Annotated in this window: 59 protein-coding genes and 1 pseudogene (2 of these 60 only partly in view); 29 read left to right on the top strand and 31 right to left on the bottom strand. The window is 71.4% G+C overall.

Translation table 11 applies throughout. The features are described 5' to 3' along the window. Together BKE41_RS01100 and BKE41_RS01095 are read left to right on the top strand one after the other, a co-directional pair. Positions 1-1,164: the 3' portion of a lipopolysaccharide biosynthesis protein gene (locus BKE41_RS01100; protein ID WP_070998294.1), read on the top strand. It extends 348 nt beyond the left edge of the window; only the last 1,164 of its 1,512 coding nucleotides appear in the window; the start codon falls outside the window, past its left edge; the stop codon is at positions 1,162-1,164. A 114-nt stretch (positions 1,165-1,278) separates the two neighbouring features. Further along, entirely contained in the window at positions 1,279-2,508 is a 1,230-nt protein-coding gene (locus tag BKE41_RS01095; RefSeq protein ID WP_245295876.1) for an O-antigen ligase family protein, read from the top strand. Positions 2,509-2,545: 37 nt separating this feature from the next. Here BKE41_RS01095 and BKE41_RS01090 read toward each other — a convergent pair whose 3' ends face one another. The 8 genes from BKE41_RS01090 to mdcA all read right to left on the bottom strand — a co-directional run bounded on the left by BKE41_RS01090 (position 2,546) and on the right by mdcA (position 10,460). After that, entirely contained in the window at positions 2,546-4,027 is a 1,482-nt protein-coding gene (locus BKE41_RS01090) for an aldehyde dehydrogenase (protein WP_012317198.1), read from the bottom strand. 68 nt (positions 4,028-4,095) lie between these two features. After that, positions 4,096-5,079: a GDP-mannose 4,6-dehydratase gene (gene gmd / locus BKE41_RS01085; protein WP_012317197.1), complete on the bottom strand. Its 984-nt coding sequence runs from the start codon at positions 5,077-5,079 to the stop codon at positions 4,096-4,098. Between the two features lie 176 nt (positions 5,080-5,255). Next, positions 5,256-6,182 carry an acyltransferase domain-containing protein gene (locus BKE41_RS01080; protein ID WP_053620458.1) on the bottom strand — a complete coding sequence of 309 codons (927 nt, stop codon included), beginning with the start codon at positions 6,180-6,182 and terminating at the stop codon, positions 5,256-5,258. After that, positions 6,179-6,838, bottom strand: coding sequence for a malonate decarboxylase holo-[acyl-carrier-protein] synthase (gene mdcG, locus BKE41_RS01075; RefSeq protein WP_012317195.1), 660 nt, complete (start codon positions 6,836-6,838; stop codon positions 6,179-6,181). The genes BKE41_RS01080 and mdcG overlap by 4 nt, the downstream gene beginning before the upstream one ends. Then, positions 6,831-7,547 carry a biotin-independent malonate decarboxylase subunit gamma gene (mdcE, locus tag BKE41_RS01070; RefSeq protein ID WP_024827837.1) on the bottom strand — a complete coding sequence of 239 codons (717 nt, stop codon included), beginning with the start codon at positions 7,545-7,547 and terminating at the stop codon, positions 6,831-6,833. The genes mdcG and mdcE overlap by 8 nt, the downstream gene beginning before the upstream one ends. Further along, positions 7,534-8,463, bottom strand: coding sequence for a biotin-independent malonate decarboxylase subunit beta (locus BKE41_RS01065; RefSeq protein WP_012317193.1), 930 nt, complete (start codon positions 8,461-8,463; stop codon positions 7,534-7,536). Before BKE41_RS01065 ends, mdcE begins: the two co-directional genes overlap by 14 nt. 2 nt (positions 8,464-8,465) lie before the next feature. Continuing rightward, positions 8,466-8,774: a malonate decarboxylase acyl carrier protein gene (gene mdcC, locus BKE41_RS01060; protein ID WP_012317192.1), complete on the bottom strand. Its 309-nt coding sequence runs from the start codon at positions 8,772-8,774 to the stop codon at positions 8,466-8,468. A 39-nt stretch (positions 8,775-8,813) separates the two neighbouring features. Next, a complete protein-coding gene (gene mdcA, locus BKE41_RS01055; RefSeq protein ID WP_070998291.1) occupies positions 8,814-10,460 on the bottom strand; it encodes a malonate decarboxylase subunit alpha in 1,647 nt (548 codons plus the stop codon). A 163-nt stretch (positions 10,461-10,623) separates the two neighbouring features. Between mdcA and BKE41_RS01050 the strand changes: the two are divergent. Together BKE41_RS01050 and BKE41_RS01045 are read left to right on the top strand one after the other, a co-directional pair. After that, positions 10,624-10,890: pseudogene (locus BKE41_RS01050) on the top strand (malonate transporter subunit MadM); the annotation flags it as partial. A gap of 123 nt (positions 10,891-11,013) precedes the next feature. Next, positions 11,014-11,682, top strand: a complete 669-nt coding sequence (locus BKE41_RS01045; RefSeq protein ID WP_058607544.1) for a GntR family transcriptional regulator — start codon at positions 11,014-11,016, stop codon at positions 11,680-11,682. Between the two features lie 25 nt (positions 11,683-11,707). Here BKE41_RS01045 and BKE41_RS01040 read toward each other — a convergent pair whose 3' ends face one another. Then, positions 11,708-12,592, bottom strand: coding sequence for an NmrA family NAD(P)-binding protein (locus BKE41_RS01040; protein WP_070998288.1), 885 nt, complete (start codon positions 12,590-12,592; stop codon positions 11,708-11,710). 74 nt (positions 12,593-12,666) lie between these two features. On the opposite strand from BKE41_RS01040, the gene BKE41_RS01035 reads away from it, so the two are divergent. Continuing rightward, positions 12,667-13,101, top strand: a complete 435-nt coding sequence (locus tag BKE41_RS01035; protein ID WP_043072930.1) for a helix-turn-helix domain-containing protein — start codon at positions 12,667-12,669, stop codon at positions 13,099-13,101. A 72-nt stretch (positions 13,102-13,173) separates the two neighbouring features. On the opposite strand, the gene BKE41_RS01030 is transcribed toward BKE41_RS01035, so the two are convergent. Both BKE41_RS01030 and BKE41_RS01025 read right to left on the bottom strand, forming a co-directional pair. Then, on the bottom strand, positions 13,174-13,545 hold the full coding sequence (locus BKE41_RS01030) for a cell division protein ZapA (RefSeq protein WP_043072929.1): 372 nt from the start codon (positions 13,543-13,545) through the stop codon (positions 13,174-13,176). Positions 13,546-13,587: 42 nt separating this feature from the next. Further along, on the bottom strand, positions 13,588-13,872 hold the full coding sequence (locus tag BKE41_RS01025) for a DUF4164 family protein (RefSeq protein WP_024827845.1): 285 nt from the start codon (positions 13,870-13,872) through the stop codon (positions 13,588-13,590). A 450-nt stretch (positions 13,873-14,322) separates the two neighbouring features. Here BKE41_RS01025 and gap point away from each other — a divergent pair, with 450 nt between their 5' ends. The 7 genes from gap (at position 14,323) to BKE41_RS00990 (ending at position 20,404) form a co-directional block, all read left to right on the top strand. Continuing rightward, on the top strand, positions 14,323-15,327 hold the full coding sequence (gene gap / locus BKE41_RS01020; RefSeq protein WP_012317185.1) for a type I glyceraldehyde-3-phosphate dehydrogenase: 1,005 nt from the start codon (positions 14,323-14,325) through the stop codon (positions 15,325-15,327). An 89-nt stretch (positions 15,328-15,416) separates the two neighbouring features. Beyond that, positions 15,417-15,902 (top strand): hypothetical protein, encoded by a 486-nt coding sequence (locus BKE41_RS01015; RefSeq protein ID WP_070998287.1) that lies wholly within the window; start codon positions 15,417-15,419, stop codon positions 15,900-15,902. Positions 15,903-15,936: 34 nt separating this feature from the next. Continuing rightward, complete coding sequence (locus BKE41_RS01010; protein WP_070998285.1) at positions 15,937-17,139, top strand: phosphoglycerate kinase; 1,203 nt, start codon at positions 15,937-15,939, stop codon at positions 17,137-17,139. 79 nt (positions 17,140-17,218) lie between these two features. After that, positions 17,219-17,452: a hypothetical protein gene (locus BKE41_RS01005; RefSeq protein ID WP_070998283.1), complete on the top strand. Its 234-nt coding sequence runs from the start codon at positions 17,219-17,221 to the stop codon at positions 17,450-17,452. 167 nt (positions 17,453-17,619) lie between these two features. Next, positions 17,620-18,690: a class II fructose-bisphosphate aldolase gene (fba, locus tag BKE41_RS01000; RefSeq protein ID WP_012317181.1), complete on the top strand. Its 1,071-nt coding sequence runs from the start codon at positions 17,620-17,622 to the stop codon at positions 18,688-18,690. Between the two features lie 20 nt (positions 18,691-18,710). Then, positions 18,711-19,355 carry a thiamine phosphate synthase gene (locus BKE41_RS00995; protein ID WP_043072926.1) on the top strand — a complete coding sequence of 215 codons (645 nt, stop codon included), beginning with the start codon at positions 18,711-18,713 and terminating at the stop codon, positions 19,353-19,355. Further along, positions 19,352-20,404 carry a tetratricopeptide repeat protein gene (locus BKE41_RS00990; RefSeq protein ID WP_024827850.1) on the top strand — a complete coding sequence of 351 codons (1,053 nt, stop codon included), beginning with the start codon at positions 19,352-19,354 and terminating at the stop codon, positions 20,402-20,404. Before BKE41_RS00995 ends, BKE41_RS00990 begins: the two co-directional genes overlap by 4 nt. A 4-nt stretch (positions 20,405-20,408) precedes the next feature. Here BKE41_RS00990 and BKE41_RS00985 read toward each other — a convergent pair whose 3' ends face one another. The 3 genes from BKE41_RS00985 to BKE41_RS00975 are packed head-to-tail and all read right to left on the bottom strand — an operon-like array spanning position 20,409 to position 21,713. After that, positions 20,409-20,849 carry a cupin domain-containing protein gene (locus tag BKE41_RS00985; RefSeq protein ID WP_012317178.1) on the bottom strand — a complete coding sequence of 147 codons (441 nt, stop codon included), beginning with the start codon at positions 20,847-20,849 and terminating at the stop codon, positions 20,409-20,411. After that, entirely contained in the window at positions 20,846-21,259 is a 414-nt protein-coding gene (locus BKE41_RS00980) for a carboxymuconolactone decarboxylase family protein (RefSeq protein WP_012317177.1), read from the bottom strand. Before BKE41_RS00980 ends, BKE41_RS00985 begins: the two co-directional genes overlap by 4 nt. A 28-nt stretch (positions 21,260-21,287) precedes the next feature. Further along, complete coding sequence (locus BKE41_RS00975; protein ID WP_012317176.1) at positions 21,288-21,713, bottom strand: DUF779 domain-containing protein; 426 nt, start codon at positions 21,711-21,713, stop codon at positions 21,288-21,290. Positions 21,714-21,861: 148 nt separating this feature from the next. Here BKE41_RS00975 and BKE41_RS00970 point away from each other — a divergent pair, with 148 nt between their 5' ends. Further along, the gene (locus BKE41_RS00970) at positions 21,862-22,155 is read left to right on the top strand and encodes a hypothetical protein (RefSeq protein WP_012317175.1); all 294 of its coding nucleotides are present in this window, start codon (positions 21,862-21,864) and stop codon (positions 22,153-22,155) included. A 79-nt stretch (positions 22,156-22,234) separates the two neighbouring features. Here BKE41_RS00970 and adh read toward each other — a convergent pair whose 3' ends face one another. From adh to BKE41_RS32375, 6 genes are all read right to left on the bottom strand, one after another. Further along, positions 22,235-23,758, bottom strand: coding sequence for an aldehyde dehydrogenase (adh, locus tag BKE41_RS00965; protein WP_012317174.1), 1,524 nt, complete (start codon positions 23,756-23,758; stop codon positions 22,235-22,237). Between the two features lie 300 nt (positions 23,759-24,058). Continuing rightward, positions 24,059-24,406 carry a DUF3325 domain-containing protein gene (locus tag BKE41_RS00960; RefSeq protein ID WP_012317173.1) on the bottom strand — a complete coding sequence of 116 codons (348 nt, stop codon included), beginning with the start codon at positions 24,404-24,406 and terminating at the stop codon, positions 24,059-24,061. After that, positions 24,403-25,896, bottom strand: a complete 1,494-nt coding sequence (locus tag BKE41_RS00955; RefSeq protein WP_058607551.1) for a PepSY-associated TM helix domain-containing protein — start codon at positions 25,894-25,896, stop codon at positions 24,403-24,405. The genes BKE41_RS00960 and BKE41_RS00955 overlap by 4 nt, the downstream gene beginning before the upstream one ends. A gap of 26 nt (positions 25,897-25,922) precedes the next feature. Further along, positions 25,923-26,234 (bottom strand): hypothetical protein, encoded by a 312-nt coding sequence (locus BKE41_RS00950; protein WP_012317171.1) that lies wholly within the window; start codon positions 26,232-26,234, stop codon positions 25,923-25,925. 161 nt (positions 26,235-26,395) lie between these two features. Next, the gene (locus BKE41_RS00945; RefSeq protein WP_012317170.1) at positions 26,396-26,662 is read right to left on the bottom strand and encodes a hypothetical protein; all 267 of its coding nucleotides are present in this window, start codon (positions 26,660-26,662) and stop codon (positions 26,396-26,398) included. Positions 26,663-26,760: 98 nt separating this feature from the next. Continuing rightward, on the bottom strand, positions 26,761-27,540 hold the full coding sequence (locus BKE41_RS32375) for a cold shock domain-containing protein (protein ID WP_012317169.1): 780 nt from the start codon (positions 27,538-27,540) through the stop codon (positions 26,761-26,763). 314 nt (positions 27,541-27,854) lie between these two features. Here BKE41_RS32375 and BKE41_RS00935 point away from each other — a divergent pair, with 314 nt between their 5' ends. The 4 genes from BKE41_RS00935 to BKE41_RS00920 all read left to right on the top strand — a co-directional run bounded on the left by BKE41_RS00935 (position 27,855) and on the right by BKE41_RS00920 (position 31,030). After that, a complete protein-coding gene (locus BKE41_RS00935; RefSeq protein WP_012317168.1) occupies positions 27,855-28,328 on the top strand; it encodes a response regulator in 474 nt (157 codons plus the stop codon). 110 nt (positions 28,329-28,438) lie between these two features. Beyond that, positions 28,439-29,521, top strand: a complete 1,083-nt coding sequence (locus tag BKE41_RS00930) for a Ppx/GppA phosphatase family protein (protein ID WP_070998282.1) — start codon at positions 28,439-28,441, stop codon at positions 29,519-29,521. Positions 29,522-29,531: 10 nt separating this feature from the next. Further along, the gene (locus BKE41_RS00925) at positions 29,532-30,257 is read left to right on the top strand and encodes an RlmE family RNA methyltransferase (RefSeq protein WP_012317166.1); all 726 of its coding nucleotides are present in this window, start codon (positions 29,532-29,534) and stop codon (positions 30,255-30,257) included. A gap of 11 nt (positions 30,258-30,268) precedes the next feature. Further along, positions 30,269-31,030: a hypothetical protein gene (locus BKE41_RS00920; RefSeq protein WP_070998281.1), complete on the top strand. Its 762-nt coding sequence runs from the start codon at positions 30,269-30,271 to the stop codon at positions 31,028-31,030. Positions 31,031-31,099: 69 nt separating this feature from the next. Here the strand turns inward: BKE41_RS00920 and BKE41_RS00915 are convergent, their stop codons facing one another. From BKE41_RS00915 to BKE41_RS00895, 5 genes are all read right to left on the bottom strand, one after another. Continuing rightward, positions 31,100-32,152: a DUF4167 domain-containing protein gene (locus BKE41_RS00915; RefSeq protein ID WP_029359052.1), complete on the bottom strand. Its 1,053-nt coding sequence runs from the start codon at positions 32,150-32,152 to the stop codon at positions 31,100-31,102. Between the two features lie 420 nt (positions 32,153-32,572). Continuing rightward, on the bottom strand, positions 32,573-33,472 hold the full coding sequence (gene prmC, locus BKE41_RS00910) for a peptide chain release factor N(5)-glutamine methyltransferase (protein WP_029359054.1): 900 nt from the start codon (positions 33,470-33,472) through the stop codon (positions 32,573-32,575). Between the two features lie 8 nt (positions 33,473-33,480). Next, the gene (gene prfA, locus BKE41_RS00905) at positions 33,481-34,566 is read right to left on the bottom strand and encodes a peptide chain release factor 1 (protein WP_012317162.1); all 1,086 of its coding nucleotides are present in this window, start codon (positions 34,564-34,566) and stop codon (positions 33,481-33,483) included. Positions 34,567-34,786: 220 nt separating this feature from the next. Continuing rightward, complete coding sequence (ptsP, locus tag BKE41_RS00900) at positions 34,787-37,048, bottom strand: phosphoenolpyruvate--protein phosphotransferase (RefSeq protein ID WP_012317161.1); 2,262 nt, start codon at positions 37,046-37,048, stop codon at positions 34,787-34,789. 187 nt (positions 37,049-37,235) lie between these two features. Next, a complete protein-coding gene (locus tag BKE41_RS00895) occupies positions 37,236-38,471 on the bottom strand; it encodes an aspartate kinase (protein WP_043072921.1) in 1,236 nt (411 codons plus the stop codon). A gap of 225 nt (positions 38,472-38,696) precedes the next feature. Between BKE41_RS00895 and ubiG the strand changes: the two genes are divergently transcribed. The 6 genes from ubiG (at position 38,697) to BKE41_RS00865 (ending at position 42,898) form a co-directional block, all read left to right on the top strand. Further along, positions 38,697-39,458, top strand: a complete 762-nt coding sequence (ubiG, locus tag BKE41_RS00890; RefSeq protein ID WP_070998280.1) for a bifunctional 2-polyprenyl-6-hydroxyphenol methylase/3-demethylubiquinol 3-O-methyltransferase UbiG — start codon at positions 38,697-38,699, stop codon at positions 39,456-39,458. A gap of 46 nt (positions 39,459-39,504) precedes the next feature. Next, positions 39,505-40,077, top strand: a complete 573-nt coding sequence (locus BKE41_RS00885; RefSeq protein WP_020091503.1) for a YbhB/YbcL family Raf kinase inhibitor-like protein — start codon at positions 39,505-39,507, stop codon at positions 40,075-40,077. Positions 40,078-40,343: 266 nt separating this feature from the next. Further along, on the top strand, positions 40,344-40,832 hold the full coding sequence (locus BKE41_RS00880) for a PAS domain-containing protein (protein WP_245295875.1): 489 nt from the start codon (positions 40,344-40,346) through the stop codon (positions 40,830-40,832). 177 nt (positions 40,833-41,009) lie between these two features. After that, positions 41,010-41,135 carry a type B 50S ribosomal protein L36 gene (ykgO, locus tag BKE41_RS00875; RefSeq protein WP_003601867.1) on the top strand — a complete coding sequence of 42 codons (126 nt, stop codon included), beginning with the start codon at positions 41,010-41,012 and terminating at the stop codon, positions 41,133-41,135. A gap of 138 nt (positions 41,136-41,273) precedes the next feature. Continuing rightward, positions 41,274-41,885 carry a tetratricopeptide repeat protein gene (locus tag BKE41_RS00870; RefSeq protein WP_012317156.1) on the top strand — a complete coding sequence of 204 codons (612 nt, stop codon included), beginning with the start codon at positions 41,274-41,276 and terminating at the stop codon, positions 41,883-41,885. Further along, a complete protein-coding gene (locus BKE41_RS00865; protein ID WP_070998276.1) occupies positions 41,882-42,898 on the top strand; it encodes an alpha/beta hydrolase in 1,017 nt (338 codons plus the stop codon). The genes BKE41_RS00870 and BKE41_RS00865 overlap by 4 nt, the downstream gene beginning before the upstream one ends. Positions 42,899-42,934: 36 nt before the next feature. On the opposite strand, the gene pyk is transcribed toward BKE41_RS00865, so the two are convergent. The 3 genes from pyk to BKE41_RS00850 all read right to left on the bottom strand — a co-directional run bounded on the left by pyk (position 42,935) and on the right by BKE41_RS00850 (position 46,278). Continuing rightward, a complete protein-coding gene (gene pyk, locus BKE41_RS00860) occupies positions 42,935-44,371 on the bottom strand; it encodes a pyruvate kinase (RefSeq protein ID WP_012317154.1) in 1,437 nt (478 codons plus the stop codon). Positions 44,372-44,510: 139 nt separating this feature from the next. Further along, entirely contained in the window at positions 44,511-44,993 is a 483-nt protein-coding gene (locus BKE41_RS00855; protein WP_012317153.1) for a DUF1036 domain-containing protein, read from the bottom strand. Beyond that, a complete protein-coding gene (locus BKE41_RS00850; RefSeq protein ID WP_070998274.1) occupies positions 44,959-46,278 on the bottom strand; it encodes a glycerate kinase in 1,320 nt (439 codons plus the stop codon). The genes BKE41_RS00855 and BKE41_RS00850 overlap by 35 nt, the downstream gene beginning before the upstream one ends. A 190-nt stretch (positions 46,279-46,468) precedes the next feature. Between BKE41_RS00850 and BKE41_RS00845 the strand changes: the two genes are divergently transcribed. The 3 genes from BKE41_RS00845 (at position 46,469) to BKE41_RS00835 (ending at position 47,999) form a co-directional block, all read left to right on the top strand. Next, the gene (locus BKE41_RS00845) at positions 46,469-47,233 is read left to right on the top strand and encodes an N-formylglutamate amidohydrolase (protein ID WP_024827861.1); all 765 of its coding nucleotides are present in this window, start codon (positions 46,469-46,471) and stop codon (positions 47,231-47,233) included. A 62-nt stretch (positions 47,234-47,295) separates the two neighbouring features. Then, positions 47,296-47,604 (top strand): DUF1244 domain-containing protein, encoded by a 309-nt coding sequence (locus BKE41_RS00840; protein ID WP_029359065.1) that lies wholly within the window; start codon positions 47,296-47,298, stop codon positions 47,602-47,604. Between the two features lie 116 nt (positions 47,605-47,720). Then, entirely contained in the window at positions 47,721-47,999 is a 279-nt protein-coding gene (locus BKE41_RS00835) for a DUF2312 domain-containing protein (RefSeq protein ID WP_026604676.1), read from the top strand. A gap of 428 nt (positions 48,000-48,427) precedes the next feature. Here BKE41_RS00835 and BKE41_RS00830 read toward each other — a convergent pair whose 3' ends face one another. Beyond that, positions 48,428-49,465, bottom strand: coding sequence for an aspartate-semialdehyde dehydrogenase (locus BKE41_RS00830; RefSeq protein ID WP_012317148.1), 1,038 nt, complete (start codon positions 49,463-49,465; stop codon positions 48,428-48,430). A 423-nt stretch (positions 49,466-49,888) separates the two neighbouring features. Between BKE41_RS00830 and BKE41_RS00825 the strand changes: the two genes are divergently transcribed. From BKE41_RS00825 to BKE41_RS00815, 3 genes are all read left to right on the top strand, one after another. Next, a complete protein-coding gene (locus BKE41_RS00825; RefSeq protein ID WP_245295874.1) occupies positions 49,889-50,632 on the top strand; it encodes a hypothetical protein in 744 nt (247 codons plus the stop codon). A gap of 136 nt (positions 50,633-50,768) precedes the next feature. After that, positions 50,769-51,191, top strand: a complete 423-nt coding sequence (locus BKE41_RS00820; RefSeq protein WP_012317146.1) for a hypothetical protein — start codon at positions 50,769-50,771, stop codon at positions 51,189-51,191. Between the two features lie 157 nt (positions 51,192-51,348). Beyond that, on the top strand, positions 51,349-52,968 hold the full coding sequence (locus tag BKE41_RS00815) for a gamma-glutamyltransferase family protein (protein WP_070998271.1): 1,620 nt from the start codon (positions 51,349-51,351) through the stop codon (positions 52,966-52,968). Positions 52,969-52,972: 4 nt separating this feature from the next. On the opposite strand, the gene BKE41_RS00810 is transcribed toward BKE41_RS00815, so the two are convergent. Beyond that, complete coding sequence (locus BKE41_RS00810; RefSeq protein WP_012317144.1) at positions 52,973-53,941, bottom strand: hypothetical protein; 969 nt, start codon at positions 53,939-53,941, stop codon at positions 52,973-52,975. 75 nt (positions 53,942-54,016) lie between these two features. Next, positions 54,017-54,287: the 3' portion of a DUF2809 domain-containing protein gene (locus BKE41_RS31860; protein WP_245295984.1), read on the bottom strand. It continues 5 nt past the right edge of the window; the window shows 271 of its 276 coding nt (coding positions 6-276); the start codon falls outside the window, past its right edge; it ends in the stop codon at positions 54,017-54,019.

The following is a 54,287-nucleotide window of genomic DNA, read 5'->3' as shown; positions in this document are numbered from 1 at the left end:
GGCCTCGCGGCGCTGTCAGGCCCGATCGCCTGGATCTTCGACCTGCCCACGCTGCAGCCGGTCCTGTGCGCGCTCTCCGCCTGTTTCGTGATCACCGCCGCAGGCGCGATCCACGAGGCGCGGCTCCAGCGGAGCTTCGGCTTCCGCAAGCTCGCGCTGCGCGCGCTCGGCGCCAACATCCTCGGCGGGGCCGCGGCCCTCGTCCTAGCCCTCGACGGCTACGGCGTCTGGAGCCTCGTGGTGCAGCGGCTCGTCGCCGCGACCGCGACCACGCTCCTGACCTGGGCGGCGGCCCGCTGGATCCCGCCCCTGCGGCTCCACCTCGCCTCCGTGCGCGAGCAGATCGCCTTCGGCTCGCGGCTGTTCTGCACCTACCTGCTGCTCGTCGCCTCGATCCGGAGCCAGGAGGTGATCGCGGCCTACTTCCTCTCCGCGACCGAGGTCGGCTATCTGCGCCTCGCGTGGCGCTGCATCGACCTCGTGAGCCAAGTGGCAGTGATCCCGCTTACCACGGTCGGGCTGACAACCTACGCGCGCCTCCAGGACCGGCCGGGCGAGTTGGCCGCGGCCTTTCACCGATTCGCCGAGGCCTCGGCGTTCCTCGCGGTGCCCGCCTTCTTCGGCATGGCGGCCGTGGCCCCGACCCTCATCCCGTTCCTGTTCGGCGACCAGTGGCACGACGCGGCGCCGGTGCTGCGGACGCTGGCGCTCCTCGCCCCCGAATTCGTCGCGACCTCGATGCTGTGGATGGTCTTCACGGCTCTGGGCCGCAACGGCACCGCCCTGCGGCTCGCCGGCGCGCAGTTCGGCCTGAGCGCCGTGGCGGCGCTCGTGAGCGCACCCTTCGGCCTCGCCGCACTCGTCGCCGGGCACGTGGTGCGGGCCTACCTGTTCACGCCCGCGATCGTCGCCAGCGCCGGGCGCGTCGTCCCGGTCACCAACGGGCGGCTCGTGCGGCTCCTCGCGCCGATCACGCTCTGCGCCGGCGCGATGGCCGGGCTCGTGCTGCTCGTCCAGACCCCGATCCACGCCGCCTTCGGGGACCGGCTCGGCCTCGTCGCGGCCGTCGGTATCGGGATCGCGGCCTACGTGAGCCTCGCCTGGATCTTCATGCGCGACACGCTCCGCACGGCCGTCGGCCTCTTCCTGCGGCGCCCGGCCTGATCTGCACCCTCCGCCAACGATTGTGGGCGACACTGCCTGCCGGAGACCCCGCGGCCGGCAGGCGGCATCGGCGGCGGGTACGGGAGACGGTGCGGGGCGATGGCGGGACAGGCGTTGCCGATCGGAACGAGTGCGCCGGCCGCGTCCCTCTTCGCGGACCGCGTCGCCGTGCTCCTGCTCGGCGCCGCCCTGAACTTCAACGTCCTGACCTCGACCTTCGGGCTTCCGTTCCAGCGCCTGTCCGACCTGCTGCCGTTCCTGCTCATCCCCTGGCTGGGTCTACGCCGGGCCGTCGTGGCAGAGGCGGTGCGGCAGGCCGCGCCGCTGTCCGGTATCCTGGCGCTGATCGCGGCCTCGCTGGTGCTGAAGGCGCACAAGCAGGCGGGCGACGTCTACCTGACCCTCGTCCTGCTGCTCTACGTGGTCCAGGCGTTCATCCTGCTGGTGATGTTCCGCGACCGGCGCGTCGAGGACGCGTTCTGCGTCGGCCTGCTCGCCGGCATGCTCGCCTCCCTCGCCGTGCTGCTGCTCGCCGCCTCCGGCACGCAGCTCGACCGGCTCGGGCTCGCGGTCCCGACGGACGGGCTCGACGAGGAGCTGAAGCTGTTCGTGCAGGACAAGCAGGGCGGCCTCTGGGCCTCCGGCAACGAGACCGGCCACGTCTTCGCGCTGGCCGGGGCCGCGGCTCTGCTGCTCAGCCTGCGCTATCACCTCAAGATCATCTACCTCGCCTACGTCGCGGCCCTCCTGGCGAGCTTCCCGTTCACCAACAACCGCGCCGGCCTGTTCATGCCGCTCCTGTTCCTCGGCCTGCTGATGCGGCGGAACCTCAGGGCGCCGGCCGTGCTGGCCGCGCTCGGCGTCCTGGGCGTCCTGCTCGTGGCCTGGGCGGTGACGGGGGAGATCCCGCTGCCGGGAACCCTGTCCCAGGCGATCGAGCGGCGCTTCGCCGGGGACCACAACGTCACGGGCAATTTCGACGAGCGGTTCCTGTCCGGCGTGACCGCGCTCCAGCTCGTCGCCGAATACCCGTTCGGCGTCGGCGAGGTCGCTAGGCGGGAGGAGCTGCAGGCGCTGACCGGCCTCGTCACGCCCCATAACGGCTTCGTGTCTCTGGCGCTCCAGAGCGGCATCGCCACGGCGCTGCTGCTCATCGCAGGCCTCGGGCGGATCCTGCTGGCGCCCGCCGCCTTCGGGCCGTTCCTGACCTACAGCGCGGTGTTCCTGATCCCGTCGCTGATGTTCGAGGAGCTGTCGGTTAACCAGTACTTCCTCTTCTTCATGGGTTTCATTCTGGCGTCCCTCGCGCTGCCGCCGGACCGCGCGCCATCGGCCACGAAATAGGGGCGGGCCGCGCCGTACCGCAGCGCGGCCCGCTCGGTCACCGCATGACGAAGGGGTTTTCCGGCGCGTCGCGGCTCGTGGAGATCCAGACGCTCTTGGTCTCCAGATACTCGCGGATCGACTCGATCCCGCTCTCGCGGCCGATGCCCGAGCGTTTCATGCCGCCGAACGGCATCATGTAGCTCACCGCCCGGTAGGTGTTCACCCAGACGGTGCCGGCGCGAAGCCCCTTCGACATGCGCATCGCGCGACCGATATCCTGGGTCCAGACGCCCGCCGCGAGCCCGTAGATCACGTCGTTGCCGACCTTCAGCGCCTCGGCCTCGTCCTCGAAGCCGATGATCGACAGCACCGGGCCGAACACCTCCTCCTGGGCGATGCGCATATCGTTGGTGACGCCCGTGAAGATCGTCGGCTCGACGAACTGGCCGCCGAGCACGCCGGGACCGGAGGCGGGATTGCCGCCGAACACGCAGCGCGCACCCTCGCTCTTGGCGAGCGCGATGTAGTCGAGCACCTTCGTGTACTGGGGCGGCGTCGTGATCGGCCCGATGTTGGTGTCGGCCTGCATCGGGTCGCCGAGCTTGGCGGTGCGGGCGAGCTCGATCAGGCGCTCGGTGAATTCCTGGCGGATGCTGTTCTGCACCAGCAGGCGCGATCCGGCGATGCAGGTCTGCCCGGTGGCCGCGAAGATGCCCGAGATCGCTCCCGCGGCGGCGGCCTTCAGGTCAGCATCGGCGAAGACGATGTTGGGCGACTTCCCGCCGAGCTCCAGGGATACGCGCTTGATCTGCCGCGCGGCCGCTTCGTAGACTTTCGCCCCGGTGACGTCGGAGCCCGTGAAGGTGATCTTGGCGACGTCGGGATGCTCGACGATGGCGGTGCCGGCCTCACCGCCGAAGCCGGTGACGACGTTGAACATGCCGTCGGGCAGCCCGGCCTCCTTGGTCAGGCGGGCGAATTCCAGCGTGCTCGCGGACGCGAACTCGGACGGCTTCACCACGACCGCGCAGCCGGCCGCGAGCGCGGGGGCGCATTTCCAGGCGACGAACAGGAGCGGCGAGTTCCACGCCGTCAGCGCCCCGACCACGCCCACCGGCTCGTGCCGGGTGAACGCGAAGGTCTCGGGCTTGTCGATCGGCACCTGCGCGCCCTCGACCTTGTCGGCGAGACCCGCGTAGTACCACCACCATTCCGGCTGGTAGCGGGTCTGGCCGTACATCTCCGCGAAGAGCTTGCCGTTGTCGCGGACCTCGACTTCGGCGAGTGCCCTGGCTTCGCGCTCGACGAGATCGCCGATCCGGCGCAGGACCTTGCCGCGGGCCGAGGCCGTCATGGTGGCCCAGGGGCCGTCCCACATGGCGCGCTTGGCGGCGGCCACCGCCCGGTCGACGTCGGCGCGCCCGGCGCGCGGGATGCGGGCCCAGGGCTCGCCGCGATAGGGGTCGATGGACTCGAACCACGAGCCCTCGACCGGATCGACCGATTGCCCGTCGATGTAGAGCTGGTAGGTCTTCACGGCGCGCCTCTCCGTTCAGGGATGCGCGCCATATGGACCCGGAGCCCGCCGGCGGCGAGCCCGACGGCTCAGGCGTTGGCGCTGAGGCGCTTGATGTCGGCGTCGACCATCTCGGTGATCAGCGCCTCGAGGCTGGTCTCGGCCTCCCAGCCGAAGGTCGCCTTGGCCTTGGCGGGGTTGCCCAGCAGCACCTCGACCTCTGCCGGCCGGAACAGCGCCGGGTCGACGATCAGGTGGTCGTCCACCTTCAGGCCGACGTGCTTGAACGCGATCTCGCACATGTCGCGCACCGTCGTGGTCCGGCCGGTGGCGATCACGTAATCGTCCGGGCGGTCCTGCTGCAGCATCAGCCACATCGCCTTCACGTAGTCGCGGGCGTGGCCCCAGTCGCGCTTGGCGTCGATGTTGCCCAGCCGCAGCTCCTTCTGCCGGCCGAGCTTGATCCGCGCCACCGCGTCGGTGACCTTGCGGGTGACGAACTCGACGCCGCGCAGCGGGCTCTCGTGGTTGAACAGGATGCCGTTCGACGCGTGCAGCCCGAAGCTCTCGCGGTAGTTAATGGTCATCCAGTGCGCGTAGAGCTTGGCCACGCCGTAGGGCGACCGCGGGTAGAACGGCGTCGACTCGCTCTGCTTGGCCTCCTGGATCAGGCCGAACATCTCCGAGGTCGAGGCCTGGTAGTAGCGCGCCTGGGGCGCCGCCGAGCGCAGGCATTCCAGCATGTGCACCGCGCCGAGGCCGGTGACCTGCCCGGTCAGCAGCGGCTGCTGCCAGGACGAGGTCACGAACGACTGGGCCGCGAGGTTGTAGATCTCGTCGGGCTTGGCCGCCTGGACGATGCGCAGCAGGGCGGACTGGTCGAGCAGGTTGCCGTCGACCAGCTCGACATCGTCCAGGATGCCGAGCCACTTCAACCGGTGATCGAACACGCCGGCATGGCTGGAGCGCCGCACGATGCCGGTGACGGCGTAGCCCTTCTGCAGGAGCAGCTGCGCCAGATACGCGCCGTCCTGGCCCGTCACTCCCGTGATCAGCGCTCGCTTGGCCGTCATGAACCCGTCCCGTCCCGAAGATGCCCGGCTGCTACGACCGCAACGGGCCGCGCGTCAAGGCGAGGTGTCGACATCAGTATTGTGCCAAGCAAGCGGAGCCGGAAGGGCACATCACCAGACTAGCGCCGCCCAGGGACAACCATCCGCAAGGGTTGTGCGGCATCTGTGCGGCGCCGCTAAGGTCGCGCGAGCCAGTCCGCCACGCCGCCCAGCGAGCGGAATTCCTCGATGGCGTGAACGCGCGCCGCCGGGAGGGTGGCCCGGGCCATCGTGGCGAGGGCGTGGCCTGGCCCGAGTTCGAGCACGCGGTCCGCGCCGTACTCGCGGCATGCGTCGAGGCAGGCGGCCCAGTCGATCGTGCGCGAGATCTGGAGCGCCAGATTCTCGCGGCCGTCGGCGTCGCGGAACACCGTGCTCCCGTCCAGCCCGCTGACCAGCCGCGGCGCGCGGAGCGGCGGCCGACGCGGCGGCACTGCGGCGAGCGCGTCCCGGAAGGCCGCCGTCGCGGCGTGGAGCAGCGGCGTGTGCGACGGCGTGTGGACGGGCAGGACCACCGCCCTCTGGGCGCCCGAGCCGGTCGCCTCCCGGCACAGCGTCTCCAGCGTCGCGCGCGGACCGCCGACGACACCGCTGTCGGCCGCGTTGCGGATGGCGAGGTGGCAGCCGTGGCGGTCCGCGAGATCCGTGAGCGCGTCGAGGCTCAGGCCGCGGATCCCCGCAAGCCCGAACCCCGTGCCGGAAGCGGCGTCCATGGCCTCCGCCCGTCGGGCCGCCAGGGCGAGCACGTCGGCGGGATCGAGCCGTCCGGCGACGCCCCAGGCCGCGAGATCGCCGATGCTGTAGCCGGCCACGATCGACCGGTCCGGCGCCGCCTCCTCCAGCGCCCGCCACGCCGTCAGGGCGGCGACGCAGCACAGGATCTGGCCGGTCCGATTCGCGTGCAGGTTGTCGCCGCCCGCTCGGGCCAGGTCGCGCGGGTCGGCGCCGCCGAGGAGCGGCCTGGCGGCCGCGAACGCGTCCTGGGCCGCCGGATGATCGGCCGTCAGGTCGAACATCGCCGGGTGCTGGCCACCCTGGCCCGGAAGGAGGATCGCGAGGGTCATGCGGGGCCCGGGCCCCGCAGGCCCGCGACCGGCCGCAGGAGCAGCCGCTCCAGGCTCTTGGCGAGCACCGAGCCGTCCTCGGGCGCCGCGCGCAGCTCGCGCCAGTGCAGACCCGCGCCGTCCGGCAGCAGGATCTCCCCGTCGATGCCCATCGGCGCCGCCTCCGCCACCGCGGCGATGCCGTCGAGCAGGCCGACCGGCACCGGAGGTCGGCACGGCCAGAGCAGGTCGAGGTCGGAGGTGGCGCTGAGGTAGGTGAGGCCCGTGACCGCCTGCCACAGGAGGCTGCCGAAGGGCCGCGGCGCGAGGCCGTGCCGTCGGCCGAGCTCCGTCAGCGCGTCGAGGGTCGCGCTCCAGGGCACCGGCGCGTGGGCGGCGGCCTCGGCGAGGCTCACCACCGGCGCCGGCGACAGCGCGGATGCCGGCAGGGCGAGCCCGATCCGCCGCTTGCCGTCCGCGGGCGGCAGCGGCAGGCCGAGCGGCACCGCGTCGCCGGTCTCCCCGGGGATGCGGCGGCGGACGATCAGCGGTCGGCCCGAAGCGGCCCAGTGCTCCAGATGCGGGACGGCGCTGAGATCGGGCCGGCCAACGCGCCACGCCGCCCAGGCCGCCGGGTCGGCCCGGACGAGGTCGTGGCGTCGGAAAGGCTCAGCCAAGGCGGGCCTGGTCGGCGACGGCCGCCGCGACGGCGCGGGCGACCGGGCGGCCGCCGCGCTCGGCGCCCAGACGGTCGCGGATGTCCTGCGCCTGCATCGTGTCGATCGCCCCGCGGATCTGGCCCTCGAGGGGCTGGTCCGGGTCCAGGACCACGTGGACGGCGCCCGTCGCGACCATGTTGTCGAGGCCGGGCGCGAAGACCGGCGTCGTCTTCGCCATGTCCTGCAGCTTCTCGAGGGGCAGCTTGGTCACCCGGGCGACGGACGGCAGGTCCATCACGCTCGGATTCGCCCCGGGCAGTGCCGCGAGGACCCGCGTCGCAAGGGCCGTCGCGATGAAGGCGCCGGCGGCCGAGTGGCCGTAGATCAGCCCGATCGTCGGATGGCCCGACCGGTCCGCCAGGAGCAGCGCCTTGGCGAGGTGCGCGAGGCACTCGTTGAGGCCAAGCAGCTCGTCGCGGCGGCTCATGCGCTGACTGTCGGAATCCACAGTCACGAGGATCGGCGCGCGGTCGCCGGACCGCACGGCGTCGAGCACGGCCCGCGACAGGACCAGTGCCCCGTCGGTGCCCAGCGGCGTGTCGCCGTCGACGCCGACCACGTGCATCCGGCCGCCCGCGAACGGACCGGTGCCGGACACGAGACCGTCGCGCACCGCCACCGCGTGACCCTGCGGGAACAGGGAGGCGAGGATCTCAGCGAGCGTCATGGTCGGCCTCCGGACTCCGGGCCACGGTCTCGTCGAAGGCGGCCGTGTCCATCGCGGGCACGGCCTCGGGATCGTTCACGCCGAGGCGCGCCCAGACATCGGTCGCGTCGCGACAGTCGCCGAACCGCTCGATGCGGGCCTCCAGGCGCGCCTGCTCGGCTTCCAGGGTGTCCAGGTCGAAGGGCGGGGCGCGGCCGACGAGGTCGCGGGCGGCCGCGCGGAAGGCCGAGACCGTGTCGGCGCAGAAGGCGTCGGCGCCGCCGATCAGGCGGCGGTGCTTGCCGCCCATGGTCCGCCAGACCAGGGCGCGGTCGCGGGAATCGAACTCTTCGGCGCCCTTGTTGGTCTCGATCACCTCTGGGCCGGACACCGAGATCCGCCCGCCTTCCGACACGGCGAGCCGCGAGCAGGTGCCGGCGATCAGACCGCCGCCACCGTAGCAGCCGGCCCGGCCGCCGATCAGCCCGACGACGGGGATGCCGGCCGCGCGGGCCTCGACGATGGCCCGCATGGTCTCGGCGATGGCCGTCTCGCCGGCATTGGCCTCCTGCAGGCGGACGCCGCCGGTGTCGAACAGGATCAGGACCGCCTTCGGCCTCAGCTCCAGGGCCGCCCGGAGCAGGCCGACGAGCTTGCCCCCGTGCACCTCGCCGAAGGCGCCTCCCATGAACCGGCCCTCCTGGGCGGCTATCAGGACCGGCTCGCCGTCCAGGCGCGCGCGGCCGACCACGATGCCGTCGTCGAAGGCGCGGGGCAGATCGAAGAGCGGCAGGTGCGGGCTCATCCGCCGCTCCGTCGGCGGCAGGAACTCGCGGAAGCTTCCCGGATCGGTGAGCGCCAGCACGCGCTGGCGGGCGGTGGCCTCGTACCAGCTCAGGGCGTCCGGATCGGGGCGCGCGGCGCGGTCGCCAGCCATGGTCAGGCCTCCATCAGCCGCGCGCCCTGGAGCAGGCGCAGCGACACGGTGTCAGGGCGGGCGCCGCCGTCGTTGATGCTGATGCGGAGGCCGCCCGGCTGCGCCCGGGCAACGAAATCGGCCACCACCGCCTCCCAGACGCCGCCGTACCCGGCGATCGGGGTCTCGATGGCCACCTCGCAGGTATCCGGCGGCAGGACCCGCTCGAGCAGGATCTCGAGGTTGCCGGACGCCACGACGCCGGTGATTGCGCTCGGCGCCGAGCCGGAGAGCGGCTTCTCGGTGGTGTGGCGGAAGGTCAGGGATTCCATCGCCGTCTCCTCGCGTGCGGATCCGTCATCGCGCGACGCTCACCAGTTCCGGAACCGGGCCGGCGGCTCGTAGAGGCCGCCCGACCAGTGCACGAGATCCTTGATCGACTTCGCGGCGAGCAGCGCGCGGTCGGCGTCGAGCGGCTCGATGCCGAGATCCTCCGGGCGGCGGATGACGCCGCGGGCGCGCAGTTCCTCGACCTTCGCGCGGTCGCGGCCGCGACCGACCCCGGTGTAGCCCGCAACGCCCCGGATCGCCTGCTCGCGCTCGTCGGCGTCCCGGCAGAGCAGCAGGTTGGCGATGCCCTCCTCGGTGACGATGTGGGTGACATCGTCGGCGTAGATCATCACCGGTGCGAGCTCGAGTCCGATCTTCTTCGCCAGTTCGAGAGCGTCGAGCTTCTCCACGAAGGTCGGGACCAGCTTGTCCCCGAAGGTCTCGACCAGCTGCACCACGAGCTTGCGCCCGCGCATCAGCGCCGGATCGCCGACGATCTGGCCCTCGCGACCGGCCTTCATCCAGGCATCGGAGGGGTGGCGGCGGCCGTGCGGGTCCGAGCCCATGTTGGGCGCGCCCCCGAAGCCCGCCACCCGCGACTGGGTGATGGTCGAGGAATGGCCCATCAGGTCGATCTGGAGCGTCGCGCCGATGAACATGTCGCAGGCGTAGAGGCCGGCCGTCTGGCAGAACGCCCGGTTCGAGCGCAGGCTCCCGTCGGCGCCGGTGAAGAAGACGTCGGGCCGCTCGCGGATGTAGCGATCCATCCCGACCTCGGAGCCGAAGCAGTGGACCTGCTTGACCCAGCCCGACTCGATCGCCGGGATGAGGGTCGGGTGCGGGTTGAGCGCCCAGTGGGTGGCGATCTTCCCCTTGAGGCCGAGCTTCTCGCCGTAGGTCGGCAGCAGCAGCTCGATCGCCGCCGTGCCGAACCCGATGCCGTGGTTGAGCCGCCTGATGCCGTACTCGGCGTAGATCCCCTTGATCGCCATCATGGCGATCAGGATCTGCGTCTCGGTCATCGCCGCCGGGTCGCGGGTGAAGAGCGGCTCCACGTAGAAGGGCTTGTCGGCCTCGACCACGAAGTCGATCCGGTCGCCCGGGATGTCGACCCGCGGGACCGTGTCGACGATCTCGTTGACCTGCGCGACCACGACGCCGTTCTTGAAGGCGGTCGCCTCCACGACGGTCGGCGTGTCCTCGGTGTTCGGCCCCGTAAACAGGTTGCCGTTCCGGTCGGCCGAGACGCCGGCGATCAGCGCCACGTTGGGCGTCAGGTCGACGAAATAGCGGGCGAACAGCTCGAGGTAGGTATGGACCGCCCCGAGCTCGATCTGGCCGCCGTAGAGCATCTTGGCGATGCGGGCGCCCTGCGGGCCCGAGTACGAGTAGTCGAGCCGCTTGGCGATCCCGGTCTCGAACACGTCGAGGTGCTCGGGCAGAACGATTCCCGACTGGACCATGTGCAGGTCGTGGATCTTGGCGGGATCGCAGGCGCTCAGGCCGCGGGCGAGGCAGTCGGCCTGCTTCTGGTTGTCGCCCTCGAGGCAGACGCGGTCGCCGGGCCGCAGGATCGCCTCCAGCAGGTCGACCACGGCCGCGGCCGGCACGACCTTGCCGTCCGCGTGGGCGCGCCCGGCCGCGATCCGCGCGTCGCGTGCCTGCCTCTCACCGCGCCAGTCGCCCATCCGCGTGCTCCAATCGGTGTACCGGACTTTACATAGCCTTCAATTCGGTATTTTAAAACCCGTGCCATTGACAGTTTCGTATACGGAATTGCTGTTCCGCCAACCTCTTGCATACCTTCCGCGACAGCTCAAAGGCCGATCCGGGAAAGAAACGCTCCCCGACGCACGCGTCGACGCGGATTACACCGTGATGGCGCTGTCCATCGCCACCGGCGTGACCGAAGCGATCATGGTGATGTCGGGACGCCCCTGAGTGGCCCGGCTGATCGGCATCGACAACCCGCGCTCGGCCATGGCGTATGGTGGCCTGGCCGCGACCGATCCGAAGCTCGTTCCCTACGGCACGCTGACGGCGACGTTCCACACCGGCATCGGCTGCCTCGTCGGACCGTCGATCCTGTTCCTCACGGTCCGGGCTTTGGTCGACTGAAGCGGCGGTCTCCCGGTGCGCCCGGTCGAATTGCGGGCGCGCGCGCGCGGATTAGGGTATTGTTCCTCATCGTCTTCCCGAGGACTGGCAGGCGTCGCTGAAGGGACGATCGAGGAACGGCGGATGCACGGAGACTTCCGGAAGATCGACAGCGGGCTGCTCTCGGACCGGATCCGCGACGCCCTCACCGACGCCATCGCGTCGGGGACGATCGCGGCCGGCACGGCCCTCGACGAGCAGAACCTGGCCGATCGCTACGGCGCGTCGCGCACGCCCGTCCGGGAGGCGTTACGCCAGCTCGCCGCCTCCGGGCTCGTGGAGATCCGGCCCCGCCGGGGCGTGGTGGTGGCGCGCCTGACGCCGCAGCGGATCGCCGACATGTTCGAGACGACCGCCGAGATCGAGGCGATGTGCGCTCGACTCGCGACCTACCGGATGACGCCCCTCGAGCGCGGGGAGCTGATGGAGCTCCACGAGGAGTCCGCCCAGGCGGTCGAGGCGGGCGACGTCGACGCCTACGACCGATTCAACCGTGCCTTCCACGAGGCGCTCTACACGGCGACCCATAACGGCTTCATGGCCGAGCAGGCCCTGGCGATCCGCGAGCGGCTGGCCGCGTTCCGGCGCACGCAGCTCCGCCATGCCGACCGGATCCGCCGCTCGCGGGAGGAGCACGGCGAGATCCTGTCGGCGATCGCCGAGGGCGACGGCGAGACGGCCGCCCGGCGCATGCGCGCGCACATGCTCCGGGCCGCGGCGGCGCTGGGGCGCTACATCGCCGAGACGGAGTGACGATGCGGACAGTCGCGCACGGGATTCAGAGGCGCGCGACGGCGTCGTGCACCGTGGACCTGTAGGGCGTCGTCGGCCTGCCAATCAGCGCGCTCAGCTGACGCGTGTCGTCGTCTAGCGCGCCGCGGGCCGCGGCCGCGTCCGAGTCGGCGAGCAGCGCGGCGAAGTCTGACGGTATCCCGGCGGCCACGAGCGCCGCCCGGTACTCCGCCTGCGGCAGATCGCGGTACGCGACCGGTCTGCCTGCCGCGGCGGCGATCGCCGCCGCGAACTCGGTCAGCGTGTAGGACTCGTCGCCCGCCAGCTCGTAGATGCGGCCGCCCTGCCCCTCGGCGGTGAGAACAGCCGCCGCCGCCGCCGCGTAATCGACCCGCGCGGCCGAGGCGATCCGCCCGTCGCCCGCGCAGCCGAGGACGGCGCCGTGGGCGAGCGCCGGCGCGATGCCGGCGGCGTAGTTCTCCGTGTACCAGCCGTTGCGCAACACGACGAACGGCACGCCGGAATCCGCGAGCAGCCGCTCGGTCTGGCGATGCTCCTCGGCCAGGGCGAGGGCCGACGTGTCGGCGTGCAGGACGCTCGTGTAGGCGATCAGACCGACACCGGTCCGTCCGGCACTGTCGATGACGTTGCGATGCTGCGCCACGCGCCGGCCGATCTCGCTCGACGAGATCAGCAGGAGGCGCTGGATGCCCTGGAACGCCGCGTCCAGACTCGTCGGATCGGCGTAGTCGGCCCGGCGGACCGCGACGCCCAGGCTTCGCAGGCTGCGAGCCGACTCGCCCTCGATGTCCCGCGCGCCGGCCACCACCGCGCCGGCCGGGATGCGCTCCAGGAGCGCCGCGATGACCTGTCGGCCGAGCTGGCCCGTGGCGCCGGTCACGAAGTAGCTCGGATAATCGGTCTGCGTCATGCCTGTCTCCCATGGTTCAATCTCGGGACATGGTCACTAGATGAGACCACTTGGGCGGTGAAGGAGGCAGGATTTTGGGACCAGGTTACGCGAAGGAGACCGCGCTGCCGCCCGCCCGCGCCGAGCTGGCGGCCAAGTACGCGGTGTGGCAGGCCGGCACCCTCGATCCGGCGGCGTGCCCGGTCCGGGACGTGCTGGATCGGGTGGGCGACAAGTGGTCGATGCTACTCCTGATCGCCCTGGCCGACGGGCCGCTCCGGTTCAGCGCCCTGCTCCGCACGCTGCCCGACATCTCCAAGCGGATGCTGACGCAGACGCTCCGGGATCTCGAGCGGGACGGGTTCGTGGCGCGGACGGTGTTCCCGACGAAGCCGCCCAGCGTCGAGTACCGGCTCACGGACCTCGGGGGCGCCCTGCTCGAGCCGCTGGCGCGCCTCGTCCGATGGGCCGAGGAGAGCCACGGCGCGATCCAGGCGGCGCGGACCCGGTTCGATGCCGCGCCTTCCTAGGACAGGCGCTCACGGCCTGTCTCTGATTTATGGGGACGTCGGTCCTCGCGAGGCACGTCCGGGCGCCGCGGATCAGGCCCGCGGCGCCGACGCGCCGAGGGCGTCGGCGAGCCGCCCGATATGCTCGGCCGCCCGACCGATCCCGAACGCCGCGCGCTGGGCATCTTCCGTCCGCCCCCGCTCCGCGGTCTCGGCGGCGGCGCGCAATTCCGCGACGTTGCCTTCCAGCGTCGCGATCCGCGACCGCAGCTCCGCGAGCTCGTCGGCGATGGTCAGCGCCGCCATGACCTGCAGGCGCATGTCGCCGATCTCGCCGAAGCTCTTGCGCATCTCGGCGATGCGCCCGTCCAGGGTGGCGGCGAGACCCGTCAGATGCGCCTCCTCGCCCTCGCCGCAGGCCATGCGGTAGCTGCGGCCGTCGATGGTCACGTTGATCTGCGGCAAGGATGGCTCCGCTGGTCGCTCCGACAGGCGTGGGCGGTGGGGTCAGGCGCGTCCGAGCACATCCTGAACGGTCTCGATGGCCCGGTCGAGCCGGTGCCCGACCTCCCCGGTCGTCGCCGAGACCGCGGCGAGGCGGGCGCTCGCCGCGTCGAGGGCGGCGGCCAGCCGGGCTCGATCCTCGTCCATCAGGGCGAGCTCCGCGTCCCGGTCGTCGGGCTGCGCGTCGGTCTCGAGGCGGTGCTGGACGACGGCGTCGAGGCGGGTGATCGCCGCTTCGAGCCGGCTGAGCGCGTCGTCGATGGAAAGGGTCTCGGTCTCGTCGGCCATGGTTCTTCGTCTACCCCGACGCGAAGCTTTCGGTCGAATGCAGGCGGAATTCCAGCGCGAAATCGCGTTCGATCCCCGATCCGCCCGCTGACCGAATGGATCCTGGCAATCCCTGTTTATTGGTCGGTGGATCGAAGGTCTTTGTCACAGCGACGCGTTTGACAGGTCGAGGCTCCATGCTAGACAGCCGCGCGATCCCGAGAGGGACCGCGCGAGACATGCCGGAGGGCCGGTCCGCGACAGTTCCGAGGCCTCAGCCAGCACCGTCCGATCCGACGGTCACGGGCGTCGAAGCCCGGCCTCTCCCGGTCCGGTTCATCGCAGGTTCAAACCCGCCCGCCCAGATCCCGTCCGGCCCGGCCCGGACGGTATGGCGGGCCGCCGAGACCGCTTCGCGGACCGCTCCCGAGGTCCGGCGCGCGGCGAGCCGCATCAGGAAGGAGTCACGCCGTGACGAAGGTTGCCATCAACGGATTCGGACGCATCGGCCGCAACGTCCTGCGGGCGATCGCGGAAGCCGGCCGCAGCGACATCGAGGTCGTGGCGATCAACGATCTCGGCCCGGTGGAGACCAACGCCCACCTGCTCCGCTACGATTCCGTGCATGGCCGCTTCCCCGGCGAGGTCGCGGTCGACGGCGAGTTCCTGGTGGTGAACGGCAAGCGCATCAAGGTCACGGCCGTTCGCAACCCGGCCGAGCTGCCGCACCGCGACCTCGGCGTCGACATCGCGCTCGAGTGCACCGGCATCTTCACCTCGAAGGACAAGGCGAAGGCCCATCTCGACGCCGGCGCCAAGCGCGTCCTCGTCTCGGCCCCGGCCGACGGCGCCGACCTGACGGTGGTCTACGGCGTGAATCACGACAAGCTCACGGGCGAGCACCACGTCGTGTCGAACGCCTCCTGCACCACGAACTGCCTCGCCCCGGTGGCGAAGGTGCTGGACGAGGCCGTCGGCATCGAGCGCGGCTTCATGACCACGATCCATTCCTACACCAACGACCAGCCGTCGCTGGACCAGATGCACAAGGATCTCTACCGGGCCCGCGCCGCGGCGCTCTCGATGATCCCGACCTCGACCGGCGCCGCGAAGGCCGTCGGCCTCGTGCTTCCGGAGCTCAAGGGCAAGCTCGACGGCACCGCGATCCGCGTGCCGACCCCGAACGTCTCGGCGGTGGATCTCGTCTTCACGGCCAAGCGCGCGACCACGGTCCAGGAGATCAACGACGCGATCAAGGCCGCCGCTTCCGGTCCGCTGAAGGGCGTCCTCGGCGTCACCGACCGGCCGAACGTCTCGATCGACTTCAACCACGACCCGCATTCGTCGACCTTCCACCTCGACCAGACCAAGGTCATGGACGGCGTTCTGGTGCGCATCCTGACCTGGTACGACAACGAGTGGGGCTTCTCGAACCGCATGGCCGACACGGCCGTCGCCATGGCCAAGCTCATCTGAGCTGGACTGCAGCGGTCGCCGCCTCCTGAGAGGCCGGCGGCCGCACGTCTCTTCGGACGGCCTATCTTCGAACCAGGGACTCTCCAGGGATGACCGACGCTTCGCAGGGCACGTCGAGCGGGCCGGCAGCCGTGCCGCCCGCCCCCAGGCCGGCTCCGCCGCCGCCCAACGCACCCGCCGTGGCACCGACCGCCGCACCCGCCACCTCCGCGGTCCCGTCCCACACGCTCCCGGCCAACCAGCTCTTCGATCAGCTCGCGCGGATCGAGGACAAGTGCTCGCGCATCGAGGACAAGTACGCCCGCTCCGAGGCGCTCCTGTCGCGGGTCGAGGACAAGGTCGAGAACGCCGCGAACCGGATGAACGAATCCGCGCGGCAATCCGACCTCGCGGCGCTCCGGACGGAGATGCGCGGTCTCGCCGAGCGCACCCGGCGCCTGCCCGGGACCGGCGCCCTCGTCCTCACCGCCGTGATTACCGCCATCCTGACCGTGGTCCTGATGGTGGCCGTCCAGCGGCTCAACCTCGACCGTCTGCTGCCGCAGCGGGCCACCATCGGCACCACCGCGCAGTAACCGCCCCGCCTCGCACAGGACCGCACCAGACCGCATGAGCGCCTTCCGCACCCTCGACGATGCCGGCTCCCTCAAGGGCAAGCGGGTCCTCATGCGCGTCGACCTGAACGTGCCCATGGAGAGCGGGCGCGTGACCGACGCGACCCGCATCGAGCGCGTCGCACCGACGATCCGCGAGGTTGCCGAGCAGGGCGCCAAGGTGATCCTGCTCGCCCATTTCGGTCGACCGAAGGGCAAGCGCGAGCCGAAGGATTCGCTCGAGCCAGTGGTTCCCGCCCTCGGCGCGGCCCTCGGACGCGATGTCGCCTTCGCGGCTGACTGCGTCGGCGACGCCGCCGCGCAGGCGGTGGCGGCCCTCAAGGACGGCGACGTCCTCCTCCTCGAGAACACCCGCTACCACGCGGGTGAGGAGAAGAACGACGCGGCCTTCGCGGACGCCCTGGCGGCGAACGGCGACGTCTACGTCAACGAGGCCTTCTCGGCGGCCCACCGCGCGCACGCCTCCACCGAGGGTCTGGCCCACCGCTTGCCGGCCTATGCAGGCCGCGAGATGCAGGCCGAGCTCGATGCGCTAACCAAGGGCCTGGAATCGCCCCAGCGCCCGGTGATCGCGCTGGTCGGAGGGGCCAAGGTCTCGTCCAAGATCGATCTCCTGGAGAACCTCGTCGCCAAGGTCGACATGCTGGTGATCGGCGGCGGCATGGCCAACACCTTCCTGCACGCGCAGGGGAAGGCGGTGGGCAAGTCCCTCTGCGAGAAGGATCTCGCCGAGACCGCCACGCGGATCCTGGCGGCGGCCGAGAAGGCCGGCTGCCGGATCATCCTGCCGGTCGACGCGGTCGCCGCGAGCGAGTTCAAGGCGCAGGCCCCCCACGAGACCGTGCCGGTGGACGCCGTGCCGGACGCCAGCATGATTCTCGATGCCGGTCCGCGCTCGGTCGCCGAGATCAACGCCGCCATCGACGGGGCCAAGACCCTGGTGTGGAACGGCCCGCTGGGCGCCTTCGAGCTCGCCCCGTTCGACGCCGCGACCGTGGCCGCCGCCAAGCACGCGGCCGCGCGGACGAAGGACGGCCAGCTCGTCTCGGTCGCGGGCGGCGGCGACACCGTGGCCGCGCTCAACCATGCCGGCGCGGGGCAGGACTTCACCTACGTCTCGACCGCCGGCGGCGCCTTCCTCGAGTGGCTGGAAGGCAAGGCCCTCCCGGGCGTCGAGGCGCTGCGGGCGAAAGGCTGAGAGGGCCGCCTTGCTCTCCTCTCCCTGCGACACGACCCTATCTACATGGCCGGCCGTCGTCGGCCGGGGGGCCGAGGCCATGGGTGACCACGTGGAGACCGCAGCCTTCGAGATCCCGAAGGGCGTCCAGGCGAGCCTGGCGCATCTGCGGACCGAGACGGTGACGCGCCTCGACGGGCGGATCGACCGCCTCGATCTGGGCATGCGCGAGGACGACCGGAACGCGGCCGGGATGCGCGCGATATCGCGGGTTACGGCCGTGACTTCGTCGCGCGAGTCAGCGAGGGCGAGGAACGCGTCGTGGCACCGGTGAGCCGGATCGGGTGAGGATCATCCGCCGAAAGAATGTCCTGCGCCCTGCCGGAGATTGACCGAAAGCGAGGCACCCGGCAGAGCGACACGATACAGCGCAGCTGAGGGTTTCTTGATACCCCCGGCGATCCGGCGGACGACGAAACGGGAAACGGGAAGACACGCACGATGGCACGCATCACCCTCCGGCAGCTCCTCGATCACGCCGCTGAGTACGAGTACGGCGTGCCCGCCTTCAACCTGAACAACATGGAGCAGGGGCTCGCTATCATGGCGGCCGCCGACGCCACCGACTCACCGGTGATCCTCCAGGCGAGCCGCGGCGCCCGGGCCTACGCCAACGACGTCGTGCTGGCCAAGCTGATCGACGGCCTCGTCGAGATCTACCCGCACATTCCGGTCTGCATGCATCTCGACCACGGCAACAACGAAGCCACCTGCGCCACCGCCATCCAGTACGGCTTCACCTCCGTGATGATGGACGGCTCGCTGAAGGCCGACGGCAAGACCCCGGCCGACTACACCTACAACGTCGAGATCACCCGCAACGTCACCAAGATGGCCCACTGGGCCGGTGTCTCGGTCGAGGGCGAGCTGGGCGTGCTCGGCTCGTTGGAGAGCGGCCAGGGCGAGGCCGAGGACGGCCACGGCGCCGAGGGCACCCTCAGCCACGACCAGCTCCTGACCGACCCGGACGAAGCGGTGAAGTTCGTCGAGGCCACGAAGGTGGACGCGCTGGCCGTCGCCATGGGCACGAGCCACGGCGCCTACAAGTTCACCCGCAAGCCCGACGGCGAGGTGCTGGCGATGAACGTGATCGAGGAGATCCACCGCCGCCTGCCGACGACCCACCTCGTCATGCACGGCTCGTCGTCGGTGCCGCAGGACCTGCAGGACATCATCAACCAGTACGGCGGCCAGATGAAGCCGACCTGGGGCGTCCCGGTCGAGGAGATCCAGCGCGGCATCAAGCACGGCGTGCGCAAGATCAACATCGACACCGACAATCGCATGGCGATGACCGGCCAGATCCGGAAGGTGCTCACCGAGAACCCGTCCGAGTTCGACCCGCGCAAGTACCTCAAGCCCGCCATGGAGGCGATGACGAAGCTCTGCAAGCAGCGCTTCGAGGAGTTCAACACCGCCGGCAAGGGCTCGAAGATCCGCCCGATCTCCGTCGCCGAGATGGCCAAGCGCTACGCCAGCGGCGCCCTCGACCCGAAGATCGGGCCGCAGTAGGGCGCGGGTTGCCGGTTTCGATGAGCAATAGCGCCCGTCTCGCCCTGCTCGGACCGCACGGTCTCGAAGCGGATGGCATCGCCGCTTTCGTGACGGCCCTGAAGGTTGCGTGCGAAGCCGGCGATGTCGCCGCCGTGATTCTGCGGCTGGCTGCCACCGACGAGCGCGGGCTGACGGCCCGCGTCAAATCGGTCGCTCCGCTCGTGCAGGAGCGCGGCGCGGCCCTGGTCGTCGCCTGTCCGGGTTTCGCCGGCGATCTCGCCGCGGTGGCGATCCGGGGCGGCGCCGACGGCATCCACGTCGACAAGCCGCGCGACCTGAAGGACCTGCGCGGCCGGCTCCGGGAGGGGCGAATCCTCGGCGCCGGCGGCCTCGAGACCAAGCACGGCGCGATGGAGGCCGGCGAGGCCGGGATCGACTACCTGATGTTCGGTGGTCTGTACCCGGACGGCGTCGCGCCCGAGGCGGAGACCGTGCGGGCCCGCGCCGCGTGGTGGGCCGAGATCTTCGAGACACCGTGCATCGCGGTGGCGGCTGCCGCCGATGAGATCGCGCCTCTCGCCGCGACGGGTGCCGAGTTCGTCGGCCTGGAGAGCGGCCTCTGGCTGCCGGATCCGGGCGCGGTCGAGCGGGCCCAGCGCGCCGTCCGGGAGTCCGAGGCGTGAGAGGCCGCGACGTCCGTCGTCTGGCGGCCGTCGCCGGCGCGGCGCTGCTGGCGCTGCCGGCCTGGGCGGCCTCGGGACCGGCCGATCCGGCCCGGACCGCGGCGCCCGGCGCGATCGGGCCCGCGGCGCAGACCGGCAAGACGCCGATGCCGGAACTGCCGAGCCCCTACACGCCGAACTACTCGCGCGGCGCCGTGCCGCCAGCGGGCGGCCAGCCACCGGACTTTGCCTACGGCGCCTATCAGAAGGGCCAGTACGTCACCGCCTTCCGCGAGGCGACGAAGCGCATCGAGGCGAATCCGAAGGATGCCGCCGCCATGACGCTGCTCGGCGAGCTGTACAATCAGGGCCTCGGCGTGAAGCAGGATCCGGTCAAGGCGGCCGACTGGTATCGCTTGGCGGCCGCGCAGAACGACGCGTCCGCCATGGCCTCCCTGGGGCTGATGGCCCTCGACGGTCGCGGCATGCCGAAGGACCCGAAAGCCGGGCGGCGCTGGCTCGAGCAGGCCACGGCCCACGGCTCACCGACCGCGGCCTACAATCTCGGCCTGATCCTGATCGGCACCGGCGCCACGGCCGACGAGGCGGCGGCCGCCGCGCAGTTCCGCAAGGCGTCAGACGCCGAGATCGGCCCGGCCCAGCACGACCTGGGCGTGCTCTACCTGCAGGGGCGCGGCGTGCCGAAGGATCCGTCGAAGGCCGCGGAGCTGTTCCGGCGCGGCGCCGACAACGGCGATCTCGCCAGCGAGGTCGAGTACGCGATCCTTCTCTTCAACGGCACCGGCGTCACCAAGGACGAGCGTGCGGCCGCCCGGTACTTCCTGCACGCGGCCTCGCGCGGCAACGCCATCGCGCAGAACCGCGTCGCGCGGCTGTACGCGGTGGGCCGCGGCGTTGCCAAGAACCCCGTGGAGGCGGCCGCCTGGAACCTCGCGGCCGCCGGACAGGGCCTGTCCGACGCGTGGCTCGATCAGACCCTCTCCGGTCTCTCGGCCGACGAGCGCACCCGGGCGGAGCGTCTCGCCAACGAGCGGATCGAGCAGCGCTGAGACGCTAGGCCTCGGCCTTCGACCAGTCGACGCCCGCCTCGAGGTGCGGCAGCAGGACGACGCTCTCCTGCTCGTTCGGGTCCGTCCGGGCGATCACGGCCGTGACCGGCTCCGTCTGGCTGCGGTTGTAGGGCAGGTGCGGCACGTCGGCGGCGATGTAGACGAACTCGCCGGCGCCCGCGATCGCGTGGTTCTCCAGCCGCTCCCCCCAGAAGCAGCCCGACACGCCCGACAGCACGTAGATCGCCGTCTCGTGGTGCTCGTGCTTGTGGGCGTGGGCCCGCTCACCGGGCGGGATCTCCAGGAGCTGCATGTGCAGCGCCCGCGAACCCACGGCCTCGGCCGAGATCGCCGGCCGGTAGATGTGTCCCTGCTTGCCGCGGAACGGCGCACTCTCGTGCACCACCCGGAACCCCTGCTTCTCCGTGCCGGACGCGGAACTCATGGACCTTCCTCCACTCTGAAGGCGGCATCGATGGGGATCTGCATACCGTTGACCAGCGCGTTCGTCTGGTTGGCCATCCCGACCACCGCCAGGAATTCGCCGTGCTGGCCCTCCGTCAAGCCCTTGGCCCGCGCAGCCGCGGTGTGGGAGTGGATGCAGTACGGGCAGCCATTGGCGATCGAGACCGCGATGTAGACCAGTTCCTTGGTCAGGGGATCGAGGGTCCCCGGCCCCATGACGGTCTTCAGGGCGGACCAAGTCCGCTCGAGCAGCGCGGGATCGTTGGCGAGGCCGCGCCAGAAATTGTTGACGACGTCGGATCCCCGGGTCGCCCGGATGTCCGCAAAGACCGCGCTGACGCGCGCGTCGGCGTCGGCCTCGGCATCGGACCAGAGTTTCACGGTCGCCACGGCAATCGCCTCCCCGCTCAGCCCGTCCTCAGAGCTTGCACGCGCCCTCGAGCGCACGGTTCTCCGCCTCGGAGAACAGGCGCGAGCGGATATGGAAACGCTTCTCCCGGCCGTTCTCCAGCGAGAACATGCCGCCGCGGCCCGGCACCACGTCGAGGATCAGGTGCGTGTGCTTCCAGACCTCGAACTGCGACCGGCTGATGAAGAAGTCCGCGCCCCCCACCGTGCCGAGATTCACGTCGCCGTCGCTCACCAGAAAGTCGCCCACCGGGTAGCACATGGGCGAGGAGCCGTCGCAGCAGCCGCCCGACTGGTGGAACATGACCGGACCGTACTCGCGCCTCAGCTCATCGATCAGGGCGAGCGCCGCCGGGGTGGCGGTGACCCGCAGGGGTGTCCCGTCGACGCCGGCCTGCTCGGCGACGTTGGCGTCGATAACCTGGTCCGAAGTCATGCCGTCCTCCCTGTCGATGTCTGAATATGCTGTGTTCCCGGCCGGTTTCCACTGCGCATCGCGCCGGATGCCGGCGCCGAACGGTCGCGTCGCGCGTTGTGTCGCCGAAGGGCGGCGGACACCGCCCGACCGATCAGGAGCCCGCACGATGTCGGTTCGCACACGCGCTGCCTGCCTCATCCTGGCCGTGGCCGGTCTCGCAGGGCCCGCCGCCGCCGAGCCGCTCGTCCTGCGCGTTCAACCCCGCGAGCACCCCCTGTTCGTGCAGCACGCGTGGCGCGTCGCGGGGAATCCCAACGTCACTCCCGATAACCCGATGGGCGTGGTCGGCTGGGACGGCCCGCCGGACGACGTGCCGAGCGTCAGCGGCGATGCCGGGCCGCTGGCTCCAGGCTCCATCGTCAACGCGCCGTTCGAGGGCTACGGCTTCGGCCTCTACTGACCGCGCGATCCGGGATCGAAAAAGCCCCGGCCTCTCGGCCGGGGCTGAAGTTGTCTCGGGGGTTGACCCGGGAAGAAACTCAGAAGAACCCGAGCTTCTTGGCCGAGTAGCTGACCAGCATATTCTTGGTCTGCTGGTAGTGATCGAGCATCATCTTGTGGGTCTCGCGGCCGATGCCGGACTGCTTGTAGCCGCCGAAGGCCGCGTGGGCCGGGTAGGCGTGGTAGCAGTTCGTCCAGACGCGACCGGCCTGGATCGCCCGGCCGAAGCGGTAGGCGCGGGTCCCGTCGCGGGTCCAGACGCCGGCGCCGAGGCCGTAGAGCGTGTCGTTGGCGATGGAGAGCGCCTCGGCATCGTCCTTGAAGGTCGTGACCGACAGGACCGGCCCGAAGATCTCCTCCTGGAAAATGCGCATCTTGTTGTGGCCGCGGAACACGGTCGGCTTCACGTAGAAGCCCTCGGCGAACTCGCCGTCCTTGACGTTGCGCTCGCCGCCCGTGAGGAGCTGCGCGCCCTCCTGGCGGCCGATGTCGATGTAGGAGAGGATCTTCTCCATCTGCTCGCCCGAGGCCTGGGCGCCGATCATCGTGGCCGGATCGAGCGGCGAGCCCTGGGTGATCGCCTCGACGCGCTTCACCGCGCGCTCCATGAACCGGTCGTAGATGGACTCGTGCACGAGCGCGCGGCTCGGGCAGGTGCAGACCTCGCCCTGGTTGAGGGCGAACATCGTGAAGCCCTCGAGGGCCTTGTCGAAGAAGTCGTCGTCCTCGTTCGCCACGTCAGCGAAGAAGATGTTCGGCGACTTGCCGCCGAGCTCCAGCGTCACCGGGATCAGGTTCTGCGACGCGTACTGCATGATGAGGCGGCCGGTGGTCGTCTCACCCGTGAAGGCGATCTTGGCGATTCGCGGCGACGAGGCGAGCGGCTTGCCGGCCTCGAGGCCGAAACCGTTGACGATGTTGAGCACGCCCGGCGGCAGCAGATCGCCGATGATCTCGGCCAGCACCAGGACCGAGGCCGGGGTCTGCTCGGCCGGCTTCAGGACCACGCAGTTGCCGGCGGCGAGCGCCGGGGCGAGCTTCCACACCGCCATCAGGATCGGGAAGTTCCACGGGATGATCTGGCCGACGACGCCCAGCGGCTCGTGGAAGTGGTAGGCAACCGTGTCGTGGTCGATCTCGGAGATCGAGCCCTCCTGCGCCCGCACGCAGCCGGCGAAGTATCGGAAATGGTCGATGGCCAGCGGGATGTCGGCGTGAGTCGTCTCGCGGATCGGCTTGCCGTTGTCCCAGGTCTCGGCCAGCGCGAGCAGGTCGAGGTTCTCCTCCATCCGGTCGGCCATCTTGAGGAGGATGCGGGCGCGCTCGGCCGGCGCCGTGCGGCCCCAGGCCTCCCGGGCCGCGTGGGCGGCGTCGAGGGCCTTCTCGACGTCCTGCGCGTCCGACCGGGCCACCTCGCACACCACCTTGCCGGTGATCGGCGAGGTGTTCTCGAAGTAGCGGCCGGCCGCAGGGGCGACCCACTGGCCGCCGATGAAGTTGTCGTAGCGGGCCGAGAAGGGCGACTTGACCTTCGAGTCGCCGAGGAATTCCGGCTTGTTCATGGCTATGTTCCCTCCGTGGGCCCCGGCCTCGCGAACCGCGGCTCTTGGGCTTAAGCTGGCGCTCGGACGACCGATCGTGGGGGCCGCATCCGCTTCCGCTCTGTTCGCAGCCAATGGCTTTTGGCCTGTCGAATCAAGGTGGACTTTTGGCCAGTGCGCGAGTGGGGCGATCCTACGCGCTTCCCGCCGTCACCGCGAGCGGGCAAAAATTCCCAGCCCGGACCGTACTCCCGCGACGAGCGGCGTTTGGGACGTTCGGACGGCCGAATCACCGTGCGCGCCGAGAGTCGGCCCCGTCGCTCAGCCGAGCAGGGCGAGCGGAACGGTCGCCGCCGCGAGCGGGAGCGCCGCCAGGGCCGCAATCCGCAGCCAGGTCGGCCGATAGGCGACGATCGCCACCACGGCCAGGGCGGAGCCCGTCAGCGATCCGATCCACTGCACCGGTCCGAAATTCCAGCCCGCCGCCGCGACGGCCGCCGCGAACGAGAGGCCGAGTCCGCACCAGCCCGCCATCCGCAAGCTTCCGACCCGCGCCTTCGGCACACCGACGCGGTAGGCGGCCCGGTGATGCCGGTCGAGGCTGAGGGCGAGGGCCGCGAAGCCCGAGAAGCTGAGGAGCAGGCTGAGGATCAGCGCGGCGGATGTCATGCTTCGACCGTCCGTGACAGACTGGCTTTGGCGGGGCGCGCGGTCGCCAGCTTACGCCGCGCCGCCAGCCAGGATCCGACGCCGAGAGTGACGCCCACGGCCACCAGGGCGACGTCGAAGGCGAGGAAGCGCTGCTGGCCGACGAGGATCGCGTCCACGAAGGCTATCGCCAGGAAGGCGCAGGCCGGCACGGCCAGAGCGAGCGACCACGCCCGCTGCCGCGGATACAGGGCCGCGGCGAGGGCGGCGGCGACCCAGGCCGCGAAGAACGCGCGCACCTCCCAGTCCGCCCGGGCCCCGAGCCCGTCGGGCAGCAGCCGGTTCGCGAGGAGATACGCGGCGAGGCCCACCGGCAGGCCCGCGATGGTCCCGAGGTTGAGGAATCGCACGAGGCGCAGGCCGAAGCCCTCGGGATCCGCGCCCTTCGGCGCCCGCGCCACCGTCCAGAGGACGAGGCCGCTCGCGACCGTGGCGGCACCCATCACGCCGCAGAGGAAGAACAGGAGGCGCAGCGGCGCGGCGGCGAAGTGCGCCTCGTGCAGACCCGCCATCACGGCCCCGGTGCGGGTCGCCGCGCCGGCCTCGCCGACCCGGGCGATCTCCGCACCGGTATCGGCCGCGTAGGCGATCTGCGGATGCAGGTGCGCGAGCCCGTGCGGCTCCTCGAAATACGCCGTCACGGTGGCGCCGGCATCGCCCGGATGGGAGACGAGTATCACCTCGGGCGCCTCGCCGCCGGCAGCCGCGGCGCGGGCGACGATCTCGCCGAGCGGCAGCGGCCTGCCGGGACGGCCAACCGGGGCCGTGCCCGGCGTCGCGAGGCCGGCCTCGGCGTAGTAGCGCAGTATGTCGTCGCCGTAGACGGCCTTCATACCCCAGGGCATCAGCGTCGCCGACAGTGTGACGAGGCCCGTGTAGACGATCATCAGGTGGAAGGGCAGCGCCAGCACGCCGACCACGTTGTGGGCGTCCAACCAGCCACGCTGCGCCGAGCGGTCGCGGCGAAAGGTGAAGAAGTCGGCGAAGATGCGCCGGTGCGTCACGATACCGGAGATCAGCGCGATCAGCAGGACCATGGCGCAGGCCGACACGATCCAGCGCCCCCAGATCGGCGGCAGGCTCAGCTCGAAGTGGAAGCGGTACAGGAAGTCGCCGCCGCGCGTGTCGCGGACGCGCGCGGGCTCGCCCGTGGCGGGATCGAGCAGCGCGTGGTGGAACGGGCCGCTGAAGTTCGGCCACCAGTAGACCTCGACGGCCGAGGTCTCGGCGTTCGGCAGCTTGATCGACCAACCGGCCGCGTCCGGCATTGTCCTGCGCAGGAACGCGCCGGCCCGCGTCGCCGCCGCGGCGGGATCGGGGGCTCCCGCGGACAGCTCCGGCCGCATCCAGTCCGAGATGTCGGTGCGGTAATAGCTGGCGGTACCGGTGACGAAGATGGCGAACAGCACCCAGCCGACCACCAGGCCGGACCACGTGTGCAGCCACGCCATCGCCTGGCGGAAGCTCCGGGCAGGGCTCACGCGGCCGCTCCGGACACGAAGGCGCCGGCGAGCCACAGGGCGCCGGCCAGCAGGAGGGCGATCAGGCCGAGGACCAGGGCCGCGCGACCGAGCGTAGGGGCGGCGAACACCCAGATCACCGCGCCCGCCATGATGGCGAAGCTCGCCAGCGTTCCGGCCGAGACCGCCTCGGCGCGCGGGACGGGAAGAATCAGCGCCAGCAGCGCGCTCGCCAGGGCGGCGACCGCGTAGCCGCCGAGCGTCGCGAGCAGCACCCGCCCGGCGACTGCCGCGCGATCGGCCAGCGTCGGCATGGTGCGGGCGCTCATGGCGCCACCTCTCGTTCCCGTGAGCCCATGGCGGGACCTAGCAGCGGCCGAGGCCGCGGTGCAACGCCTATGTTCCGGAACGATTCCAGTGTGAAACGAGGTGTTTAGAACGGACCTCGGCCGCGCGCGCGGCGATGCTCTCCCGCGCTCGGAGCCTCGTCTCAGAAGCCGGCGGCTCCCGGTGCGCCGTCGCGTCCGGACCTGCGGATTGCCACGGCCGCGTTCCGGGCGCTCGGCGGCAGGTCGGCTCCGGGGTCCGGTTTGGTCGAGGCCGCGGCGGACCCGGGCACCGGACCGGCGGCACGGCCGTCGCGCGCGTGTCCCCATCCGTAGCCCGCGTTGATCCCGGCGTAGAAGCCCGTGAAGTCCTCCGCCCAGGCACTCCCCGCGAGCAACATCAGGGCCGTGGACAGCAGCAGGCGGCGCATGGATCGTCCCGAAACGAGGAAGGCGGCGGCCCCGCAGGGAGCCGCCGCCTCGCAGTCTTCGCGCGGATCGCGGCGGCAGAGAGGCCGCCGCGCGATCCTCAATCCTCGACGTTGATGCTCTGGGCCTCGCGGCCCTTCTGGCCCTCGACCACGCCGAGCGTGACCTGCTGACCTTCGGCGAGCGAGTCGAGACCGGCGCGGGACAGCGCCGAGCGGTGCACGAACACGTCCTTGCCGCCGTCGTTGACCGAGACGAAGCCGAAGCCCTTCGCGGGATCGTACCATTTCACGGTGCCGCTCATCTCCACCGACGGGCCGCTGGCGAAACGGCCACCGCCGCCGCCACCACCGCCGTAGCCGCCGCCACCGCCGCCGTAACCACCGCGGTCGCGGTCGCCGTAGCCGCCGGCACCGGCGCCGTAGCCGCCGGTGCGCGGGCGGAACTCACGCCGGGGCGCGGGCGCCTCGGCCGTGGAGGTGTCAACGCTGGTGACGCTCGTGACCTGCGGGCCCTTCTGGCCCTGGGCCGTCGTGACCGTCAGCCGGGTGCCCGGCATCAGATCGTCGTGGCCGGCCGCCTCGACAGCGCGGATGTGGAGGAAGGCATCGCCCGAACCGTCGCCGAGTTCGACGAAGCCGAAGCCCTTCTCCTTGTTGAACCACTTGACCGTCGCATCGCGCTCCGGCCCGGACGCGACCGGAGCCGCGCCACGCGACGGGCCGCGATCGAAACCGCCCCCGCCGAAACCACCGCCGCCACCGCCGAAACCGCCGCCGCCGTATCCGCCGCTGGGGGGAGCCTGATCAGGCCATCTCGGCTCGCCACTCTCGTCGAAGCCGCGCTTCTGCGGCCCTCTGAAATCACGACCACGTCCCATAGAAAGCTCGCAAAAACCGTCCGCCGCCCTTGTCTCGAATACCGCGTGCGCGCCATCCCAGACAGCCCACGCCCCGCACTATCATTACCCCAGGTCGCGGTAACCAAGAATAACGCCCCAGTCCTGACGCAATCGGGCCTTGACCGCAAGGACCTTCTTGGCCCAGAGGCGCCCGTTTCGTTACTTTCTTGCGGCAAACAACGGAACCCGACCCCGCCGCCGGGCCGGCCCTTTCCCATTCGAGGGAAGGCGTTAGCGAAACGCAAAGGCTGTCCGGCTACACTCGGCCCCGCGCCCCGCAGACTCGGCCGGCCATGATCGCGACACCGACTTTCCCCGATCTCTCCGCTCTTGTGGTCGACGAGAGTCTCTACATCCGCCGAATCGTGCGCGACATGCTGATGCGCGTTGGGATCAAGCGGGTGCTCGAGGCGCCGGACGGGGCCGAGGCGCTCGGCGTGCTCGCCGAGAGCAAGCCCGACATCAGCATCATCGACTGGGATCTGTCGATCCTGTCGGGCGAGGAGTTCATCCGGCTGGCGCGGACGCCGACCACTTCCCCCTGCCCCACGATCCCGATCATCCTGATGCTGGCCCAGCCGCGCCGGAACGTGGTCGACCGGGCGGTGGCGCTCGGCGTCAACGAGATCATCGCCAAGCCGTTCTCGCCTAAGACGCTGTGGTCGCGGCTGGACGAGGTGATCAACCGGCCCCGCCCCTACTCGCAGGTGAAGAGCCTCCTGCGCCCGATCCCGCGCCGGGCCAGCGCGATGAAGGCCGTGGCCTGACCGCGACCGCGATGGGACATTGCAGTTCGCCGCCGAGCCTGTAGGGTCGCAGATCAGCGAAGGCCGAGCGCGCTGCTCAAGGCCGACCCGAAGGATCGACGGCCGCGCCGATGAGGGACGAGACCGCCGCGGCCGCGCCGTCCCGAATTCAGACCGGCGCGGTGCCGCTTCAGACGCAAGCTCCTATACCGGGCCGTGATCGTCGGCGCGCCGCCTACGCGGCGCTCGACCTGGGCACCAACAATTGCCGCCTGCTGGTCGCGGAGCCGACCTTCAACGGCTTCCGCGTGATCGACGCGTTCTCGCGGATCGTGCGCCTCGGCGAGGGACTCGGCACGTCCGACCGCCTGAGCGAGGCGGCGATCGAGCGGACCGTGGAGGCCCTGCGGATCTGCCGGGCCAAGATGCAGGCGCGCGGGGTGCAGCGGGCCAAGATCATCGCCACGGAAGCCTGCCGCCTCGCGGTGAACGGCGCCGCCTTCGTGGAGCGCGTCCGCCGCGGCGTCGGCCTCGACCTCGAGATCGTCGACCGGCAGACCGAGGCCTATCTCGCGGTCACGGGTTGCGCGGCGCTCGCGGATCCGCTCGCCGAATCGGTCATCATCTTCGACATCGGCGGCGGCTCGACCGAGATCGCGTGGCTGGACGGCGCGGCCGCCAACCCGTCGACCGACCCGACTCTGCGGATTCGGGCCTGGGATTCTCTTCCGGTGGGCGTGGTGACGCTGGCCGAGCGCCACGGCGGCGCCGAGGTCACCCGACGGATGTTCGAGGGCATGGTCGAGGAGGTGGCCGAGAAGCTCTCGGCCTTCGCGCTCCGGGCCGCCCCGGCGGCGACGGCGCCGCACTTTCACCTGCTCGGAACGTCCGGCACCGTCACGACCATCGCGGCGATGCATCTGCGGCTCGCCCGCTACGAGCGCCGGCGCGTGGACGGCTTGTGGATGGGCGACGACGCGGTCTCGACCGCCATCGACGACCTGCTCGACACGCGGCTCGAGCAGCGCGCCGACAACCCCTGTATCGGCCGCGACCGCGCCGATCTCGTGCTCGCGGGCTGCGCGATCCTCGAGGCGATCCGCCGGGCCTTTCCCTCGGAGCGCCTGCGCATCGCCGATCGCGGCCTGCGCGAAGGATTGCTGATGAACATGATGCGGGAGGACGGGGTCTGGAACCGGAAGGCGGTCCGATGAGGGCGGCGCGATGAGCGACCGGCGCGGCGGCGCGAGTTCCGGCGGCGGTGTCCGGGGCGAACTGAAGCAGCGGGTGAAGACCGGCCGCGGACGGACCCTGTCCCAGAAGCGCTGGCTCGAGCGCCAGCTCAACGATCCCTACGTGGCCCGCGCCAAGCGCGAGGGCTACCGGTCCCGGGCGGCCTACAAGCTCCTGGAGATCGACGAGCGCTACAAGCTCCTGCGCCCCGGCCAGAAGATCGTCGATCTCGGCGCCGCGCCGGGGGGCTGGTCGCAGGTGGCCGCGCGGGTGGTCGGGCCGACGGGCCGCGTCGTGGGCATCGATCTCCTGGAGATCGAGCCGATGGCCGGGGTCGAGTTCATCACCCTCGACTTCCTCGACCCCGAGGCGCCTGACCGTCTGACCGGGATGCTCGGCGGCCCCGCCGACCTCGTCATGTCCGACATGGCCGCCAACGCCACCGGTCACAAGAAGACCGACCACCTGCGGATCATCGGCCTCGCCGAGACGGCGGCGGAGTTCGCCCGCGAGATCCTGGGCCCCGGAGGCGCCTACCTCGCCAAGGTGCTCCAGGGCGGCACCGAGGGCGCGCTGCTCACCGATCTGAAGCGTGACTTCGCCACGGTCCGGCACGTCAAGCCGGCCGCGAGCCGGGCCGATTCGAGCGAGCTCTACGTCCTGGCGACCGGCTACCGGGGCGCGCCGGGCCGGGCGGCGTCCGTCGACGAGGGCTGAGCCGCCCGGCGATGCTCCTCGCCTGGGCCCTGTCCGCCCTCAACCCGGCGCCGCTTCCCCTGCGCCGGCTCGGCTATGTCCGCCAGAGCGGCCTGCTCCACGCCCGCTCGCGCCGCTGCCGGGCGGCCTGGGCGCCACACCTCGCGCGGGCGCAGTCCGTGATCGCGGCGGCGGCCGGAGCGACCCGGCAGCGCCGGCACGCGGTGGTGCTGGGCTCGGGCCTGCTCGACGACGTGCCGCTCGACGCCCTCGCCCGCCTGTTCGACCGGGTCACCCTCGTGGACGCCGTCCATCCCTGGCCGGCGCGCCTCGCCGCCCGCCGATATCCGAACGTCGCGCTGGTGACCGCGGAGATCAGCGCCGGTCTCGCCGGGGCCTGGGCCGAGCTCTGCGCGGAGGCCGACCTGATCGTCTCGGCGAATCTGCTGTCGCAGATCCCGCTCCTCCCGATCGAGGCCCACGAGACCCGGGGCCGCGAGGCGCCCCCGCGGCTCGGCGCGCACCTCGTCGAGACTCACTTGGCGGCGTTCGACGCGCTCGCCGGGCGCGCCGAGCGAGTCTGCCTGATCACCGACACGGTGCAGCGCGAGGAAGACCGGGCGGGCCGGACCGTCGACAGCGCCGACCTGCTGTTCGGGATCGCGCTGCCGCCCGCGCCGGAAGCCTGGGACTGGGAGATCGCGCCGTTCGGCGAGATCGGCCCCCGTCGCCGCCTGATCCACCGCATGCACGCCTACCCGGACTGGAAGGCCGCGCGGCGGTCCGCGCGCTGAGCCGCGAACGAAGAAGGCCGCCCCGGTTTCCCGGAACGGCCTCGTTTCAGTCTCATCCGGGATGTCGGATCACTCGGTCGGCACGTCCGCCGCCGGCGTGGTCGCGCCGCCCTCGTCCGCGGCGCTCTCGAAGCGCGGGCGCCGACGGCGGCGGGGCTTGGCGGCCGGAGCTTCGTCGGCCGCCGCTTCGGGCTCGGGAGCGCTCGACGGCTCGACCGCGGGCGCGGGGCGCGCGGGGGCCATCAGGAAGGCCGGCAGGCCTGTGGGCTCCTCGGCCTCCGCCGCGGGCGCGGCCTCGCGGCGGCGCTCGCGGCGCGGCGCGGCCTCGGCACGGGGGGCCCGCTCCGGGCGAGCCTCGGGACGGGTCTCCTGCCGGCCCTCGGCGCGCGGGGCATCGCCGCGCCCGTTCTCGTAGCGGCCCTGGTCGCCGCGATTGTCCTGACGGTTGTCCTGACGCGCGTCCTGGCGGCCATCCTGCCGATTGTCCGGACGGTCCTGGCGATCCGGCCGACCCTCGTGCCGCTCCTGGCGGTAATCCGGACGGCCGTAATCCTGGCGGTCCTGACGATCCTGCCGGTTCTCCTGGCGATAATCCTGCCGCTGGTAGTCCTGGCGCTGATAATCCTGACGCGGCTGGTCCTGGCGCCGGTAGTCCTGACGACCGTTGTTGTCGAACCGGCGCTGGTCGCGGTTCTGGAACCGGTCACGGCCCTGGCGGCCGTCCTGATTCCCGTCCGGACGGCTCTCGTAGGGCTGCGGCTGCTGGCCGGGATCGTTGTCGTCGTAGCCATTGTAGGCGTGACCGTTCTGGGATCCGCCGTTGCCCTGGGCGTCGTCGTCGCCCTCGTCCATGTCATCGTCGTACGGACGACTGGCATAGCCGCCGGTGTTGGCCGGGCGATTCTGGTCCTGAGCGCCAGAGACAATACGGAAGTAGTGCTCGCCGTGCTGAAAGTAATTCTCGGCCGCCACCGGGTCGCCGGCCGCCAGAGCATCCCGCGCGAGCTGCGCGTACTTGTCGGCGATGTGCTGCGCGGTGCCGCGGATTTTGACGTCGGGACCGTTGGATTCGTAGGAGCGCGTCAGCGGATTCGGACCCTTCGGCCGATTCCGGCCGCGCATCCGTCGATTCTGGTTTGGTCTCATCGGTCTGTAATGACCCTCGTTCACGCAAACGACTGTCTACGGAGGCGCCCGGGCGGATCTCGTGGCGCAGTCCGGCCAAGCGCATCCGGCGGCGCCGCGCGTGGGACCGCTCTTCGGTCCGCGCGTCTGCCTGACCATCCCTCGAACCAGGCGCCCGGTGAAAGCCGCCGATCCTCAGTCGATTGTCAGGTTCGAATGTGTCGTCCCGCCGCGCTGGCACCGGCGCGTTCTGGTTCGACGGTCTAGGGGGATCAGCGAACCAGCCGGCGACCCACGGTCACCACCGACCTTACAGCCGTCCGTCTTAACGGACGGTTCGCGATCTTCAAGCCGACTCTAGCGTTCCCCGGTTGATGCAACAAGCAATTTTTCGGTGCCGGGATGGTTGACCCTGACTTAGGCATCCCTGTGGCCGGAAAAAAGACCCTCCGGCCGATCGAAACTCAGCACCCGGTCGTGACCGGCGAGGTCGCGGGTCAATCCGCGGGCGCGGTAGCCTGCGGCGCGCGCCAGATCCGTCACGGCCGCCGCCTGATCGTAGCCGATCTCGAGCACGAGCAGGCCGCCCGGGGCGAGACACGCCCCCGCGCCGCCCAGGATCCGCCGGTATGCCTCGAGGCCGTCGGCACCGCCGTCGAGGGCAGCGGCCGGGTCGTGCCCGCGGACCTCGCGCTCCAGGGTCCCGATGACGGCGCGGGCGATGTAGGGCGGGTTCGAGACCACGAGGTCGAAGCAGCCCCATAGGGCGTCGCACCAGTCACCGGCCACGAAGCGCGCCCGGTCGCCGACGCCGTTCGTGACGGCGTTGTCCCGGGCAACGCGCAGGGCGCCCTCGGAACGATCGAGCCCGACGCCGGTGGCGCGGGGTCGCTCGGACAGGAGGGCCGTCAGGATGCAGCCCGACCCGGTCCCCAGGTCCAGGCAGCGGAGCGGAGCGGCGCGGTCGGGCCGCGCCGCCAGCGCGACCTCGACCAGGATCTCGGTGTCCGGGCGCGGCACGAGCGTGTCGGGCCCCAGCCGGAACGGCAGGCCCCAGAACTCCCAGGCGCCCAGGATGCGGGCGACCGGCTCGCCGGCGAGCCGCCGGGCCAGCGCCGCCGCGAGGGACGCAGCGTCCGCTGGGCCCAGGCGCCGGCCCCCCTCGATCAGCAGGTCTCTTGTCTCCAGGCCCAGGATGCCGAGCAGGAGGAACCGGGCGTCGCCCGCGGCTTCGGCAACGCCGCCGGCGTGCAAACGCGCCGTCAGCGCGCGGAGCGCCTCGCGGCGCGACAGATCCTGGAGCGCGTCCGGCGTCACGGCGCGGATCAGGCCATGCCCTCGGCGGCCAGGAGCTCAGCCTGGTGCTCGGTGATGAGGGCGTCCACCACCTCGTCGAGGGCGGTCCCGGCCATCACCTCCTCGAGCTTGTAGAGGGTCAGGTTGATCCGGTGATCGGTCACGCGACCCTGCGGAAAGTTGTAGGTCCGGATCCGCTCGCTGCGGTCGCCGGAGCCGACCTGCGCCTTGCGGTCGGCCGCGCGCGCCGAATCCTTGGCGTTGCGCTCGGCCTCGTAGAGCCGCGCCCGCAGGAGCGCCATGGCGCGGGCCCGGTTCTTGTGCTGCGACCGCTCCTCCTGGACGAAGACGACGATGCCGGTCGGCAGGTGGGTGATGCGGATCGCCGATTCCGTCTTGTTGACGTGCTGGCCGCCCGCGCCCTGGGCCCGCATCGTGTCGATCTTCAGGTCGGCGTCGTTGACGTGGATGTCGACCTCCTCGGCCTCGGGCAGCACCGCCACGGTGGCGGCCGAGGTGTGGATCCGGCCCTGCGTCTCGGTGTCGGGCACCCTCTGCACTCGGTGAGCACCGCTCTCGAACTTGAGGCGGGCGAAGACGCCACGTCCCTTCACCTCGGCCACCACCTCGCGGAAGCCGCCGACGGTGCCCTCGCTCTCGGAGATCACCTCGACCCGCCAGCCCTTCGACTCGGCGTATTTCGCGTACATCCGGAACAGGTCGCCGGCGAAGAGGGCGGCCTCGTCGCCGCCGGTGCCGGCGCGGACTTCCAGGATCGCGCTCTTCTCGTCGGCGGCGTCCTTGGGCAGGAGCAGGAGCTGGAGGGCCCGGTGGGCGGTCTCGAGCGCCGCCAGCGCCTCCGGCTTCTCCTCGGCGGCGAGCGCGCGCATCTCCGGATCCGTGCCGGGCTCGTCGATCAGGGCCTCGACGCCCGCGAGGTTCTCCAGCGCGGCGCGGTAGGCGCGGATCGCCGCCACGACCGGGTCGAGGTCGGACAGCTCGCGGGAGAGCTGGACCACCGTCTCGGGATCGATCTCGCCGGAGGCGAGCTGCGCGGTGACGATGTCGTGCCGCGCCAGGATGGCGTCGAGGCGCTCGGTGGGAAAGGGGATCATCGCCCGTGTTTCTGCAGGTCTGCGCGCGCCGTTCCGGGCCGGGCGCGGGTCTCGTCCCGGGGACGGAGACGCGTGGCTTCGAGGGTGTAGGACCCGGTAGGACGTCCCCCAAATCCACGCCTCGTCCGTCCGAGAGCGGAAGCCGCGGCGCGTCGACCGAAATCGTCGTGGCGTTGCCGTACAACCCCGGCCGAATGTTCGGCAAGGGTCGCGTTCGCGCTTAGATAGGGATGCCGTGCGCGTGCGCGAAGGCCGTGAGCGCCGGGCGCAGGGAGTCGCCGTCGTGCATCCGCGCCATCTCGGCGTCGATGAGCTCGGCGACGGCGGCCGCGTCGAGGCTCAGCACCATCGCCTTGACGGGGCCGATCGCGGCCGGCGACATCGACAGCTGGCGGTAGCCGAGGCCGATCAGCGCCATGGCGTCGAGGGGCCGGCCGCCGATCTCGCCGCAGACCGTCACCGGGCAGGAGGCCGCGTTGGCCCGCTCGGCGATCAGCCGGAACGCGCGCAGCGCCGCGACACTCAGCGGATCGAACCGGTCGGCGACCCGCCGGTTCTCGCGGTCCACCGCGAACAGGAACTGCATCAGGTCGTTCGATCCGACCGAGAGGAAATCGGCCTCCTTGGCGATCTCGTCGATCTGGAACAGGAGCGAGGGCACCTCGATCATCGCGCCGAGGCGGCAATCGGTCGGGAGCCGGTAGCCGTGGCGTCGCAGGTAGGCCTTCTCGCGCTCGACGATGCCGCGGGCGCGCACGAACTCGTCCACCGTGGCGACCATCGGGAACATGATCTTGAGCGGGTCGCCGTCGGCGGCCTTGAGGAGCGCGCGCAACTGCATGCGCAGCAGCGCCGGCCGGTCGAGGCCGATGCGGATGGCCCGCCAGCCGAGTGCCGGGTTCTCCTCCTCGAGCTTGGCCATGTAGGGCAGGATCTTGTCGCCCCCGATGTCGAGGGTGCGGACCGTGACGGACTTGCCCGCCGAGGCCGCGAAGACCTTGCGGTACAGCTCCTCCTGCTCGGCCGCCGACGGCATGCGCTGCGCCACCATGAACTGCAGTTCGGTGCGGAACAGCCCGACTCCCTCGGCCCCGGTCTCCTGCAGGTGGCTGAAATCGACCAGCAGGCCGGCGTTGAGGTGCAGGCCGACCCGCACGCCGTCGCGGGTCTGGGCCGGGACGTCGCGCAGCGCGCGGTACTGCTCCTGCCGGCGGGCGCGCAGGCGCACCATCTCGGCGTAGGCGGCCTCGACCTCGGGGCCGGGCCGGACATGGATCTCGCCGGCCACGCCGTCGACGATGATGGCGTCGCCCGCGTCGCACAGGGCGGCGGCGTTCTCCACCTCGCCCACCGCCGGGATACCGAGCGCCCGGGCGACGATCGCCACGTGGCTCGTCGGACCGCCCTCCTCGAGGACGATGCCGCGCAGGGTCGACGCCTCGTAATCGAGGAGCGCCGCCGGCCCCATGGTGCGCGCCACCAGGATGGCGTTCTCGGGCAGGACCAGGGCGCCGGCCGCCTCGGGACCGATCAGGGTGCGCAGGACGCGGTTGGCGAGGTCGTCGAGATCGTGCAGCCGCTCGCGCAGGTAGGGATCCGACTGCCGCATCATGCGGGCGCGGTTGTCCGATTGGACCCGCTCGACCGCGGCCTCCGCGGTCAGGCCGGAGCCTACGGCCTCGCGCATCCGGCGGAGCCAGCCCTTGTCGTGGGCGAACATCCGGACGGTCTCGAGGACCTCACGGGATTCGGCGGTGCCGATCCGGTCGCCGCGCTCCACCAGCGCGTCGATCGCCGAGCGGACCTCCTCGATCGCCGCGTCGAGGCGGGCGACCTCGCGCTCGACGTTCTCGGCGATCAGCGTCTTCACCACGACGCGGGGCTCGTGGAGCACCACGTAGCCCAGGCCGATCCCGTCCGCGAGGGCGATGCCCCGGGCCAGGACCGGGCGCCGGGCCGCGGTGCCGGCGTCCGGCGCCAAGCCCTCCAGCTCGCCCGAGGCGATCATCTCCGAGAGCACCATCGCGGTGGTCTGGAGCGCCTCGATCTCTTCCTCGGAGTAGACGCGGTAGGTCTTGTTCTGGACCGTCAGGACGCCGAGCGTGTTGCCGGCGCGCAGCAGCGGCACGCCCAGGAAGGCGTGGTAGGCCTCCTCGCCCGTCTCAGGCCGGTACGAGAAGGCCGGGTGGTTCTGTGCGTCCGAGAGGGAGAGCGGCTCCGCCGTGCGCGCGATGAGGCCGACGAGGCCCTCGTCGGTGCGCATGCGGGTCTGGTGCACCGCCTCGCGGTTCAGGCCCTCGGTGGCGAACAGCTCGAGCGTGTTGTCGTCGCGCAGCACGTAGACCGAGCAGACCTCGGCCACGACGTTGGCGGCGATCAGGACGACGATGCGGTCGAGGCGCGCCTGGGGGCTGACCGGCTCCGCCATCGCTTCGCGGAGGCGGCGCAGCAGCAGGCGCGGGCCTCCGGGCGCAGCGGGCATCGGTTCGTCGTTCCAGCGTCGGTGAGTGGCCTTGGCGTCGACCACCCTGCAACCTTGGCGCCAAACCCGGGACGGGCCGGCGCCGGATGGACCGGACCGCTGATCCCAGAGGCGTTCTGGGATCGGCGGATCGGCCCGTGACTGTTCAGTTCACACCACGCGCCCCGCTCGAACCCGCGTCCCAGGCTCAGGCCTGATCCAGGCCGTATAGCGAGTGAAGCGTGCGCACGGCAAGCTCCGTATAGGCGGCGTCGATCAGCACGGAGAACTTGATCTCCGAGGTGGTGATCGCGCGGATGTTGATACCCTTCTCGGCGAGCGCCCGGAACGCCTTCGCGGCGACGCCCGCGTGGCTGCGCATCCCGACGCCGATCGCCGACACCTTCACCACGTCGGTGGCACCCTCGATCTGCGCGTAGCCGATCTGCGCGCGGGCCTCGTCGAGGATCTTCCGGGCACGCTCGTACTCGGCGGACGGAACCGTGAAGGTCATGTCGGTGGTCGACTGGTCACCCGACACGGTCTGGATGATCATGTCGACGTTGATGTTGGCGTCGGCCAGCGGCCCGAAGATCGCGGCCGCGACGCCCGGGCTGTCCTTGACCTTGCGCAGGGTGATCTGCGCCTCGTCCCGGGAGAAGGCGATCCCGGTGATGATCTGCTGTTCCACGATGTCGTCCTCGTCGCAGATGAGGGTACCGGGACGCGCGGCGTCCGGCGGATCGAAGGAGGACCGGACCGTGGTCGGCACCCGGTGGACCATGGCGAGCTCCACCGAGCGGACCTGCAGCACCTTGGCGCCGAGCGAGGCCATCTCCAGCATCTCCTCGAAGGTCACCCGCTCCATGCGGCGGGCCTTCGGGACGATGCGCGGGTCCGTGGTGTAGACGCCGTCCACGTCCGTGTAGATGTCGCAGCGCTCGGCCCCGATCGCGGCCGCCACGGCCACCGCGGAGGTGTCGGAGCCGCCGCGGCCCAGCGTCGTCACCCGGCCGGTCTCGTCGTGGACGCCCTGGAAGCCGGCGATGACCGCGACCTCCCCCTTGGCGAAGCCCGCCTCGAGGTTGCTCGGGTCGATCTCGGCGATGCGGGCCGAGCCGTGCGCGTCCGACGTCACGACCGGGATCTGCCAGCCCTGCCAGGAGCGGGCCTTGATCCCGTCCTTCTGCAGGGCGATCGCCAGGAGGCCGGCGGTGACGAGCTCGCCGGACGCCACGACGGCGTCGTACTCGCGCGGATCGTAGAGCGGGTTCGCGTCCTTGACCCAGTCGACCAGCTCGTTGGTCTTGCCCGACATGGCCGAGACGATCACGGCGACGTCGTAGCCGGCCGCGACCTCGCGGGCGACGTGGCGCGCCACGTTGCGGATACGGTCGACGTTGGCGACGGAGGTGCCGCCGAATTTCATCACCAGACGGGGCATGGTCTCTCGGTCGCGGGTTCCCGGTGGCGATTGAACGGGCCGCTGCAGCCCCGTCCGGACGGTGCCCGGCGGGTACAAGCGGCCCGGGGGAGTGTCAACAACCGGCCAAGCATGGCGCCCGCGCGCCGCGGCGACTTCCGGGCGATCGCCGTGCTAGAGCGCGGGCACGACGCAGCCACGAAACCGCGCGGCGGATCCCGGCCGCCGGCATGAGGACGGAACACGATGGACAGGTCAGCCACGGACCGGGTCACGGAAGGCTTCGTCGACCGCGCCGAGGTTGCGCGCTTCGACGCGCTCGCAGCCACGTGGTGGGACGAGACCGGCCCGATGCGCGTCCTGCACCGGTTCAACCCGGTGCGGCTCGCCTACATCCGCGACGCCCTCTGCCGGCGCTTCGGTCGCGACCCGAAAGCCCCCTTCCCGCTCGACGGGCTGACGATCTGCGACGTCGGCTGCGGCGGCGGAGTTCTCTCGGAGCCGCTGGCCCGTCTCGGCGCCCGGGTGACCGGGCTCGACCCGGCCGAGCAGAACGTCGCGGTCGCCCGAACCCATGCCGAGGCGGCCCGGGTGCCGGTGGATTACCGCGGGCAGACCATCGAGGCGGTGGTCGCCGGCGGCGAGAGCTTCGACGCGGTGCTGATCATGGAGGTCGTCGAGCACGTCTCCGACATGCCGGCCTTCGTGCGGACCGCCTGCGCGGCGGTGAAGCCCGGCGGCATGCTGTTCGGGGCCACCCTCAACCGGACGCTGCGCTCCTTCGCGCTCGCCATCGTCGGCGCCGAGTACGTGCTCGGCTGGCTGCCGCGCGGCACGCACGACTGGGAGAAGTTCGTGACGCCGGACGAGCTCGCCCGCGCGATCCGGGCCGGCGGCCTCGACGTCACCGACACGGTCGGCGTCGTCTACAACCCGCTCACGGACGGGTGGCGCACCGGCCGCGACAAGGCGGTGAACTACATGGTCGCGGCCGAGCGGTCGGCGTGAACCGGTCGCGTCCGCCGCCGTTGCCATCGCGGCGGAGGACGCGGCGATGCTCGAGAAGATTCCCGGTGTGCTCGGCGAGGCGCTGTCGGGGCTGAAGGCGGGCCTGGACAAGACGACGTCCCGCGCTGACTTCCCCGACGTGCCCGAGACCGTGACGCTGTCGAGCCCGGCCTTCGCCGACGGGGCGGACTTGCCCGCCCGCTTCACGGCCGACGGCGCGGGCGTGTCGCCGCCCCTCGCCTGGAGCGGGCTGCCGGCGGGCACCGCCGCCCTCGTCCTCCTCGTGGAGGATGCGGGCAGCCCGACGCCCCGGCCGCTGGTCCATCTCATAGCCTGGTCGGTCCCGCCGGAACCCGCCGGCCTGTTGGAGGGTGCGCTGCCGGGTCCCGGCCACGCGGGCACCGTGGAGGCCGTGGGCCGGAACAGCTTCCTGCGCGCGGAATGGCTGCCGCCGGACCCGCCCACCGGCCACGGGCCGCACCCATACCTCTTCCAGATCTACGCGCTGCGGCAGCCCCTCGCCCTTGCCGAGGCGCCGGGCCGCGGCGCGCTGATCGAGGCCATGCGCGGTCAGGTCCTCGCGAAGGGGATATTGACCGGCGTTTACCATCGTCCCTGATCCGGCCGATACCGATGCGATACAGCTCAGCCCTGCAGAACTCGCGCGTTGTGCCGCATTCGTGATCTCAGTATTGTGTCGACCAACGAAGCGGTCTGGGCAGACCGCCTGAAAAATGGCTGGAGGTCGGGCCTGTGGGCGTCGGCGTGCGCACGAAGCGGCGGGGCGGCAGCAGTGTGGCGCGCGCGCTCGCTGTGTCGGATGTCGGGACTTGGACCTGGCACATCGCCGACGATGTTCTCCGGTGCGACCCCGTCGCGGCGACGATGCTGGGCCTGCCCCGAACGAAGAGCGGCAGCGGGACGACTTTCGGGGCCTTCCTCGACCGCATCCACCCGGAGGATCAGCGGCGGATCGCGTCGATCCTCGACGACCTCCGCCGGCAGGGCGGCCTGTACATCGCGCAGTACCGGACGGTTCCGGCGCCGGGCGAGGTCCGGTGGATCCTCGCGCGTGGCCGCTTCATCCTCGACGCGCAGGGCGGCGTCAGCGAGGCCCACGGGATCGTCATCGACGTGACCGAGCGCGGCCGCGACGGCTTCCTCGACGAATCCGCCTTCTGCGCGACCGACGTGGCCGCCGGCGGCATCGACCGGGTCGCCGAGATGGCCCTGGCCCTCTACAACGCCGCCGAGGACGGCCTGCCCCGGCCGGGGTTCGAGCGCCTGAAGCCGCTGCTCGACGTGCTGCTGCACGAGATCGGCCGGCAGCTCGTGCTCGCGCCGGCCGTGCCGGATCTCGACAGGGTTCACTGAGCCGCCCCGCCTCCGCTCGATGCCCGTCGCGCCTTGCCTTCCGGGGGCGAATCCTGATATGGCCGCGCCATCCCGCGATGCGTGAGCCGTGATCGCCGGACGCGACGCCGCGTCCAGCCTCGTGACCACGTTCCCGACACCCTACACAACGGACGGCCCTCCGGGCTCGAGAGACCCATGAAGATCCGCAACTCCCTCAAGTCCCTGCGTGGCCGCCACCGCGACAACCAGCTCGTGCGCCGCAAGGGCCGGGTCTACGTGATCAACAAGACCCAGAAGCGCTTCAAGGCCCGCCAGGGCTGAGGCCGCTCCGCCCGGTCAGGCCGGGTCGGACGACGATCGACGTTGGGACGGCCGTACCCGAAGGGGCGCGGCCGTTTCCGCATGCGCGCGGCACCGCGGCACGTTGACGGATCCCGGGCCGGCGCACAGTCTGGCCGCATGACGCCGACCCGCCTCCTCGCCGCCCTGGTCTGCCTGTCGGGCCTCGCCCTGGACATCCCGGCGGCGCGAGCGGCTCCGGAGACCGGGCGTCCCGGCCGCACCGCTCCCGAGGGGAAGCCGGCCCCCAAGCCGCCGAGCCTCGACGACCTGTTCGCCCGCCTGCGCGCCAGCGAGGACCCGGCCGAGGCCAAGGGCATCGCCCGGCTGATCGAGCGGCGCATGGCCGGGTCGGGCAGCCCGACCGCCGACCTCCTCACCGACCGCGCCCGGCAGGCGGTCACCGCACACGACTTCCCCCTGGCGGCCGAGCTGATGGACCGCGTCACCGCCCTCGAGCCGAACTGGTCGGAGGGCTGGAACCGGCGCGCGACGGTGTTCTGGCTCCTGTCCGACAAGGACGACGCCCTGGCGGACCTGCAGCGGGCCCTGGTGCTGGAGCCGCGCCACTTCGAGGCCTGGGCCGCGATGGGCCGGATCTACGAATCGCTCGACGACAAGGCGCGGGCGCTCGCCGCCTTCCGGCGGGCGCGGGCGCTCTACCCGCAGATGGAGAAGATCGGCGAGGCGATCAACCGCCTCACTCCGGAGGTCGACGGCCGCGACCTGTGAGCCGGGTGACCGCCGTCCTCCTCACCCTCCTGGCCCTGCCCTTCGCCCTCGCCGGGCTCGTCCTCGCGGCCGGCGCACTGGCGACGCTGGCCATCACCCTGCGGGTCGGCGCCGCCCACCCGCCGGCAGGCCCGTTCGTGGCGGTCACCGGCGGCCGGCTCGCGACCCTGCAGGACGGGCCGGCCGACGGACCGCCCGTCGTGCTCCTGCACGGCGCCTCGGCCAACGCGTCGGATCCGATGGAGGGGATCGGCCACCGGCTCGCGGCGCGGGGTTTCCGGGTCATCGCCTTCGACCGGCCGGGCTTCGGCTGGAGCGACCGGATCGGTGGCGGCGACACCGCGCCCCCCACGGCGCAAGCCGCCTTGATCGCCGAGGCGCTGGAACGGATGGGTGTCGGCCCGGCGCTCGTCTTCGGCCATTCCTGGGCCGGCGCCCTGGCCCTCGCCCTCGCGCTGGATCACCCGGACCGGGTGTCGGCCCTCGCCCTCGCAGCGCCGGTGGCGATGCCCATGCCGGACCGGATGCCCGATCTGCCCTGGTACTGGCGGCTCGCCGTGACCCCGCCGGTGGCGTGGCTGCTCAGCCGGACGGTCGGGCCGCCCATCGCGCAGCACTTCCTGCCCGAGGCGGCGCGACGGGTCTTTCAGCCGCAACCGCCGCGGGCAGATTACCCGGAGCTGGCGCGGTCGGACCTGGTCCTGCGGCCCGGAACCCTGCTCGCCAACGTCCAGGACCTGCTCGGCCTGCCGCGCGCCGTCGCGGCGCAGGGTCCGCGCTACGGCACGATCCGCGTGCCCACCCTGGTGATCTCCGGCGAGGCGGACCCGATCGTCCGCGCCGACGCGCAGGCGGTGCCGCTGGCCCGCGCGATCCCCGGGGCGCGGCTCGTGCTGCTACCGGGCATCGGCCACATGCTCCAGTACGTCGCCGCCGATCGCGTCACCGAGGAGGTGGCCCGACTCGCCGGCGCAACGGGCACGGCCGGTCCGGAGGCGGCCGTCGCGCACTGACGCGCCGGCCGGTCTTGAACTCGTATCCCGGTGCCATCAGGCCTTCTCGGCATGCTCGCGAGTGATGAAGGTCAGACGCACGAGGTTGGTGGCGCCCGGCGTGCCGAACGGCAGGCCGGCCACCACGATCACCCGGTCCCCCACGGCGGCGAACTTCTCGCGCACGGCGAACTTGGCGGCCCGGAACGACATGTCGTCCACGTCGCTGGCGTCCTTGGTGACGATCGGGTGCGTGCCCCAGGCCAGGGCGAGGCGCCGCGCCGTCTCGCGCCGGGGCGTGAGGGCGATCACGGTGGCGTTCGGGCGCTCGCGCGACAGGCGCAGGGCCGTGGAACCGGAATTGGTCCAGGCCATGATCGCGTCGAGGCTCAGCGCGTCGACCATCTGGTGCGCCGCCGCCGCGATGGCGTCGGCCGCCGTCTCGTCCGGGGTCGCGCTCTGCGCCCGGATGATCGACCAGTAGATCGCGTCCCGCTCCACCTGCTCGGCGATGCGGTTCATGGTCTCCACGGCCCCGATCGGGTGGGCGCCCGAGGCGCTCTCCGCGGAGAGCATCACGGCGTCCGCCCCCTCGTAGACCGCTGTGGCGACGTCGGAGACCTCGGCGCGGGTCGGCACAGGCGCGGTGATCATCGACTCGAGCATCTGGGTCGCCACGACCACCGGCTTGCCGTAGCGCCGGGCGCCGCGGGTGATGCGCTTCTGCACGCCCGGCACCTGCTCCAGGGGCATCTCGACACCGAGGTCACCGCGGGCGACCATCAGCCCGTCGGAGATCTCGATGATCTCGTCGAGGCGCGCCAGCGCCTGCGGCTTCTCGATCTTGGCCATCACCAGGGCGCGGCCGGCGCAGACCTTCTTCACCTCGGCCACGTCCTCGGGGCGCTGGACGAACGACACGGCGATCCAGTCGGCACCGGCGTTCAGACCGGCATCGAGGTCGGCCCGGTCCTTGTCGGTCATCGCCGGCACCGGGATCACGGTGTGCGGCAGGGACACGCCCTTCCGGTTCGAGATCCGGCCACCGACCTCGACGCGGGTCACGGCGCGATTGTGCGCCGTCTCGAGCACGGTCAGCCGCAGCTTGCCGTCGTCGACCAGGATGGCGTGGCCCGGCTCCAGCGCCTCCAGGATCTCGGGATGCGGCAGGTGGCAGCGTGCGGCGTCGCCGGGCGTCGGGTCGCCGTCGAGCACGAAGGTGCCCCCGGCCTCGATCATCGCGGCGCCCTCCGCGAAGGTGCCGAGCCGCAGCTTCGGCCCCTGCAGGTCGACCAGAATGCCGATCGGCCGCTTCGCCTCGCGCTCGATGGTGCGGATCGCCTCGACCTTCTCGGGCAGCTTCTCGCGCGGCAGGTGGCTCATGTTGAGCCGGAATACGTCGACGCCCGCGCGGAACAGCCGCTCGATCATCTCCGGCGAATCGGAGGCCGGACCGAGGGTGGCGACGATCTTCGTGCGGCGTGACCGTTTCAAGCGTATTTCCTCCGTGTTCTCGTTGCCGCGCAGCGTCGAGCGCCGGCGGTTAGAAGATCTGGCTCAGGGAGCGCCGATCGGCTGTGAGCATCCCCAGCCGGACAGCGTCAAGGCCGCAATCACGGCCGCCGTCGTCACATTACGGTTTCGCCGGCGCGTCTGCCCGGTTCGGATCCGTGAGCTGGATGGTCCAGCTCTTCTGCTCGCCGGTGTCGACTTCGAAGAAGCCGTTCCGGTCGTAGCCGCGGGCGAGACAATCCTCGATCCCGCGAATCGTGAACTCCGAATCGCGGGTGCACATCAGCGAACGGCCGCTCCACTCGCCGCCGCGCGTGTAGTCGACCGCGAAGACGTAGTAGAACCGCGCCGCCAGCGCGCCCTTGAGCAGCGTCTCGCAGGCTTTCGGCGCCAGATCCCACCAGCCCTCCGTCACCCACCCCTGGGGGTCGCGGTAGCCGAGCGAGATCCCGACCTTGCTGGCGGTCTGGTTGCACAGGCGCAGGTCCGCCCTGGCGGGACTCGCGCCGAGGAGCGCGAGGCCGAGGACCGTGACTGCCGGGAGGAGCTGAGCCGCCGAGACGCGAGACCTAGTTGACGAGGATGATGCGGCAGTCGTTGACATTGGTGCAGGTCGGACCGGGGTTCACGAGGTCGCCGAGGGCCGCGAAGAAGGCGGTGGAGTCGTTCTGCTCCAGCATCGCGGCCGGGTCGAGGCCGGCGGCCCGGGCCCGCTTGAGGGTCGTGGGGTCGACGAGGCCGCCCGCCGGGTCGGTGGCGAGGCCCCGCCCGCCGTCGGTCCCGTCGGTGTCGGCGCTGATGCCGAAGATGCCGGGCTCGCCGTCGAGCGCGACCGCCAGCGCCAGGGCGTATTCCTGGTTCGGGCCGCCATGGCCCTCGCCGCGGATGGTGACGGTGAGCTCGCCGCCGGAGATCAGCGCGACGCGCTTGCCGGCCGCCTTGTGGCGCTTGGCCTCGGCCGCGTGCTCGGCCGCGACCTCGCGGGCCTCGCCCTCCAGGTCGGCGCCCAGCAGGATCGGCTCGTAGCCGGCCGCGCGGGCCGCCTCGGCGGCGGCGTTCAGGGCGTCGATCGGCCGGGCGATGATGCGGTACTCGGCGCGGGCGAAGGCGGGATCGCCGGCCTTCGGCGTCTCGTTGTTGGGGTCGTTCAGGAGGCGCACCGCCTCCTCGGGCAGCGGGATGCCGCGCTTCTCGCAGATGGCCCGGGCATCGGCCAGGGTCGACGGATCGGGCACGGTCGGTCCGGAGGCGATCACCGCCGGATCGTCGAAGGGCACGTCCGAGATCGCCAGGGTCAGGACGCGCCGGGCGTTGCGGGCCGCGAGGGCGAGACGGCCGCCCTTGATCCGCGAGATGTGCTTGCGCACGGTGTTGATCTCGCCGATGGGCGCGCCGGAGCGGAGCATCGCCCGGGTGATCGCCTGCTTCTCCACGAGGGTCAGGTCGCCGGCCGGGGCGATCCAGTTGGCCGAGCCGCCGCCCGAGAGCAGCACCAGCACCTCGTCGTCCGGGCCGGCCTCGGTGGCGAGCCGCAGCGCCTCCCGGGTCGCCGAGATGCCGGCCTCGTCGGGGACCGGGTGGCCCGCCTCGACCATGTGGATGCCCGGCGCGTCCTGTCCGTAGCCGTGGCGCGCCACCGCGAGGCCGACGATCCGGTCATCCCCGAGGCCGTGCTTCTGGCGGTAGAAGCGGCTCGCTACGGCGCTCATGCTGCCGGCGGCCTTGCCGGCGGCCAGGATGATCAGACGGCCCGGGCTCGGCTCCGGCAGGTGCGGCGGCAGGCAGAGATCCGGGTGGGCGGCGCGGATCGCGGCCGTGAGGATCGAATCGAGGAGCGCGCGCTGGTCCCGGGTGGCCGCGTCGGCGACGGGCGGAACGGTCTCGGTCATGGCGTTGAACGGGCTCCTCTCTCCATTGTGTCGCGCGATCCCCGCCCGTTTCTTCCCTGGGCGGCGGGCCCGTTTCTTGCCGTGAGCGCACGATCCTTGATAGGTGATCTGCCCGAGCGGCCGCGCGACGGCAAGCGCCATCGGCGCCCTCGCACAGATCTGAAGACCTCTCGGAAGACCTCGGAGCCCCGTGACCCGTCCGGAGACAGAAACGGCCGTCGCGCCCCCACATCCCTGCGAGATCATTCCCGGCGATCCCGCCTGCGGCCTCGTCATCGCCTGCGACCACGCCTCGAACTTCGTCCCGCCGGACATCGCGCTCGGCGTGCCCGCGTCGGAATATGCCCGGCACATCGCCTACGACATCGGCGCGGCGGCGGTGACGCGCAGCCTCGCGGCGCAGCTCGGCGCCCCGGCGATCCTGACGAACTTCTCCCGCCTCATCATCGACCCGAACCGCGGGCGCGCCGATCCGACCCTGGTGATGCGCCTGTCCGACGGTGCCGTCGTGCCGGGCAACGCCCGGATCGACGAGGCCGGGAAGCAGGCCCGGATCGCCCGCTTCTACGCGCCGTTCGACGCGGCCATCGACGACGCGATCGCCGCCGCCCAGTCAGCCGGCCGGCCGCCGGTGCTCCTGACCATGCACAGCTTCACGCCCTACTGGCGCGGGATCGCGCGGCCCTGGCAGGTCGGCATCCTGTACGACCGGGACGAGCGCTTCGCCCGCCCGCTCATCCGCGCGCTGGAGGCCGATCCGGCCGGGCTCACCGTCGGCGACAACCAGCCCTACGGCGGCGGCCTGCCGGGCGACACGATCGACCGCCACGCCACCGCCCGCGGCCTCGCGAACGCCCTCGTCGAGATCCGCCAGGACCTGATCGCCGGCGCGGACGGTCAGGCTGAGTGGGCCGCGCGCTTCGCCCGCATCCTGCGCCCGCTGCTCGCGGCTTGATCTCCGTCCGGCCGGTCCCGAAATCGGGAGCGGCCCGCCAGACCTGAAGAGAGTTGCGACGAATGAGCGAGATCGATCCCCGGACCCAGACGGAACTCGAGGCCGCGGTGTTCCGCCGCCTCGTCGCGCATCTGCGCGAGCGGACGGACGTGCAGAACATCGACCTGATGAACCTGGCGGGCTTCTGCCGGAACTGCCTGTCGAACTGGCTCAAGGACGCCGCCGACGGCGCGGGCGTGGCCCTGACCAAGGACGAGAGCCGCGAGGCGGTCTACGGGATGCCCTACGCCGAGTGGAAGGCGCGCTTCCAGACGGAGGCGAGTCCGGAGCAGCAGGCCGGCTTCGCGGCCGCGCCGCCCAAGGACCACTGAGGCTGCGCCCGCGTCGCGGCGGATCGGCTAAGCTTCCAGTAAGGCCGGCCCGTTAACCACGGGTCCAGGGCGCAACCGCGCCGCGCATTCGGGAGAGCCCCATGAACGCCCATTCGATGCCCACCGCCGCGCAGCGGCCCGGCGGCGACGTCTCGTCGGCCGAGGGCGTGGCCGCGGACGAGCTGAAGCAGTTCATCGAGCGCCTGGAGCGTCTCGAGGAGGAGAAGGCCGGCATCATGGGCGACATCAAGGAGGTGTTCGCCGAGCTGAAGGGCCGGGGCTTCGACGCGAAGGCGGTTCGCACGATCCTGCGCATCCGCAAGCAGGACCACAGCGAGCGCCAGGAGCAGGAGGCGATCCTCGAGCTCTACATGCAGGCCCTCGGCATGGCGTAGTCGGACCGGGCGGCGAAGCGGCCGCCCGATCTGCAGCCCCGCTTCCGACAGGACCGCATCGCAGCGGTGGCCGGAACCTGCACGGCAATGTCGATCGTGTCCCGACTTGGCCGGCCCCGACCACCCATCCGGCCGCTCACCGGCGCGGTGGTGTCCGACGCGGTGACGGCCGGGGACAGCGAGTGGGTGTCGGTGAGCCGCGCCCCGCCCCGCCTCCGGCCGTCGATGATCGGCTAGGTCGCGACGCTCGAGGGGCTGCCGTGCAGACTGCTGGTCGAGCACGCCGCGCATTCACGTCGCGGACGGAAGCGCGCGGCATCCGATCCACGGCATGAGCCCCGACACTGACAGACGCGTGACGGATCCCAAGGATCGTATCCCGAGGATCCGTCCGAAGGATCCCCCTCCCGCCGGGAGAGGGACCGATCTCAGGCCGCGCGCTTGGCCCGGTTCAGCAGCTTGCGGTTGACCAGCACCTCGGCGATCTGCACCGCGTTGAGGGCCGCGCCCTTGCGGAGGTTGTCCGAGACGCACCAGAAGTTCAGGCCGTTCTCCACCGTCGCGTCCTCGCGGATGCGCGAGATGTAGGTCGCGTCCTCGCCGGCCGCCTCGTGGGGAGTCATGTAGCCGCCGTTCTCGCGCTTATCGATCACCAGCACGCCGGGGGCGGCGCGCAGGATCTCGGTGGCCTTCTCGGCCGAGAGCGGCTGCTCGAACTCGATGTTCACCGATTCCGCGTGCCCGATGAAGACCGGAACGCGAACGGCGGTCGCCGTCAGCTTGATCTTCGGGTCGAGCATCTTCTTGGTCTCGGCGACCATCTTCCACTCTTCCTTCGTGTAGCCATCCTCCATGAACACGTCGATGTGGGGGATGACGTTGAAGGCGATGCGCTTGGTGAACTTGCCGCCCTGCTTGATCTCGCCGGCGGTGAACACGGCGCGGGTCTGGTTGAACAGCTCGTCCATCGCCTCCTTGCCGGCGCCGGAGACCGACTGGTAGGTCGACACGACGACGCGCCTGATCGTGGCCGCCTCGTGGAGGGGCTTGAGCGCGACGACCAGCTGCGCGGTCGAGCAGTTCGGGTTGGCGATGATGTTGCGCTTGGTGAAGCCCACGACCGCGTCGGCGTTCACCTCGGGCACGATCAGCGGCACGTCGGCGTCGTAGCGGAACGCCGACGAGTTATCGATGACCACGCAGCCCTGCTGGCCGATGCGGGGCGACCACTCCTTCGAAGCCTCGCCGCCGGCCGACATCAGGCAGATGTCGGTGTCGGAGAAGTCGTACGTGTCCAGCGTTTTGACCTTGAGCGTCTTGTCGCCGTAGGAGACTTCCTGACCCTGGCTGCGGCGCGAAGCCAGCGCCACGACCTCGTCGGCGGGGAACGCCCGCTCGGCCAGGATATCGAGCATCTCGCGGCCCACGTTGCCCGTGGCGCCGACGACGGCGACCTTGTAACCCATCTCTCGTCTCCGCGCGGAAAACCCCGACCGATCCGGGTGCCGCGCCTGTGCCAGTACAATCGGCCGAAGGATCGTTCGTGCCGGACGCGCCCGCCAAACGGGCGCGGCCGCAGACCCCGTCCTCCGCAGAGGTGGGGGCGACGGCCGGGTCGAGCAAGGCGCGCAAGGGCGCGCGCTGTCAAGGCCGCCGACAGCGCAACACTCGATTCACCCTGCCTCCGGAAACCCGGTGACGGCCTCCAGCCGGGAGAGGGAATTCAATCCTTCGGCGCGACCCTGACCGCCCATCCCCGCGGCCTCCCGCCGCCACGGAGCACGCCCCTGACCGGAACAGCGCACCTCGTCGATCGGATCGGGCTCGGCGTGCCGGGCGGCCGGGCCGCGCGCGGGCCGGACACCCCGGGCTCTCCGGGCTCTCTGGGCGTGCGCATCGTCCTGGCCTCCGCGGCGATCGCGCTGCTGTGGGCCCTCCCCCGCTGGCCCGGCGAGACCTCGACCTCCGCGCCCGCGCCGCCGCCGGCCGCGGAGACCGCCTTCGTCCCGTCGGTTCAGGCCTCGCCGGCACCGCCCGCGGCCTCGGTCGCCCAGTTCGGCCTCGCGGAGCCGGGGCTCGATCCGGTGCGTGTGTCCGCCCGCGTCGATCCGCGGACCGGGCTGCGCGAGGACACCCTGATCCGCGGCGACGTCGCGGCGATCGAGGCGCCGGCGCTGCGGGTCCAGCTCACCCGCGGGTTCCGCTCCGGCGCACCGCCGACGCTCTTCGTCCTCATGGCCCGGCGCGCCGCGAACGGTCCGGCCCTCGACCGGCCAGCCCTGGCCGTGGCCCGGACCGGCGCCCGCGACCAGATCCGCACCAAGTTCGGTGCGGTCGAGACCCTGGAGGTGACCTTCGCGGGCCCCGCGCAGCGGACCTGCACCGGCTTCGTCACCCGCGACACGGCGTTCCAGCTCGACGGATGGCTCTGCGCGCCCCTCGCGCGCCCGCCGGAGCCGCAGGCCCTCGGCTGCATGCTCGACGCGCTGAGCCTCGTCGACCTCGCCGATGCCGCCACGACGGCGGCCTTCTCGGTCGCGCCCGATCCGGCGGGCGCGTGCCCGGCATCGTCCGGGACAGAGCCGCCCGGGAGGGCCGGATCGTTGCTCCGGCGGCCGCAAAATAAAAAATGAGGCCGGAGTGTGGCAAAACGCACAAGCTCAGCCATAAGGGCGGAACAACAGCCTCGCCCAAGCGTCTTATCGTCAAAGGCGGCGAACTGTTAAGCTTCGGTCGCCATACTGATGGCACTCAAGGACAAGGTTGGCCATGCGCTCGCTCAAGATCGCCCTTCTCGGCGTCGTCGCCGCCACCGGCCTCGGCGCTCTGGCCTCCGCGCCCGCCCAGGCTCAGGATGGCTACATCACCGGCCCGATCTACCGGGTCAGCCGGCCCCTGCCGATCCGCGTGCGTCCGCGCAGCTGGCTCGACGCCGGCAACGTGCCGCTGACCTCGAACGTTCCGGGCGCCGGCGGCTCGCGTAACCCGGCCCTGAACCCCTACCTGATCGCGGCGTCGAACCAGCTGACCCCGCCCTACGGCCCGACCGACCGCTTCGGCCGCGGCATCCTTCCGGACCCGATCACCAACGGACCGTTCATCGGCGCCCGCTCCTCGGCGATCCGCAACGTCGACCTCTCCTTCGTCGACCGGCTGGATCCGACCTCGCCGCTCTACGGCCGCCCCTACTGAGCGGCCCGACCAGACAACATAATGTTCGCGAAGCGCGGGTCCTCGGGCCCGCGTTTTTCGTTGGCGGGCATGCCGGCCCACGCCTTCACCGGGGCTGGATATCCTGTATGCCAAGTGCCGCGGGAGCGCGTGGGCTGCCGAGGCCGGGAACTGAGCGATGAAGCCGTTCGACTGGGTGACCGGGTATCCGTCGCTGCGGATGCCGATGTTCGGGCGCAACTGCGTGGCGACCTCGCACGCGCTGGCAGCGCAGGCCGGCATTCAGATGCTCCAGGCCGGCGGCAACGCCGTCGACGCGGCGATCGCCACGGCGGCCACCAAGACCGTCACCGAGCCGTGCAGCAACGGTCTCGGCTCCGATGCCTTCTGCATCCTGTGGGACGGGAAGGCGTTGCACGGCCTCAACGCTTCGGGCGGGGCTCCGGCCGCCTGGAGCCGGGACTACTTCCTGCAGAAGTACGGCGCCGCCGAGCGGCCGCCGATGCGCGGCTGGGACTCGGTCACCGTGCCGGGCGCGGTCGCCGCCTGGGCGGCGCTGAGCGAGCGCTTCGGCCGGCTCCCCTTCGCCGACCTGATGCAGCCCGCGATCCGCATCGCCGAGCGCGGCTACCTCGCCCCGGTCGTGGTCCAGCAGAAATGGGCGGCCGCGGCCCGGATCGAGGCGATCACCCGCCAGCCGGGCTTCTCGGAGTTCTTCCTGCCGCGGGGCCGGGCACCGGATGTCGGCGAGCTGGTGACCTTTCCCGGCGCCGAGAAGACCCTGCGGCTGATCGGCGAGACCAAGGGCGAGGCCTTCTACCGGGGCGAGATCGCCGAGGCGATCGCCGCGCACGCGCGGGCCAACGGCGGCGCGATGACCGCCGCCGACCTCGCGGCGTTCCGCCCCGAATGGGTCACGCCGACCGCGAAGGATTACCACGGCTACACGTTGCACGAGATCCCGCCGAACGGCCAGGGCATCGCGGCGCAGATCGCGCTGGGCCTCCTGGAGCAGTTCGACCTCGGCGGCCTGCCGGTCGACGGGCCGGAGTCGCAGCACCTGCAGATCGAGGCGATGAAGCTCGCCTTCAGCGACACCTACCGGTACGTCGCCGACCCGCGCGGGATGGAGGTGACGCCGGAGGCCATGCTCGACCCCGCCTACCTCGCGGAGCGCGCCAAGCTGATCGACCGGAATCGCGCCCAGGTCTTCGGGCCGGGCAAGCCGCCCGCGGGCGGCACGATCTACCTCACCGCCGCCGACGAGTCCGGCATGATGGTGAGCTTCATCCAGTCGAACTTCATGGGCTTCGGCTCGGGCGTCGTCGTCCCGGGCTGGGGCATCTCCCTGCAGAACCGCGGCTACGGCTTCGTGCTCGATGCGGAGAGCCCGAACGTGGTGGCGCCCGGCAAGCGGCCGTTCCACACCATCATCCCAGGCTTCCTCACGAAGGACGGTGCGCCGGTGATGAGCTTCGGCGTGATGGGCGGCAACATGCAGCCGCAGGGGCACGTCCAGACGCTGGTGCGGATGATCGACCACGGCCAGAACCCGCAGGCGGCCTGCGACGCGCCGCGCTGGCGGGTCAACGAGGGCCTCGACATCAACGTCGAGGCGGCGATGCCGGGCGCGACGCTAGAGCGCCTGAAGGCCCTCGGCCACCAACTCGAGGTGATCGAGGACAGCTACCAGGATTTCGGCGCCGGCCAGTTCATCTGGCGGATGGGCGATCCCGCCGTCGAGGGCTACGTGGCCGCGAGCGACCCGCGCCGCGACGGGCAGGCCGTCGTCTGGTGACGCGCTACTTGACCTGCACGCTGTCCACCACTTGCCGGAACTTGGCGAGGACGCCGTCGCGCTGATCCTGCCGCACGACGCCGAGGGCGCGGATGTAGCCGTCCGGTGCGAACCGGATGGTCTGCATCACCACCACCGGCTGATTGGTCGGCTGGTCGAGGGCGCGGGCCACGATCTCGTGCCAGTCGACACCGTTCGAGCGGTAGCTCTGCGCCCGCTCGATGACGAAGTCCTTGAGGGTCTGATTGGACGCCAGGGCGGCGCGGGCGAAGCCGTCGCGCTGCTCGGCCCCGGGCGGCTGCTGCACCGCCTGCGCCAGGACCAGGATCGGCTGCTCCAGATTCTGCATCTGGTCCTTGGGCCCGCTGGTGAGGAGGACCGAGTTGCCGGCCATCACTCGCACCGGCCGGAAGCCCGCCATGTCGGCGATGCGGAAAGGCAGCGCGTCGACCTGCTGGGTCAGCGAGAGGGCCGGCCGGAGCGTGACGCCGGTCACCATCTTGCGCATCGAGGCCTCGGTCTCGGCGTCGGGCAGTGCCTGGGCGATGATCAGCCCGGTCACGGTCGGCGTGCCGACGACGAGGATCCACTTCCGGATCGCCGGCGCGGACGAGCCGGGATCGGCGGGCTGCTCACCGGTGTAGAGCATGCCCTCGTTGTCGCCGATCTTGACCTCCTCGCGCTTCTCGACCGCGAAGCCCTGGCTGAGGAGGTTGGCGTCGGTGAAGCCGCTGACGAGCTCCGCGAAGGCGTTCGCGGGCAGTTCGACGACCGACACGGTCGCGCCGCCCTCCTTCCGCTCGAAGCCCGAGAAGCGCCGCGACAGCGACATGTCGGCGGGCGGGTCGAAGCCGAAGCGCGAGCCCGCGGGATAGACGGGATCGCCGGCCCGGGCGGCCGAGCCGAGGCTGGCCGCGAGCGCGGCTGCGCACAGAACCCGTCCGAGACGCAGCGTCAGGTTGCGCATCCGCATCGAAAACCGGTTCTCCTGGTGGACCCAACTTTGGGTTAGTCCGCACCCGATGGGTCTGCCGGGCGACCTGTTCTGTCAAGCCGGCAACGCGGCGCGCCTGCGTTCACGATGAAGGGAAAGCGCGAGCGCGGCGGCGGCGGCGATTCCGACGCCGTAGGCGAGGAGATTCCACGGCGAGAAGATGGAGCCGAGGAGGAGCTGACCCGGCAGGGTCGTCCGGAAGGCGTCCAGGGCCGGCGTATGGACGAGCCGGCTGGTCTCGATGAGCGCGGCGGCCGCGAAGGCGGCGATCAGGCAGATGCGCAGGCCCCAGCTGCCGGGTCGCAGGGCCGCGACCAGAAGGAAC

Origin of the sequence: Methylobacterium sp. C1 (assembly GCF_001854385.1) — a bacterium.
GTDB classification, from domain to species: Bacteria; Pseudomonadota; Alphaproteobacteria; order Rhizobiales; family Beijerinckiaceae; genus Methylobacterium; species Methylobacterium radiotolerans.
Note: the sequence above shows the minus strand (reverse complement) of the source record. Positions and strands in the feature narration are given on the sequence as shown.

Excerpts from the sequence above, each read along its gene's own strand:
- BKE41_RS01040 (WP_070998288.1), bottom strand. The coding sequence starts at position 12,592 with ATGACGCAGACCGATTATCCGAGCTACTTCGTGACCGGCGCCACGGGC.
- BKE41_RS00815 (WP_070998271.1), top strand. The coding sequence starts at position 51,349 with ATGAAGCCGTTCGACTGGGTGACCGGGTATCCGTCGCTGCGGATGCCG.
- BKE41_RS00930 (WP_070998282.1), top strand. The coding sequence starts at position 28,439 with ATGAGGGACGAGACCGCCGCGGCCGCGCCGTCCCGAATTCAGACCGGC.
- BKE41_RS01010 (WP_070998285.1), top strand. The coding sequence starts at position 15,937 with ATGAGCGCCTTCCGCACCCTCGACGATGCCGGCTCCCTCAAGGGCAAG.
- BKE41_RS00915 (WP_029359052.1), bottom strand. The coding sequence starts at position 32,152 with ATGCGCGGCCGGAATCGGCCGAAGGGTCCGAATCCGCTGACGCGCTCC.
- BKE41_RS01065 (WP_012317193.1), bottom strand. The coding sequence starts at position 8,463 with ATGGCTGGCGACCGCGCCGCGCGCCCCGATCCGGACGCCCTGAGCTGG.
- BKE41_RS01025 (WP_024827845.1), bottom strand. The coding sequence starts at position 13,872 with ATGGCCGACGAGACCGAGACCCTTTCCATCGACGACGCGCTCAGCCGG.
- BKE41_RS32375 (WP_012317169.1), bottom strand. The coding sequence starts at position 27,540 with ATGGGACGTGGTCGTGATTTCAGAGGGCCGCAGAAGCGCGGCTTCGAC.
- BKE41_RS00885 (WP_020091503.1), top strand. The coding sequence starts at position 39,505 with ATGCTCGAGAAGATTCCCGGTGTGCTCGGCGAGGCGCTGTCGGGGCTG.
- mdcA (WP_070998291.1), bottom strand. The coding sequence starts at position 10,460 with ATGGGCGACTGGCGCGGTGAGAGGCAGGCACGCGACGCGCGGATCGCG.
- BKE41_RS00855 (WP_012317153.1), bottom strand. The coding sequence starts at position 44,993 with ATGTCAACGACTGCCGCATCATCCTCGTCAACTAGGTCTCGCGTCTCG.
- BKE41_RS01045 (WP_058607544.1), top strand. The coding sequence starts at position 11,014 with ATGCACGGAGACTTCCGGAAGATCGACAGCGGGCTGCTCTCGGACCGG.
- BKE41_RS00810 (WP_012317144.1), bottom strand. The coding sequence starts at position 53,941 with ATGCGGATGCGCAACCTGACGCTGCGTCTCGGACGGGTTCTGTGCGCA.
- mdcE (WP_024827837.1), bottom strand. The coding sequence starts at position 7,547 with ATGACGCTCGCTGAGATCCTCGCCTCCCTGTTCCCGCAGGGTCACGCG.
- BKE41_RS00925 (WP_012317166.1), top strand. The coding sequence starts at position 29,532 with ATGAGCGACCGGCGCGGCGGCGCGAGTTCCGGCGGCGGTGTCCGGGGC.
- BKE41_RS00935 (WP_012317168.1), top strand. The coding sequence starts at position 27,855 with ATGATCGCGACACCGACTTTCCCCGATCTCTCCGCTCTTGTGGTCGAC.
- BKE41_RS00840 (WP_029359065.1), top strand. The coding sequence starts at position 47,296 with ATGAGCGAGATCGATCCCCGGACCCAGACGGAACTCGAGGCCGCGGTG.
- BKE41_RS00895 (WP_043072921.1), bottom strand. The coding sequence starts at position 38,471 with ATGCCCCGTCTGGTGATGAAATTCGGCGGCACCTCCGTCGCCAACGTC.
- BKE41_RS00880 (WP_245295875.1), top strand. The coding sequence starts at position 40,344 with ATGCTGGGCCTGCCCCGAACGAAGAGCGGCAGCGGGACGACTTTCGGG.
- BKE41_RS00970 (WP_012317175.1), top strand. The coding sequence starts at position 21,862 with ATGTCGGTTCGCACACGCGCTGCCTGCCTCATCCTGGCCGTGGCCGGT.
- BKE41_RS00870 (WP_012317156.1), top strand. The coding sequence starts at position 41,274 with ATGACGCCGACCCGCCTCCTCGCCGCCCTGGTCTGCCTGTCGGGCCTC.
- BKE41_RS00945 (WP_012317170.1), bottom strand. The coding sequence starts at position 26,662 with ATGCGCCGCCTGCTGCTGTCCACGGCCCTGATGTTGCTCGCGGGGAGT.
- adh (WP_012317174.1), bottom strand. The coding sequence starts at position 23,758 with ATGAACAAGCCGGAATTCCTCGGCGACTCGAAGGTCAAGTCGCCCTTC.
- BKE41_RS00985 (WP_012317178.1), bottom strand. The coding sequence starts at position 20,849 with ATGAGTTCCGCGTCCGGCACGGAGAAGCAGGGGTTCCGGGTGGTGCAC.
- BKE41_RS00950 (WP_012317171.1), bottom strand. The coding sequence starts at position 26,234 with ATGAGCGCCCGCACCATGCCGACGCTGGCCGATCGCGCGGCAGTCGCC.
- BKE41_RS00835 (WP_026604676.1), top strand. The coding sequence starts at position 47,721 with ATGCCCACCGCCGCGCAGCGGCCCGGCGGCGACGTCTCGTCGGCCGAG.
- BKE41_RS00995 (WP_043072926.1), top strand. The coding sequence starts at position 18,711 with ATGAGCAATAGCGCCCGTCTCGCCCTGCTCGGACCGCACGGTCTCGAA.
- BKE41_RS00830 (WP_012317148.1), bottom strand. The coding sequence starts at position 49,465 with ATGGGTTACAAGGTCGCCGTCGTCGGCGCCACGGGCAACGTGGGCCGC.
- mdcC (WP_012317192.1), bottom strand. The coding sequence starts at position 8,774 with ATGGAATCCCTGACCTTCCGCCACACCACCGAGAAGCCGCTCTCCGGC.
- BKE41_RS00960 (WP_012317173.1), bottom strand. The coding sequence starts at position 24,406 with ATGACATCCGCCGCGCTGATCCTCAGCCTGCTCCTCAGCTTCTCGGGC.
- gmd (WP_012317197.1), bottom strand. The coding sequence starts at position 5,079 with ATGACGGCCAAGCGAGCGCTGATCACGGGAGTGACGGGCCAGGACGGC.
- BKE41_RS00820 (WP_012317146.1), top strand. The coding sequence starts at position 50,769 with ATGCGCTCGCTCAAGATCGCCCTTCTCGGCGTCGTCGCCGCCACCGGC.
- BKE41_RS00955 (WP_058607551.1), bottom strand. The coding sequence starts at position 25,896 with ATGGCGTGGCTGCACACGTGGTCCGGCCTGGTGGTCGGCTGGGTGCTG.
- BKE41_RS01080 (WP_053620458.1), bottom strand. The coding sequence starts at position 6,182 with ATGACCCTCGCGATCCTCCTTCCGGGCCAGGGTGGCCAGCACCCGGCG.
- prfA (WP_012317162.1), bottom strand. The coding sequence starts at position 34,566 with ATGATCCCCTTTCCCACCGAGCGCCTCGACGCCATCCTGGCGCGGCAC.
- fba (WP_012317181.1), top strand. The coding sequence starts at position 17,620 with ATGGCACGCATCACCCTCCGGCAGCTCCTCGATCACGCCGCTGAGTAC.
- ptsP (WP_012317161.1), bottom strand. The coding sequence starts at position 37,048 with ATGCCCGCTGCGCCCGGAGGCCCGCGCCTGCTGCTGCGCCGCCTCCGC.
- BKE41_RS00975 (WP_012317176.1), bottom strand. The coding sequence starts at position 21,713 with ATGACTTCGGACCAGGTTATCGACGCCAACGTCGCCGAGCAGGCCGGC.
- BKE41_RS00920 (WP_070998281.1), top strand. The coding sequence starts at position 30,269 with ATGCTCCTCGCCTGGGCCCTGTCCGCCCTCAACCCGGCGCCGCTTCCC.
- BKE41_RS01005 (WP_070998283.1), top strand. The coding sequence starts at position 17,219 with ATGGGTGACCACGTGGAGACCGCAGCCTTCGAGATCCCGAAGGGCGTC.
- BKE41_RS01015 (WP_070998287.1), top strand. The coding sequence starts at position 15,417 with ATGACCGACGCTTCGCAGGGCACGTCGAGCGGGCCGGCAGCCGTGCCG.
- BKE41_RS00850 (WP_070998274.1), bottom strand. The coding sequence starts at position 46,278 with ATGACCGAGACCGTTCCGCCCGTCGCCGACGCGGCCACCCGGGACCAG.
- ubiG (WP_070998280.1), top strand. The coding sequence starts at position 38,697 with ATGGACAGGTCAGCCACGGACCGGGTCACGGAAGGCTTCGTCGACCGC.
- ykgO (WP_003601867.1), top strand. The coding sequence starts at position 41,010 with ATGAAGATCCGCAACTCCCTCAAGTCCCTGCGTGGCCGCCACCGCGAC.